The following is a 56,366-nucleotide window of genomic DNA, read 5'->3' on the forward strand; positions in this document are numbered from 1 at the left end:
CGCAAGATCTGGTCCACCAACCCCCTTGAGCGGCTGAACAAGGAGATCAAGCGACGCTCCCGCGTCGTAGGCATCTTCCCGAACGAAGCCGCCGTCATCCGCCTCATCGGAGCCGTCCTGGCCGACACCCACGACGAATGGCAGGTCGATGACCGCCGCTACCTCTGCGAAGGCTCCATGGCCAAGCTCTACCCAACCCGCGATACTGAGACCGTCGCCCTCGAAAAGAGCGACCGGTAGGCAACGAGCATCACCTCAAAGCCCACCACTCAACGGGGCTCTATCCGTATGTCGGCCGCGACCGCCGCCTCGTCCACCCCCGCGCCGATCGCGACGAGCTGCGTGCGCCGCTCCGCACCCGACGGCCACGGCCCCCGCTCGAAGGCCACCCAGCCACCGACGGCCTGCACGACCCACCGCTGGCGGTGCCCGGGTGCGTCCACCCACACCACCCCCTTGACCCGATAGAGCCCGGCCGGGCGGCTCTCGAGCAGGTCCAGCAGACGACGCGGGTCGACGGGCGACGGGGAGTCCACGCTCACGGACTGCCAGTGGTGGTGGGCATGCTCGTGCCCGTGTGCCTTCCCGTGGTCGTGCTCGTGCCCGTGGTGGAGGTGCCCGTGCTCCTGCTGCTCCTCGCGCAGCAGGTCCACGAGGCTGAGCTGTCCGGTGGGCTCGGGGCGTTCGATGGAGTCGTAGAGCAGGTCCGGGTCGACCTGGCCGAAGCGCGCAGGAACCATGGGCTTCTCACCAACGAGCTCACGGATCACGTTCTCCAGCAGCGAGACTCGATCGGGAGCCACCCGGTCCACCTTGTTGAGCACCAGGAGCGACGCCACCTTGAGGTGGTCGGTCGCGACGGGGGGCTCGTCATACGAGCCGATCTCGTCCCACGCCGCGGCGTCGACGATCTCGACGAGACCACCGAAGCGGACCCGTCTCACCTCGCTGCTGACGATCAGCCGCGCGAGCTCGCGCGGCTCGGCCAGCCCGCTCGCCTCCACCACGATGGCGTCGAGGTCAAGCTCGGGGCGCGCCAGCGACTCCAGCGCGCGGTCCAGCTCGGTTGGGTCGGACAGGCAGCACAGGCAGCCGCCGCTGATCGACATGGCCGCGTCGACGTGCCCCGACACGAGGAAGGCGTCGACGTTGATGTCACCGAAGTCGTTGATCACCACGCCGATCCGCCCCGTGCCCGTCCGCAGGAGGTGGTTGAGCAGGGTCGTCTTGCCGCTGCCCAGCGAGCCCGACAGCGCGATCACGGGGATGCGCGCCTGGCGGGCACTCACGAGCCGCTCCGTCGAAGCCGCCGCGGCGCAACGGGTCTCGGAACCGCATGGGTGAGCACGCCTGGCTCCTGGGGAAGCTCGTCGAAGGGTCGGCCCCAGGCGATCGCCGCCCACAGCGCCCGCAGCCGGCGCCCGGCGGCGTCGACGTCGCTCCAGCGGGCTCCGCGAAGGACGGCGGCGTGGCGCCATACGCGCTCGTCGCCGAAGAGCAGGGGGAGCTCGATGGCGTGACAGGCGCCATAGGCGTTGCCGGGGACCGACCACGAGAGCCGATAGCTGCGGCAGGTGCCGCCGGCCTGCACCCATCGGCGCGCGAGGGCGTCGATGCCGCGGCCGTAGACGACATGCGTCGCGACCTCGTCCAGCACCCGCCGAGCCCGCCCGCCGACCACCGGCAGGCTCGTCACCTTGGCGACGGGCTCGAGGCGCGGGAGGAACAGCAGTGCCTCCTCGGTCGTGCGCCCGATGAACAGGTCGATGTCCTGGGCGATGGCATCCCAGGCGGCCTCCATGTCCTCCTCGGCGGGCAGGGGCGGGTGGGAGTACTGCACCGAGAAGGGCATGGCCGAGGGCAACCGGAACGCCCGCGCCACGCGCTCGGCGTCCGCCTGGGCGGCGAGCACCTCCTCCAGCGAGCTGTCCCGGCTCACGTGGGCGGTCGCCTCGGCCATGGCCTGCGCCATGGCCGCTCGAGCGGTGCGTATGCCGAGCGGCGGGCTCTGCACGATCGCGCGACCGAACAACCCCTCCCCCGCACCCGCGACGGCCAGGTGCAGCACCGCGTCCGCGCCGGCCGACTGCCCCACGGCGGTGACGCGCTCGGGATCTCCGCCGAACGCCTCGATGTTGCGGCGAACCCACCGCAGCGCGAGCAGCTGGTCCATCAGCCCGAGGTTCGCGGCGCGTTCGCCACCGTCCCCGAGATAGCCGAGCAGCCCGAGGCGATAGGTGACGGACACGACCACGAGGTCGCCCTCGGTGACCAGGGACGTCGGCTCGTAGCCGGGCCCGTCACCGGTCCCGCTCGTGTAGGACCCACCGTGGATCCACACCAGGACCGGCAGCGGACCCTCGGTGCGCGGGACCGCCGGCGCCGTCACGGCGACGCGCAGGCAGTCCTCGTCCTGGCGCAGGCCGTGCGTCGCCGGACCGAAGGCTTCGTCGAGGAAGGGCACCGGCAGCTGCGGGGCGGACGGCCCGGGTTCGCGGCAGTCGACCGGCTCTGTCGCGTCGGGCTCGGCGACCGGCGACGCGAAGCGCTCGGCTCTGCCGTATCGAATCCCCCTGAACTGCACGGCTTCTCCGGCGCGGCGGCCGATGAGGGTCCCGCAGGGTGCGGTCACGACGACGTCCTGGGTGGCGTGCTCCAACAGGTGCTCCCGTTCCTGGGTGGATGACGGTCTCGCTCGGCCCGCCCCACGGGGCTCACCGACCGCACGACCGTATCCCGCCGAGCGTCACGCCGTGCCCGGCTCCCGGTCGGCCTCCTCGACCTGCATCGTGCGGGCCATCGTCAAGAGCAGCGCCAGGCCGCTCGTCGGCCTGGTGCGTCGTGTCGCCCTGCCGATCTCCGCCGGTCTGCTCGCGTCCGGACCGAGGTATGTCGAAGCCCTGACCGCCTATCGCGACGGCGACCCGGACCCGATCCTGCAGGTGTTCGCCGACTCCGCGGTCCGCTGCGCCGCCGAGGGGCGCAGGCTCGGTCACGAGGTGCACGGCATCCACGCGGGATAGTCCGAGATCCTCGCTGCCCTCGACGAGTTCGCGGCGCGCGCGGGCCGACGGGTGCCGCTGAGGTGATGGGTCAGGGCGATCCGAGTCGACCGATCACCGCGTCGCCGGCCGCCCGCCGGATGACCTCCGGGTCGCCGACGACCACCAGCTCGTCGGTCGCGCGGGACAACCCGACGTAGAGCTTCTCCTTGGCGCGGTCGCGCGGCTCGTGCTCGTTGACGCACAGCACCACGACGCGGCGCTCGAGGCCCTTGCACCCGAGGACGTGCCCGTAGAACACGTCGTCGTCGTCCCAGAACGATCGCCAGTAGGCCTGGGGGTCGTGCTCGTCGAAGCGCTCGACCTGCACCGGGTGCCGCGCGGCGGTGGTGATGAGGGCGACGTCCTGCTGGCGCCAACCCCGGTCGAGCAGCTCCTCCACCACGTCGTCGGCGCGTTCGACGGCCTCGTCGGCGGCGCAGGCCACGAGGCGGACGGCAGGCCCTTCGCCACCCATGGGCCGCATCCGCATCGGCGTCAGGGGGGCGAACACGTCGGCGATCTGTCGGGTGTTGCGTAGGTTGTGGTCGAGGACGAGAGGGACGAGCGGCACGGGTGGGCGGCCGAACCGGGCGAACACGCGCTGGTTCTCGTCGGTGTAGACGTACAGACCGCCCGTCTCCTCGTCGCGCAGCGCGTTCATCAACGGCCGCCACCACCCGTCCGCGAAGTCCTGCGCCTCGTCCACGATGACGGCGTCGAACCTCTCCCCGTCGGGCAGTGCGGCGGCCAGGTCCGCCATACGGTCGGGCAGGCGACGCTCCCAGAAGTCCCCGTCCTGCCGGGTGCCGCCCTCGGCACCCCAGGACCGCCCCAGCTCCTCGAAGGTGCCGACGAACGCCGGAGTCCGCTTGCGGCTCAAGCCTTTCAGCTCGCGACGGAAGTACTCCGCCAGGCCGATCGAGTAGCACAGCAGAGCCACCCGCTGAGGCGCCCGGTCGTCGCGGCCGCGCGTCAGGTCCTTGGCCTGGGCGAGCGCCAGCACGGTCTTGCCGCTGCCCGCTCCCCCGCGCACCTCGACGCGGTTGAGCAGCCGCGTCACCCCCAGCAGCGTCGCCTGCTCGACCGTGAGTCGGTCTGCGCGCGAGGCACGTTCGTCGGCCTCGGACGTCACGTCCTGCACGGGGAGCCTTCTGCCGCGCAGGATCTCGACGATCAGTCTCACGTCGTCGTCCGTGGGCGCTCGCTTGTCAGAGGCGCGAGCGGGTATGGCGCGCAACCGATCTGCCAGGTCGCCCTGGTCGCCCCGGCCCTGGATCATCCACCGCCTGCAGTCCGGGGTGTCGAAGTCGTCGTCGATCGCGGTGTAGGGCATGACCACGGCATGGCTCCACCGGATCCGGGTCCGCGACGAGTCGCGCCACCGTGGGTCGCGCTCGACGTAGTCCCTGATGGCATAACGGGTCTGGCGGGCCTGGCGGACGGGGTCGATGCGTCGCCGGCCGTGGCCCGAGGTCGTCCACCATCGCCCCTGCGTGTCACGCGAGCAGCCGCCTCCCTTGACCTCCACCACCACGATCCCCTCGCCCGGCAGCAGCAGGACGAGGTCGGCCTCGTGGTCCTTGGTCTCGTCGGTCAGTCGCAGCCCGGACAGCACCACGGCGTCGTCCGGCAGGGCAGCGACCAGCCGCTCCCACACCTCCCGCTCGCTGTTGGTGTCGTGCTGCGGATCCTGCGGTATCGCCCGAGCCGTCATCGCTGCCCCCTCGCAACCTCGTTGCCTGCAACGCTAGGCAGGAGCGCTGGGGTCCCGTGGGGAAACGGCAGGATCAGCCGACCTCGCCAGCCCGACGCAGGGCGATCGAGGCCCACAGGCCAAGGGCGTAGACACCCCGCGGGTTCCCCGTCCACCCCGCGCCGGTGCGGTCGACCAGCCCGAGGTACTCGGCCATCGCGACGGCTCGGTCGACAACCCGCGCCCGTCCTGCACTCCCTGGTTCTCCGGCCCGCCAGAGCCTTGACCAGCCCCCGAGGAAGTCGGTCAGCTCCTCACGGGTCACGGGCCGCTGCAGCGCCCAGGCCACCTGGCAGGCATAGATCCACACCGCCTCCTGAGCGCCGACCAGGTCCACGTCGCGGTGGGCGGCGATGGTCTCGACGGTCGCAATGAGAGCCGAGGCACCGGGGTTCGCGTCGCCCCTGGGACCAGCGCCTGGCAGGAGCCGGGGTTCTTGCAGCACCACGAGGTCCATCACGACCGCCGTCGCAAACAGGCGCTCCAGCGCGACACAGTCCGCAGCGCTGCGCCAGGCATAGGTGCCGTCGGCGCTCTCACCCCCAGGTCGCGCGTCCAGCCCCAGCGTCTCCCACAGATGGGCGGCGTCGGCACGTTTCAGATTTCCTGTCGCGGTGAGCTGCACCTCTCCCGCCTCCCGGACCCAGGCGACGAAGCGCGCGAGGTCCTGCAGGAAGGGGATCGTGTCCCAGGCGTCGTCGAACACGTCGGGGGTGACGTCGGGGGCGTCGGCGTCGAGCTGCGCGTGCCCCGCGACCATGCCCAGCAGGGCCAACGCGTCGCCGGCGGCGTGGTCCAGGTAGTCCGCCAGCGGTCGCGAGTCCGGGCCGACCACGGCCGGCACCTCCCCGGGGCGGACGATCTCGTGGGCGATGTCGGCGACCAGCCCCTCGAGGCCGTCGTCCTCCGGGCCGAGGCCGTCACCCCCACCGACGGTGCCGAGACCGGGGATCGTCGGGAGCGACATACCTCCCGCGGGCAGCGGCATCAGAGCCCGCCGCTCGTCGTCCGGGAGGGCGTTCCACTGCTCCATGATCTCGGACAGACGCGTCTGGACCTCGTCCAGGTCAGCCGCCCCCAGCAGCGAGATGCCCCGGCTCTCACCGAAGTCCATCAAGACCTTGTTCTGGCCCCAGGTGGTCCGGTCACCGCCGTGCTCCTGGACGTAGGACGCCCCCTGGCGCGCCTCCTTGGCCAGCAGCTTGGCCTCCCCCGAGCCGTGCGACAGCCGACCGGTGCTCCGCAAGAACCGCACGAAGGTCTCCACGGTCTGCGCGGCGGTCTCGACGTCCGGCGCGGCCACCGGCCCGTGCGACAACCATGCGTGCTCGAAGGTCTCTCTCACGGACCCGCCCGGCCACTGCGTCGCTGCCAGGTCCTGCCTCATCTGGCGCAGCCCGAGCAGGGTCTCGAGGTGATCCTCGTCGTAGGCACGCTTCTGCTTGCCGGCCCACGTCCGCAGGGCTGCCATCAGGTCGTCGAGATCGGTCGGCTCCATGGACAAGACCCTAGAACAGCCCACCTTGTCCACAGCCTGTCGCGTTCCCGAGGGCGGGCGTGCCCCACCTGTGGATGACGGGCCGGCCGGGGATGGACGGGCGGCAGGCTGGCCGTATGCCGACCTCAACTCACCCCTACGTGCGATGGCTCGCGGACAAGACGACCGACGAGCTCAAGGACCTCATGACCGTGCGCCTGACGTCGTTGCGCCGCAACGGCTACGGACCGATCAGCCCGCGTGACCTCACCCAGCTCGCGACCATGCTGGGCGACCCGGACAACGTGCTCCCGGACGTTCGGCGCATGGCCACGCCCTATCTCCACCTCATGCGGGTGATGGCCGACCGCGGGGGGTCGATCCCCGAGGCCGACGCGGTGGACGTCGTGCGGGGCGCCCCCGAGGACGTGGCGACGATGGTGGGCGCCGCAGTGGCGTGCGGCTACGTGGGCCGCGCCGACGGGTGGCTGCACCTGTGCCCGGGCCTGGACGAGAGCATCCGTCGGACCACGTCCGCGCCTCCGTCCGACGGCGTCGCGATCGACGGGCCGACGCCGCCGCTGTGGCCCGTCGATCAGGGAGCCATCGACGATGCGGCCGCCACGGCCTTGCGTCGGTTCGTCATACGACTGCTGGCTGTCTGGGAGCTCATCGCGCGCGAACCGGTGCCCACGACCACCTGGAGCGAGGTGGGCCGACGGCAGATCAGCCGCCTCGCCCGCGTCACGGGCTCCACCACCGACGAGGTCCGTATGGCGTTGCGCGCGGGCCTCACGCTGGGCGTGATCACGTCCGACCCCCAGGGCGTGGCCCCCGGGCCGCGGTGGGACGCCACGCTGCTGATCGACCCCTCCGAGATCGTGCTGGACGTCATCTGCACGTGGGGTCTGTCGGGTGCGCACTGGACCCAGGAGCGCAGTCGTCGCTGGGAGCTCCTGCCATCCCTGTCGAGCACCCTCCACGACTGCGGGCTCTGCTGCCATGGCCGCGCCGAGCTGCTGTCCCTCCTGGCGGACATGCCCGAGGGGTACGCCACCTCACCGGTCTTCGCCCAGGCGTGCGCGCACTGGCGGTCGCCGCTGGCGCATCACTGGCACGGGGACGACGAGGTCGTCTGCGATCTCGCGGTCACCGGCTCGGTGGACCCTGACGCACGGCCGGTGCCCGCCTGGCAGGAGTCGCAGCTGCTCGGGCTGCACGCCCTCGGCGGCACGTCGAGCCTCGGCCGCGCCTACCTCGGCGAGCAGGCCGGCGAGGAAGCCATGGTGGCGGTGCTGGAGGACTGGCTGCACGGCCTGAGCTGGGGCCATCGGTGGCACGCCGACCCGGTGATGGCGGACCCGGACCGGTGTCCCCCTGTGCTGGCGCGGATCTTCGGCACCGAGACGCTGGACACCCTGCAGGGGCCAGGACAGGACTCCGAGCTGGACACGGCGGACGACGCGGTCGAGGTCGGGTGGGGAGACTGGGAGCGCCGCGAGCACGAGGCCGCGCTCGAGATGGGCGAGTTCCACCTCCATGCCGCCGCCGAGGAGATCACTGGTCGCGTGGTCGCCGACGACCTGGGGGCGTGGGGCGACACCCCCGACGTCGTGCGACGGGTCAACACCCGTCTCAGCGGCGAGGAGGTGCAGCTGCTGTGCACGGCCCTGCGCGGTCCGGAGCGCCTCTACCACCTCGACATCCGCTACCGCACGGACCAGGACGGGATCACCGACCGTCGCGTCAGCTTCTGCATCGGCGGCTACTGCGACGGCCGGATGAAGGCCTACGACCACACCCGTGACATGGCCATGTACTACTTCTTCTCCCAGATCCACGCCGTCTCGCGGGTCCCGGCCGACGAGTACGCCGCGCTCGACGAGCGGTTCGACGTCGACCGGATGGACGTCATCGACGACGATCCCGCCGAGGAGATCCACCTCGCGAGCAGCTGACCGGGGCGCAGGGCACCCCGGCCAGCTGTGTCCGCTGGTGGACGCTCAGGACTCGAGGCGCTCCACCTTGCCGAGGAGCGGCAGGTAGGACAGGGCTCCGAGGGCCCGGCCGCCCCGCGACGTAGACCCGCGCGGACGTGACGTCGGTCTCGGTGACCAGATCCCCGATGATCAGCGGTGTCGCGGTCGACTGGGCATGCCGTCTCCCGCACGCTCGGCCAACCGGCGAACGGCTGAGGCGACTTCGGCGGAATCCCCCTCCGCCCGCCTGTCCACCGGGCAGAGTGATCCGTGACGGCCGAGGGGCCGTCCATCAGGGGGAAGCACATGCACCGCATCACCATCGTCGGGATCGCCGCGCTCGCGGTCGCCGGCTGCAGCTCGACGCCGACGCCCGCCGCGCAGGCACCAATGCCGGTCAAGACCGTGACGGTGACGGCCAGCCCCGTGGCCTCCACAAGCCCAGCCAGTGCGGTTGTGCCATCCCCCGCCGGCAACGCGGGATCCGCCACCCCAAAGGCCACGAAGACGCTGGACCCGAGAACCGTCGTCAAGACGAGGCGCCCGACGGTCCAGGTGGTCTGCGGCCCGGAGAACGACCAGATCAGGACGCCGGAGGTTCGCGGGATCACCTACGACCAGCAGATGGAGTGGTCCGGATCCGAGGCCATGGTCACCGCACGCGCGAAGTCCGGGTACCGCATCGCCGACGGCTACAAGACCCGGTGGACGTTCACCGACAAGGCCACCCCGTGCAGCGTGGCTACGCCCCAGGGGAGTCAATTGCCCGCAGTGGGCGAACCGATCTGCAGGCTCGGCGATAATGCGCGACGTAAGCAGGACTGCCTACGTCGATTCGGATATTTCGGAGAGGAGAGCTGGCAGCAAGCCACCAATGGTGGAGCCAGCGCGCCGAAGGACGACTGCGATCCGACCTGGTCGTCGGGTGAATGTCAGTCCTTCTTCGCCGGACTGATGACGAGGGATGAGATCAATCGACTTCGAGCCGCGCCGTAGACCGGAGTTCTTGAACTCGTGCTAAGTGGCGCGCGATGACAGACAGTGATCTAGAGTCGGCCCATGGTGGAGCAAACGTGGCACGAAGCACGACTCATCCCTGTCTCGGGGATCAATGGGGCCGAGGAGCAAGAAAGACGTGCTACCTCGGCCCTGCTCGCGGTCATGGGGGCGGTCCGAGAGTTCGGTCGTGCACTCACGCAGCCGCTGGGAGCGCCCGCCGGACATCTGGAGACCTACATAGAGGTTCCGTTCACACTGGACGATCGAAACTTGCGGCCCGATGGTCTGATTCGCGCGTCTCGTGGTTCGAAGTCGTGGGCTGCCCTCGTCGAAGTGAAGACGGGCAACAACCTCCTCACGAGGGAACAGATCGAGGCCTACCTGGATGTCGCCAAGGACCAGGGATTCGACGCTGTGCTGACTATCTCCAACGAGATCCCCGCCTTGGCTGGCCAGCATCCAACCCCTGTGGACAAGCGCAAACTACGCAAAGTCTCCCTATATCACTACTCCTGGTCACAGGTTCTGGCTGAGGCCGTGATGCAGAAGGAGCACCGCGGAGTTGCCGACCCAGACCAGGCATGGATCCTCGGCGAGCTCATCCGCTACCTCGAGTACCGCGGGTCTGGTGCGTTGCAGTTCAACGACATGGGCGCGGCCTGGGTAGAAACGCGGAATGCCGTCGTTGCAGGCACCCTTCGACAGACCGACCCTGGTCTGGCGGATGTTGCGGCCAAGTGGGATGCCTTGATTCGTTACATAAGCCTGCAGCTTGGGCGTCGGCTGGGCGCTGAGGTCATACCTGCCCTCTCCCGCAAGGAGCTGAGCGACCCCAGTATGCGATCCAGCCTTGTGTGCAAGGAGCTTTGTAACTCAGCGTCGATGTCGGCGGCGATTCGGGTGCCGAAAGCCATTGGCGACATCGTGGTCAGGGTGGATCTCCGATCCCGTCAGGTCACCTGCCACGTGGACGTTGACGCTCCTCAGAGCGGTCGTCCGGTCACTCGAGTCAACTGGCTGGCCCGTCAGCTCGCAGGAGCGAGCGACAACCTCCGCATAGAAGCCTTCGTCAAGAACGGGCGCGGCTCCTCCTCGGCCGAGTTGCTTGGCTCCCTGCGCACTGATCCCAGCCTCTTGGTCGTCGACCCAGCACGCGAGTTCAAGACATTTCGAGTTGCTGCAACGAGCGCGCTCGGCGACAAGCGCGGATCGGGTCGGGGCAGCTTTATCGACTCCGTCCACGACGCCGTGGACGCCTTCTACGTGGACGTCATGCAGGGATTGAAGGCCTGGAGAGCTGCACCCCCAGCCATGAGAGACACCCCCGCCGAAGAGGCCGCGGGCACGGCACTATCTTCCACCGCCCTTTCATCGCAGGACGAGCCCACCCCTGGTTTCGAGGCACGACCATCCGATTCCTCGTCGACAGACCCCAGCGAGGCTAACCCGGAGATGACATGGGTGTGAGTTGGGCGTGACATGAAGGGTCCTTGGCATAGTGGATGACAAATGTCGAGGCCGCCGTTGTCGAGGTGCACTTCCCGGTGTGACCATGCGTCGCGAGCTGCTCTCGTAGTCCGCGTCGACACCGCGCCCCGCCCGCTGTCGCGTAGGCGCAGGGGGTGCTGCCGAAGCGGGCTCGCTGGGCGAGCGGTGTCCGACGTGGGATCTATGGTGGAGTGACCAGCGACCAGGAAGGGTGTGGTCCCGATGACGCGCGAGTTCGACATCCGGCTTGTCGGTCATGACGCCGCCGACGGCACCCTGCTCGCAGGCGACGCCGTGGCGATCATCGACGCCTTCAAAGACGTCACGTACCGGCTGACCCGGGCCGTGGCTGAACGTCCGGGCCTGGGCAGGGCAGCGGCCGAGCTGGAGAGGCTGGCTTCGGTGCGGGTGGCCTTGCGCCCAGGGAGCACACGGGTCGTGTTCACCGTGGGCGACGACGCTGCGCTCGACATCGACCCCTTGGCCGCCAAGGTCGACGAGACCTTCTGGGACATCGTCGACGGCATGGCGCACGATCGTCGTCCGCCGGCGATCTCGGACTCGGTGGCGGCGGCGGTGGACGATCTGATCGTCGCGCTCGGCAAGGCTGCTCGCACGGTGGAGGTGTCCGTGCCCGGAGTCGGCTCCCAGACGCTCGAAGCGGGTGCTATCAGCCGGGTGCCCTGGCAGCGCCGGACGTCGTTGCCGGGTGAGGCCACCATGCACGGGGTGCTGGAGATGGTGGATGCTCGCACCGGTCACTTCCGGGTCCGCGATGACGCTCACAACGCCATCGAGCTCCTCGACGTGCCGGAGCCGGAGGCTGCCGCCACCCTGGTGACCCAGAGGGTCACCGTTGTGGGTCCATTCATCGGCGGCGAGGGGACTCGCCGACCCCGAATGGAAGGCCCCCGCGTCAGCAGGGCTCGCGACATCGGCGAGCTCCTGGGTATGACGGCTCCACCCGTCTCCCTGCGCGTCGCCATCGCCGCTAGCGAGGCGATGCCCGCCGCAGAACCCTTGGACCTGACCGACGACGAGCTGGATGACTTCTTGGCGGCGATACGTGCTTGAGGGAGTCGTGCTCCTTGACACCGATGCCTTCAGCAAGGTGGTGATGACGGCGCGCGACCGCGAACCGCAGGTCGCAGACTGGCGGCGTCGTCTCACCGGGCGCACGATCGTGATCGCAGCCCAGACCGAGGGTGAGCTGCGGTTCGGTGCGTTGTCCGCCAGGTGGGGACCGGCCCGCCTCGCCGGGCTGGAGGCTCAGCTCGCCCGTCATGCGACGGCACCGGTCACGACCGAGGTCGTCAAGGCGTTCGCCGAGGTTCGGGCCGCCTGCCGGGCTGCCGGTCACCCCCTCGCAGACAAGCTGCACATGGGCGATGCCTGGGTCGCGGCCACCGCCATCGCGCATGACCTCCCGCTGCTCGCGGGGGATCGCATCTATCGCGATGTGCCCGGTCTGAGCCTGCTTGAGGACACCAGTCACTGACTGAAGCTGGGCGGCACGCCATACATCGCCTTGAACGCCCGGCTGACGTGAGCCGCGTCGACCAGGCCCCACCGCGCCCCGATCGCGGACACCGAACGGTCGGCGAGCGCCGGGTCGAGCGTGTCTCACGCGGACCAGGGGCGCACCTCGCGATAGCGCGCGAGCACCTGCGGCCGCGGATCGGCCGGGACGTACTCGGTGCGCAGGGAGGAGGACCAGTCCGGCGGCTCCGGCGTGCCCGCCAGCACCCAGGCGGCCTGCCGTGCAGCGCCACGCGCGACGTACTCCCCCGAGTCGGGGATGGTCACGGAGACCCCGAGGACCTGCGGGGCGAGCACCTGCACCGCGCGGGAGCGGCTCCCACCCCCGACGAGGGTGACGTCGTCGACCACGACGCCCAGGGCGCGGATCGCCTCGAGCCCCTCGGCGAGCAGGCACAGCACGCCCTCGACGGCAGCGCGGGCCACGTGCCGGGGGGTCATCGTCGCGAGGGTCAGGCCGTGCATGCTCCCGGTTGCACCGGGGAGGTTGGGGGTCCGCTCGCCCTCGAGGTACGGCACGACCACCAGTCCGTCGGCGCCGCTGTCGCCCTCAAGCGCCAGCTCGCTGAGCTGGTCGTGCGTGACGCCGAGCAGCCGGGCCGTGGCGTCGAGGACCCGGCTCGCGTTGAGCGTGCAGGCCAGCGGCAGCCAGGCCCCTGCCGCGTCGGCGAAGCCCGCGACCAGACCCGTCGCGTCGTGGGTGGGGGTGGCCGACACCGCCGCGACCACCCCCGAGGTGCCGACGGAGACGCTGGTGTGGCCGGCCGACAGCCCCAGCCCGAGCGCGGCGGCGGCATTGTCGCCGCAGCCAGGACCCACGACCAGGTCTCGCGGCGAGCGCCCTCGCACGCGTCCCACCTGCTCGCTTGGCCCGGCCACCCGCGGCAGCTGGATGTCGGTCAGTCGGTCCCGGGTGGCGAGCGCCAGCAGCTCGCGCCGGTAGTCGCCGGTCCCCACGTCGAGGTAGCCCGTCCCGGACGCGTCGGACCGGTCTGTCACCAGGTCGTCGAGGGAGCCGGCGCCCCGAAGGCGCCACGTCAGCCAGTCGTGCGGCAGCGCGACGACCGCGACGCGTCTCGCGTGCTCGGGCTCGTGATCGACGAGCCAGCGCAGCTTGGCCACCGTGAACGACGCCAGCGGGACGCTGCCGGTCGCCTCCGCCCAGGCCCTCCTGCCGGCGCTCGGGTCACCGCCACCGAGGTCGGCGACGAGCTGGTCGGCGGCTTCGGCCGACCGGGTGTCGTGCCACAGCAGAGCAGGCCGTATGACGTCACCACCCTCGTCGAGCGCCACCATCCCGTGCTGCTGGCCCGCCACCGACACAGCCGCCACGTCGTCGAGCCCGCCCGCCCGGTCGACCGCAGCCTCGTAGGCCGTCCACCAGTGCCGCGGGTCCACCTCGGTCGCGTCCGGGTGCGGCGCCGAGCCACGACGCACCTCCTCACCGGTGTCAGCGTCGCAGACGACCACCTTGCAGGACTGGGTGGACGTGTCGACGCCGGCGACGAGAGGCATGCCGGACACTCTCCCATCCCGACGCCCGCCCTCGACCCCTCCGATCGCTTCGCCTCTCGCCAAGGACTGCGCGGATCAGCCTCGCCGTGCTGCCTCGCGCTCCTCCACCAGCTCCGCCCGCTCCTCGGCCACGAGCCACGACGGGTCGACGTTCTCCAAGGACCCATAGCTCCACTCGGATCGATAGATGCCCAGGACGCCCAGCAGGGTCGTCGCGCGCTGGCTGACGCTCCCGGACGCGATGCCGCACGCCGCCATCAGGTCGCCCATCGTGACGGGGCCGTACGGACTGGTCAGTTCGTTGACGTTCGCCACGATCCAGGCGATGGCGCCGGCGGCCGTGTCGACCCGGCCCCGCATCAGCACCCGGTGGTCGGTCCGCGCGATCGCCGCCAGGACACGACGGCAGGCCGTGCGCGCCTCCACCCCGTCGAAGAGGTCCTCCATGACGGTGTCCAGCACGGCGGCGATCGCGGTGACGCGGTCACGCGCGGCCTCCGGGACGCCGGTGAGGTCCAGGGGCTCGTCGGGCAGCGGCTCGGTGTCCAGGGCGTCGAGCACGTCGCGGCCCCCGACGACGGAGGCCAGCGAGTCGAGGAGGTAGCCCTCCATGCCGGACTCGGTGATCGCGGTGGCCTCGCGCATCTGACGGCGGCGCTCGCGAGCCTCGGGCGTCGTCATACGGCTGCCGTAGAAACGCTCCGCGGCGTCGATCGCCGCGATGACGCGCTCCTCCTGACCATCGGGCCACGAACGCACCCGCGCCGCATGCCTCGTCATGATCCTGAGGGCCTCCGGCACCAGCGGCCAGACCTCGTCGGTCAGCGGCAGGTATGGCGCGACCGACTCCAGGATCCCCACGACGGCCGCCTCGGACAGGTCGAGCGGGTCGCCTCCGTGCGCCAAGGGCCCCGTCACCATCACCCAGATCGCGTCGTACAGCTCCGGGTCGTCGGGCAGGTCCATCCCCCCGATGATCGCCAGGGCCATGGCCCGCTCGGGCAGGTCGACCTCGTAGAAGATCCCGTCGACGGGGTCGTCCGGACCGAGGTCGAGCGGGGCACCGTCCAGGGGCAGGGACTGACCGGCCCTGGGGTCGCCGCCCTCGGGACAGGTGGCCAGCGACACCTCGAGCAGCGGCTGGCACATGGGCCAGGTGTCGGACACCGGCCCCTCCAGCATCTCGTTGTGGCGCGCGATCGCCAGCTCGAGCCGGGCGCGGACATCGGCATGGCTCAGCTCCGTCCACACGGCATCCTCGGTGCCAGGAGATCGCTCCTGCATCCAGGCCCAGATCTGGTCGATGGTCTGGGGTGCGTAGAACGCGTCCTTGACGATCGTGCCGAGCGAGTAGTCGACGTAGACGAACCAGGTCACCACGCCGCCGTCGGGGAGCGACAGCTGCAGGTAGAGGTTCTCGCCACGATCACCCGGCGAGGTCATGTGCGCACCCCGGACGGGCACCTGCTGGGCGAGCGCCTGCAGAGCTGCGGGCAGGGGCTGGGTGCGGCGCATGAGCGCGCGACGGATCGTGACCGACAGCTCGTGGTCCACCATTGGCGCCAGCGCGGCCAGCAGCGCCGTGGTCTCGCGCACGTCGACACCGATGAAGCTGTCGACCAGGTCCCCGGCGGACCATCCCACGTCGGCCGGGTGGCGCATCGTCCAGGCGATGCCGGAGGCCATCATGGCCACGGCCCAGGGGTCGTCGGAGCGCAGGGCACGACGGACCTCCGGCAGGAGCGGGAGGTCGTCGACCGGCGGCTGCGCCTTGGCGCGGGGCTGGGGTCGCTGCTGCGGGGTCCTGGGAGGTCGACGTCGAGCCATGCCCCCTACCCTGCCGTATCCCACGCCGTGACGTGAGCGTCAGCCGTGGCCAGGCGACGCGGCGTCTGGGCTGCTGGCGCCTGGCGGCCCGTCCAGGGAGATGGCGGCGTCCCAGTCGGAGGGCACCGGGCCACCGTCGATGACGTCAGCCACCAGCGCGGCGAAGCGCTCGCACTGGGCGATGTCATGGGCCCGGCAGCGCAGGGAGTGCTCGGTCATGGCCCGCGACCGCTCGAGCTCGCGGCGCTGCTCGTCGAGGTGCTGCAGGTGCGCCTCCAGCACCTGGTGGCGACCCGGCGCACCCTCGTCGAGGAGCGCGCGGATCTGTGGGAGGGACATGCCGATCAGCTTGTTGCGGGCGATGACGGCGACGCGCACGAGATCGGCGCGTGCGTAGCGCCGGTAGCCGCTCGCATCGCGCGCAGGGCTGAGCAGCCCCACGTCCTCCCAGTGGCGCAGGACGTGGGTGGGCACGTCGAACCGCCGAGCCACCTCGCGGATCGGCAGTCCCGCATCGTCACTTGCCTTCATGTCAACCTGAAGGTACACGCTGGCGAGCATGACAATGACGACGGACATCGTGATCATCGGCGGCGGCCCAGCCGGGCTGCAGGCCGCCCTGTCGATCGGCCGGGTGCACCGCCAGGCGGTGCTGCTGGACGACGGCTCCTATCGCAACGCGCGAGTCACCCACATGCACAACGTGATCGGCCAGGACGGCACTCCCCCGCCCACCTTGCGCGCGGCTGCACGGGCGGAGCTCGCGGCCTATCCCACGGTGGAGGTGCGCGACGTCCGGGCCACCACCGTGACCCCGAGACCGGACGGCACGTATGCCGTGACCCTCGCCGCGGGTGAGGACCTCGTCGCCAGAGCCGTCATCCTGGCCACCGGGGTCCGGGACGAGCTGCCGCAGGTCGACGGCCTGCAGGACCTGTGGGGCGGACGCGCCGCGCAGTGCCCGTTCTGCCACGCGCACGAGTTCGCCGGGGGACGCTTCGGCATCCTCGGGACCGGCCCGGCGGCCCACCTGACCGCGCTGCTGGAACCCGTCGCCGGGTCGCTGGTGCTGCTCCCCCTCGAGGGCGACCCCGCAGGTGCGCCCGTCCGCGCGGTGCGGGACACGGGCGGCGGCGTCGACGTGACGCTCGCCGACGGCTCCACCGAGCACGTGGACGTCCTGTTCCTGCGACCGGAGCTGCACCAGGGCGCGCCCTTCGCCGCGCAGCTCGGCCTGGCTCGCAACGACTCCGGCGCGATCCGCGTCGACGAGCTCCAGCGCACGAGCCTGCCCGGCGTCATGGCGGCGGGCGACCTCGCGCACGTGCCCGCGCTGCCGATGCCGATGCAGTCGGTCGTCATGGCCATGGCGGCCGGTCAGGTCGCGGCATCCGCGGCCGTGATGTCGCTCATCGGCCCGCGCCCCTGAGGACTCCCCTCGCCGACTGGTCACCTCCCGACATCCTGGCCGCACCCTCCCCGTCCGCAGCTTGCCGGTCAGAGGTGGACCTGACCGGCCTTCCAGAAGCCGCTCGCCACGACGTGGCGCCGGGGCACGTCGCGCTCCTTGACGAGGTGGCGGCGACGGTGGCCACCTCGGCGCACGCCCAGGCATGGTCCACGCCGGCGGTCAGGGGCACCGTCTGCAGGTCGTCGGCGGTCAGGGGCACCGTCTCCGGGTCAGGGGGCCGGCGTTTCCCGCAGCTGAACTCGGCACGGGGACCGCCCGGCCACACGCCCCTTCCTGAGGTCACCCCGCGCCGAGGGCCTCCCGCTCCAGCCGGGAGAGGTCGAGGATGGCGGTCCAGCGGCGCCCGGAGTCGATGACTCCGTCACGTCGCCACTGGCTCATGACCCGCGACACCGACTCCGGGGTGGAGCGCGCCAGGCCCGCCAGGTCGCTGCGGGAGAGGGGGACCTCGAGCAGGATCCCGCGCCCGCCACGGTCGTTGCCGAGCTTGTCAGCCAGGCGGAGCAGCGCGGTTGCCACTCGCTGGGCGACCGTGTCCGTGACCTGACCGCCGACATCATCCTGCGCCCGCGCCAGCCGCTCGGCCACGTCATCCAGCACCCGTAGCGCAACGCCTGGATGCTCAGCCAGCAGCTCACGAAAGGTCGGTTGGTCGATCTGCAACGTACACGTGGGGACCAGCGCGCTGGCGGTATGCCGATGGGCTGACTGCCCCAGTGTGCCCATGCCCCCGAAGAGCTCACCGGCCACGAGGATGTCGGCCAGGGTCTCGGTGCCTGTTGCGCTGACCTGACTGAGCTTGACGCGACCCTCAGCGACGACATACAGGTGACCGGCGGCACTGCCAGCGTGGAAGATGTGCGTCCCCACGGGCCACGACGTGGTGGCCATCCGCCGATCGATGCGATCGAGCTCGGCCGGGGACAGCCCCTGGAAGTAGGGCACGCGGGCCAGGACTGCCATCCGGACGGCTCGCGGACAGCGGTGGGGCATGGTCACTTCGCGCAGCGGGATGTGCCGACGCCCACCGGGCGGTCCCTCACGGGGGCCGACAGAGGTCACGGGCCTCATTCTAGGCCCGTTTGAAGCATGAATCACCAGGTCACGGCAATGTGCTGCTCATTGATGTGCGTCATGGTCCCTCCCTCGCAGCGCTCCTAGCTTGGAATCACCGCGGCGTCCACAAACCGGTGGGTCCGCGAGACAGGGAATGAGGACCACCATCATGAACACCGCCACCAGCACCCACACCCATACCGTCCTTCGCGCCGAAGGCTTCTCCTGCCCCTCGTGCGTCGGCAAGATCGAGAAGCAGGTCGGACGCCTCCGGGGCGTCACCCGCGTCAGCGTCAAGTTCGCCTCGTCGCGCATCGAGGTCGATCACGACCCGGCCATCACCGGCGTCGCCGAGCTCGTGGCGGCAGTCTCCAAGGCCGGCTACCGGTCCGCTCCGTCCGCGTTCTGACTCGCGCTGACTACGAGACGGAGACATCGCCATGACACATCTCACCCATGTCCGGCACCCGATTCGGAACCTCTGGACGGTCCCGTTGGTCGCCGGCCTGTCGATCATCATCTCTTTCACGGCCTCCGGCCTGGCGGGCTCGCAGCTGTGGGGTGACGTGTTCATGGTCACCGCTGCGGTCGTCGCTGGCGCCCCCATCCTGCGCTCCGCGGTCCACGGTCTGGTTGCGCGGGTCATCGGCATCGACCTGCTCGTCTCGATCGCCGCAATCGGGGCGCTGTTCATCGGTGAGGTCTGGGAAGCGGCGGCTGTGACCTTTCTGTTCGCGATCGGTCACGCCCTGGAGAACGCCACGCTCAACAAGACCCGCTCCGCCCTGGCCGAGCTGATCGCGGTCGCGCCTGAGATCGCCATCGTGCTGCGGCATGGCGAGCAGGTCTCGGTCCCCCCGGCTGAGGTGGTCGTGGGCGAGACGGTGCTCGTGAAGAACGGCTCCAAGATCCCCGTCGACGGTGTCGTCATCGCAGGCTCCGGCGCCGTGGACGAGGCCTCCATCACGGGCGAGTCCATCCCGGCGGAGAAGGCCCTCGGTGACCCGGTCTACGCCGGCACCATCTCCCACGGTGGATTCCTGCAGGTCGAAGCGACCGGTGTGGGCGCCGACACCACGCTGGCCCGGATCATCCACCGCGTCGAGGAGGCGCAGGACGCCAAGGCCAAGACCCAGGCCGTCATGGATCGGTTCTCGACCTGGTACACACCCGCCATCATCGTGCTGGCGCTCGTCGCCTTCCTGGCCACCGGCAACGTCACGCTGGCACTCACCCTCCTGGTGATCGGCTGTCCCGGCGCCCTGGTCATCTCCGTTCCGGTGGCGATCGTGGCGGGCATCGGGCGCGGCGCCAGAGACGGGATCCTGATCAAGGGCGGCGAGTTCCTCGAGACCTCCGCCACGATCACGGCCGTTGCCCTGGACAAGACAGGCACACTCACGGAGGGACGTCCGTACCTCACGGATGTCGTCGTGATCGACCCCTCGCTCGACGAGAGCGAGGTGCTGCACTGGGCTGCGCAGGCAGAGACCGGCTCCGAGCATCCGCTCTCTCGCCCCATCGTGGAAGCGGCCTTGGGAGACGGCAGGGCTGCGCTCGGCCTGCCCGAGCACACGGAACCCGTGCCCGGCAAGGGCGTCGTGGCGCTGGTGCGAGGGCACCGAGTGGCGGTGGGAAACCTCTCGCTGCTGCGCGTCGAAGGCGTGACGAAGGGCACCGAGCTGGCTGCGGCCGCCGCAGACGACCTGGCAACACGTGGCCGCACGCCCATGATCGTGGCCCTGGACGGACAGGTGATCGGCATCGTCGCGGTCGCGGACAGGATCCGCCAGGACGCCCGCGAGATGGTGGGGCGGCTGCACAAGGCCGGCGTCAGCAAGGTCGTCATGCTCACCGGAGACACCCACCTGGTCGCGGAAGCAGTGGCCTCGGAGGTCGGGGTCGACGAGGTGCGTGCCGGGCTCCTGCCGGAGGACAAGCTCGAGGCAGTGCGTGAGCTGCAGTCACAGGGTCACGTGGTCGCCATGGTGGGAGACGGGGTCAACGACGCCCCGGCGCTGGCCGTCTCGGACATCGGGATCGCCATGGGTGCCGCCGGCACAGGTGTCGCCATCGAGACTGCTGACATCGCCCTCATGAAGGACGACCTGCTCAAGCTGCCGCAAGCGATCTCTCTGGCGCGGCGCACGGTGTCGGTGATGCGCATCAACATCGCCGTAGCCCTGATCACGGTCGCGTCCCTGCTGGCCGGTGTCATCCTGGGCGGGGTCACGATGACCCTGGGCATGCTCGTCCACGAGGCATCGGTGCTCATCGTGATCCTCAACGCCATGCGGTTGCTGCGCCCCTCCCGTCTGTCGCCGAGTACGCAACCCGTGGCTTCCCCCACCTCCCGCGCCCGCGAGCCCGAGGCGCGACCCGTCAACGTGGCGTGAAGCCCAGGGTGCGGGCTGAGCAAGCCAGGGTCGACCGATCCGCTGAGGAGGACGTCCCCGAGACGACCCTGCACGCCCTCATGGTCTGCCAGCCGGACGCGGCTGAGCCCCGCAGGGACGAATCCCTGCGGGGCTCAGCGCGGTTCGTCGCTCGAGCGACGGGGTGATCAGCTGCAGCCGGAGGTGCTGCCGCAGCCCTCGCACACGTAGCAGGAGCCGGCGGGACGCATCTTGGTGCCGCAGGTCATGCAGATCGGCGCGTCGGAGGCCATGCCCTGGAGCTTCTCCATCAGCTCGGCGGAGGAGTGGATCTCGCGGGACACCTCGCGGGCGTCGGCCGCACCGGCGCCGGACTTCACCTCGGCCGGGCGGGGCGACGAGGAGCCGAAGCGCTCGCCGGCCTCGCGGGCCTTCTCCTGCGGGGTCTTGGAGGTGGCGACGTCCTGCTGGATCTCCTCGTCGTACTCCTCCTCGTCCTCGTCGGTGACGGGCTCGTAGGACCCGGTCTCGAGCTGGCGAGCACGCTCCTCCGCGGAGTAGATGCCCATCATCGAGCGGGTGTCGAAGTCCAGGTAGTCCAGGGCCAGGCGACGGAAGACGTAGTCCATGATCGACTGCGACATCCGCACGTCCGGGTCGTCCGTGAGGCCGGCCGGCTCGAAGCGCTGGTTGGTGAACTTGTCGACATAGGTCTCGAGCGGGACGCCGTACTGCAGGCCCACCGAGATGGCGATGGAGAACGCGTCCATCACGCCGGCCAGGGTCGAGCCCTGCTTGCCGAACTTCAGGAAGAGCTCACCGAGACCACCGTCGGGGTAGGCGCCGGCCGTCAGGTAGCCCTCGGCGCCGCCGACCGTGAAGGACGTGGTCTGCGAGGCGCGACGCTTGGGCAGGCGACGGCGGGTGGGGCGGTAGATGACCTTCTCGACGACCTTGGCGTCGCCGGACTCGACCAGCTCGGCGACCTTCTCCTCGACGCGCTCCTCGACCTTCTTCTTGGTCTCCTGCACGGACAGCGGCTGGCCGACCTTGCAGTTGTCGCGGTAGACGGCGAGGGCCTTGAGGCCGAGCTTCCAGCCCTGGAGGTAGACGTCCTCGATCTCTTCGACCGTGGCCGACTCGGGGAGGTTGACCGTCTTGGAGATGGCGCCGGACAGGAACGGCTGGCAGGCCGCCATCATGCGCACGTGGCCCATCGGGGAGATGGCGCGGGCGCCCATGGCGCAGTCGAAGATCTCGTAGTGCTCGGTCTTGAGCCCGGGGGCGTCGACGACGTGGCCGTGCTCGGCGATGTACTCGACGATGGCCTCGATCGACTCGTCCTGGTAGCCGAGCTTCTTGAGGGCACGCGGGATCGTCAGGTTGACGATCTGCATGGAGCCGCCACCGACGAGCTTCTTGAACTTGACCAGCGAGAAGTCGGGCTCGATGCCGGTGGTGTCGCAGTCCATCATGAAGCCGATGGTGCCGGTGGGGGCGAGGACCGAGGCCTGCGCGTTGCGGAAGCCGTTCTTGTCACCGAGGTCCAGGACCTGGTCCCACGCCTGGGTGGCGAGGGCGTGGATGGAGGAGTCCATCTCGTCGAGGGTCTTGACCTGGGCGTTGGCGTCGCGGTGCTGGGCCATGACGCGCTTGTGCGCCTCGGCGTTGCGGGCGTAGCCGGCATACGGCCCCACGACCGCGGCGAGCTCGGCGGAGCGCTTGTAGGACGCACCGGTGAGCAGCGAGGTGATCGTGGCGGCGAGCGCGCGGCCACCGTCGGAGTCGTAGCCGTGACCGGTCGCCATCAGCAGGGCGCCGAGGTTGGCGTAGCCGATGCCGAGCTGGCGGTAGTCGCGGGTGGTCTCGCCGATGGACTCGGTCGGGAAGTCCGCGAAGCAGATGGAGATGTCCATCGCGGTGATGACGAGCTCGGCGACCTTCTGGAAGGTGGCGGCGTCGAAGGTGTCGTCGTCGCGCAGGAACTTCAGCAGGTTGAGCGAGGCCAGGTTGCAGGAGGAGTTGTCCAGCGACATGTACTCCGAGCAGGGGTTGGACGCAGTGATGCGACCGGTCTCGGGGTTGGTGTGCCAGGCGTTGATCGTGTCGTCGTACTGGATGCCCGGGTCGGCGCACTCCCAGGCCGCCTTGGCGACCTTCTTCATCAGGTTGCGGGCGTCGACGCGCTCGATGATCTCGCCGGTCATGCGGGCGCGCAGACCGAAGTCGGTGCCCTCCTCGACGGCCTTCATGAACTCGTCCGAGACGCGGACCGAGTTGTTGGCGTTCTGGTACTGCACGGAGACGATGTCGCGGCCGCCGAGGTCCATGTCGAAGCCGGCGTCGCGCAGGGCGCGGATCTTGTCCTCCTCGCGCGCCTTGGTCTCGACGAACTCCTCGATGTCGGGGTGGTCGATGTCGAGGACGACCATCTTGGCCGCGCGGCGGGTGGCGCCGCCGGACTTGATGGTGCCGGCGGACGCGTCGGCGCCGCGCATGAAGGAGACGGGGCCGGAGGCGGTGCCGCCGGAGGACAGCAGCTCCTTGGAGGAGCGGATGCGGGAGAGGTTGAGGCCGGCGCCGGAGCCGCCCTTGAAGATGAACCCCTCCTCCTTGTACCAGTTCAGGATGGAGTCCATCGAGTCGTCGACGGACAGGATGAAGCAGGCGCTGACCTGCTGCGGGCTGGCCGTGCCGACGTTGAACCACACCGGGGAGTTGAAGCTGAACACCTGGTGGACCAGGGCGTAGGTCAGCTCGTGCTCGAAGATCTCGGCGTCCTCGGGCGTGGCGAAGTAGCCGTTGTCCTTGCCGGCCTTGGCGTAGGTCAGGACGACGCGGTCGATGAGCTGCTTGAGGCCCTGCTCGCGCTTGTCCGTGCCCACGGCACCGCGGAAGTACTTGGTCGTGACGATGGTGGAGGCGTTGACCGACCAGAAGTCGGGGAACTCCACCCCACGCTGCTCGAAGATCGTCTCGCCGGTCTTCCAGTTCGTCTGGACGACGTCGCGCTTCTCCCAGTTCACATCGTCGTAGGGGTGCACGCCGGGCGTGGTGAAGATGCGCTCGATGGTGAGGCCCTTCTTGGCCGACTTGCGTGCTGCGGAGCGAGCGCCGACGGTCTCGGTCATGGTGCTGTGCCTTCCGTTCCCTTGGATTGCTGGCGGTATGTCGTGCCTGTGGGTCCCCGTCAGGTGGCGCGGCGGGGCGGTGGAGATGTCGTGGTGCGGGGTCCGGTCGTCATACGAGCAGTCTGTGGGCGACCACTGACAGACCCCCGGTGACCTGCTAGGTCGTGCGAGAGGGGCCCGGAGGACCCACCGCGGCGGGCTCCTCGCCCGTGGGCGGGTGCTCCGCCCGGAGCAGGGTGATGGCCGCCTCGAAGTCGTCGAGCGAGTCGAACGCCTGGTAGACGCTCGCGAACCGCAGGTAGGCGACCTCGTCGAGCTCGCGGAGCGGGCCGAGGATGGCGAGACCGACCTCGTGGGCGTCGATCTCGGCGTGGCCCTGCGAGCGGATCGTCTCCTCCACCCGCTGGGCCAGCCTGGCGAGGTCGTCCTCGCTGACCGGACGCCCCTGGCAGGCCTTGCTCACGCCGTCCTGGATCTTGGAGCGGCTGAACGGCTCGCTGGCGCCCGACCGCTTGATGACGGTCAGGCTCGCGGACTCCACCGTGGTGAAGCGGCGCTGACAGGCCGGGCACTGGCGGCGACGACGGATGGCGGAGCCGTCGTCGGTCGTGCGGCTGTCGATGACGCGGCTGTCGGTGTTGCGGCAGAACGGGCAGTGCACGGCTAGGCTCCTCCCCTGATCGGCGACCGCCTGTGGAGGCGGCTGTGGATGGCTTGTTGACAACCTGTGGGTAACCGGTCTCACCCTGGGGACTACATGTGGATGACTTACACCGATGTAACCACTAGATGTAGTGATCTTATGCCCGTGATGGCCCCGTGATCAAACAAGTCACCCACCTGACGTGTTGTCCCAGGTCACACGGCGTGTTGCACTCATCGTGTCGGGCTCAGCACTCTGCGTGATGGTGACGAAGGGCCAGACGATCGACGGCCCGACCCCAACATGTGGTGGTCGTCGCACGGTCTAGGCTCGACCCATGGATCGCCGCGCCCTCACCCCGCTCGTCGTCGGCCTGCTCTGCTTCGCGGTCGCCCTCATGATCCGCAGCGGAGGTCTGGTGCGCGGCCTGCTGATGTTCGTGGCGGCCGGGTTCATGGTCTACGCAGTGTCCGTGATGACCCGCGACCGCCGCTGATCCTGAGTTATCCACAGACCCCTGTATGACGGAAGCAGGAGGCGTGGCCGCACGTCTAGGCTCGACGCCATGCGTGGACACGGACGTCTCCTCACCGCCGCCGGGCTGATCGCCGCGGGCGCCCTGGCCGGCTGCTCGGGCGCCGCGGGCACGAGCCAGGGCTCAGCCACCGCCACCCACGAGCTGCCACCGGCCACGCCGGGCACCAGCGCCGCCGCCCCCACGTCGAGCTCCGCAGCGACGACGTCCACCACCTCCGCCACGGCGGCATCACCGGCGGTCACCAGCGCCGCGGCCCCTGCCATCCCCGCAGCCGCCCGCGCACACACTCCAGAGGGCGCGGAGGCGTTCACGCGCTACTTCATCGATCAGGTCAACGTCGCTTGGATGCAACCTCGTCCGGGCCTCATCCCGCAGCTCAGCTCACCGAATTGTCAGGCATGCAACGCTCTAGAGAAGGTCTCTCTGAACCTAGCCACCCAGAACCAACGGTTTAAGGGAGCTCCCGTGGTGGTGAGGTCCGCCCAATACGAAGGTGACACGGATCAGAATCTGGCGATCGTCAGGATCACGGGCGAGCAATCGGCCACGGCGATTTTGGGTGCTAACGGCCAGGTTGTCTCCCCTCAGCGGCAAGCACCTATGAGCCGCCAAGTGTTGCTTCGTGAGTCTCCTAACGGGTGGCGCGTGGACTCGATGTGGGGATGACACGTGATCGCTATGGCGCAATGGACGGACATGCCAGCCGCTGGCCCGAATGACGACAGCGTCTTCCTAGGAGCGTCCTCGCAAGGCGGTTTGACTATTCGCGGTACACGAAGCCGGAGAACTGTGCGACCGTCGAAACCGGGCACCTCATCGCCTCAACAGGCACCGGCCTCGCGCCCCCGGAATCAGCCCCAGGAGAGTCGGACCGTTGGAGCGGTCACGAATGGTGGTCGAACGTCGCCTACCGCCTCTGAAACGACGTTCCTCTACGTGACTCGGCGGCCGCTGGTGTCTCGGGACGGGCCGGGGGTGTGGGAGACCGCTGTACCGGGGTTCGTGCCGGACCCGGCGGCTCCAGCCGCGCCGGGGCAGGCCCCACCCGCGCCGGGGGCACCGGCGCAGGTCGCCCCACCGCAGCCGGTGCTGACGGAGGCCATGATCGTGCAGGCCTTCCACACCACACCGTTCGCAAAGCCCATGGCAGAGGTGCAACCCGTGGGTGGCCGGACCCTCGTGACGCTGCCCACCTATGTCCAGATCGCCTGGGATCCAGCCGGTTTCGAGCCCGGGGAGATCAGCACGGTCGACCTGCTCGGCCACGCCGTGCGCATCCGCCCCGTCGGCCAGAGCTACCTCTACGACTTCGGGGACGGCGGCGCGGTGGGGCCGACGTCCAGCACCGGTGGGCCCTACCCCAGCGGCGACGTGACCTACCCCTACCCCAAGGCCGGCAGGTTCGCGATCAACGTCACGGCGACCTACTCCGGGGAGTACAGCGTGGACGGCGGCGCGTGGATCCCCATCGCCGACACCGTGCAGATCCCCGGCCCGGAGGAGCCCATCGATGTCCGCACCAGCCGCAACGAGCTGATCGACCAGGGGTGACGGATCGATCTTCGGAGCCCGTGGGCGGCAGCACGCTCGTCGCACGGACGCAGCCGGACATCGCGGGGTCTGTGACCATGCCCAGACACGCGGGTAAGGTCGGCCTATGAGCACGGACACGGACCGGGTCCGCCGTGGCCCGGGACGCCCCCGAGGTGGTGACGGCGCCGCGACCCGCGCGCGCATCATCGCGGCAAGCCTCGAGCTCTTTGCCAACCACGGGTTCCGCGCCACAGCGCTGGCGCAGATCGCCAAGGACGCCGACCTCTCCCCCACCGCGCTGACGCACCACTTCCCCCACAAGGAAGCCCTGCTCGCCGAGGTGCTGGCACTGCGGGACCAGCGCGACCGCGAGGACCTCGATGCCCTCGAGCCGACAGCGCCCACCGGGTGGCAGGTGCTGGAGCGCCTGTGCAGGCTCACCCTGCTCAACAGCACCAGGCCACAGCTGGTCCGGCTCTTCGTCACCGTGACCAGCGAGGCGATGGACCCCGACCACCCGGCCCACGCCTGGACTCAGCGGCACTACGCCGAGGCCCGTCAAGCCATCGTGGACGACCTGGCCGAAGGCATCCGCACGGGCACCGTCGCACCCGAGACCCCCACCGAGCAGGTCGCAAGCTCCGCCCTGGCCATGATGGACGGGCTGCAGACGCAGTGGCTCCTGTTGGGCGGATCACTGGACATGGCCGGCGCCTTCGCCACCTACGTGGCCGCACTCCACCAGACGTACGGGTCCGCGCCGACCGCCTCGCCGGACGCCATCACCACCGACTGACCGAGGCGCGAGGCGCGAGGCACGAGGCAAAGAGGTGCGCCGTGGCGTCACCACCCCCTGATGGTGACCGCCACGACGCAGGTCATGGGCCCCGCCCGCCTGCTGCGACAGGCGACCGCGTCCGCCGGACGGCGATGGGCGCCGAGGGTCTTGCAGCGAGCACGTGCGACGTGCCCGGATGCCCTCTGGCGCAACATCGGTCGGGGCCGTTCGTGAGCGTCAACGTCCCAGCGGACGGATTTGCTCCCGGCGGAAAGGAAGGGAGATCGGCCCGATCAGGACGCCGGCACGACCAGGGTCTGGCCGGTCATGATCTGGTCGTTCTGCAGGTGGTTGGCCTTGACGAGGCGCAGGACGGCGTCGTCCGTGCGGACGCCGGGCATCTCACGGGCCGCGATCTCGGACAGGCTCTGGCCGCCCTCGACGGTCACGACGTGCGCGGCCGTGCCGGCGGGCGCCGCGGTGGCCAGCGACGACCAGGCGGAGAACGCCGCGACGGCGACGAGCACCGCCACGGTGAGGGTCATCGCGAGCCGCCCGCGCCGCGTGAAGCGCAGGCGACGGGGTGCACGGGCCGGGACGGCATCGCCGGTCGGCACCAGGTGCAGTCGGGGACGGCCGGGCACACGTGCCGGGGCGATGGTGTCGTCCCACGCAACAGCTGCACTCATTGGGTCCTCCTTCTCGACGAGCCGGGGTGGCTCGCTCATCCGTTCGATAGAACGCTTGTACGAAAGTACAGCATCCCCGGGGCTGATGTGAAGACTCGCGTCGAACGAGTGTTTGAAACACGCCTTCGACCCCGGTAGCCTTGGTGGCCACGGGAGATACTCAACCAGGCACCACTGACACACCCCCCGCCCCGAGTGTCTCCACCGCACATCACTGCAGGTCAGGGGCCCTGCCGGCATCGAGGGAGCGAGCACGATGGCCAAGGTCACCAACCTGCCGGAGCGCGACGGCGGGCAGCGCCTCACCGTCCGCCAGCGCAAGATCCTGGAGTTCATCCGCGACACGGTCGAGCGCCGGGGCTACCCGCCGAGCATCCGCGAGATCGGCGACGCCGTGGGTCTCGCCAGCGTCAGCAGCGTCTCGCACCAGCTGCAGACCCTCGAGCGCAAGGGCATGCTGCGCCGCGACCCCAACCGCCCCCGAGCCATCGAGGTCGTCTCCCCGGACTGGGCTCCCGAGGCGTTCCACACCGACGCCGACGACAGCACCGACGTGACGGGCACGCGCGACCAGCGGCCCCAGGCGTCATACGTGCCCGTCCTCGGTCGGATCGCCGCCGGTGTCCCGATCACGGCGGAGGAGGTCGTCGAGGACGTCTTCCCGCTCCCCCGCCAGGTCGTGGGCGAGGGCCAGCTGTTCCTGCTCAAGGTGGTCGGGGACTCCATGGTCGATGCCGCCATCTGCGACGGCGACTGGGTCGTCGTGCGCCAGCAGCCCGACGCCGACAACGGCGACATCGTCGCCGCGATGATCGACGGCGAGGCCACGGTCAAGACCTTCAAGCGCAAGCTCGGTCACCCGTGGCTGCTCCCGCACAACCCCGCCTTCGAGCCGATCGACGGCAAGCAGGCGACGATCCTCGGCAAGGTCACGGCGGTGCTGCGCTCCGTCTGAGCGCGCAACCGTCGGACCTCGCCGAGGGTGTCGAGGGTCAGACCACCGGCGTCAGCGACGCGGGCCGTAGGGGTCGCGGTCGGCCCGGTCGTTGACGAACGCGCCCGGTCGATAGCTCACGAAGGCTGCGCCGGCCAGGTTCGCCGCCTCGGCGACCCGCTGCAGCGACCGAGGCCTCACGGCGCCGGTCCATCGACCGGTGTCGAGGCGTTCCTGCATCGCCTGCACCGCGGCGACGTTCTCGGCAGGCGTGAACGTGCAGTGCCCCGTGCGCTGCACGTAGGCCTGGCGCAGCAGCGCGCCGGAGCCGGCTCGCTTCACCTTCGTCGCGTACTCGCTCGTGTACTCCACCGGCGCAGCGGGGTCCGCCACCGTGTGCATCGTCAGCACCGGCACGCGCAGCCGGCCGGTCGGGGCCGACGTGCGCTTCAGCCAGGTCACCGCCGCGGGATCGGCCGTCACGTCGGCGTCGCTGGTGATCTGCCGCAGGTCCTGCTTGAGGTCGAGGCCCGCCGAGCGATGGAGCCGGGCCACGTTGCCCGCCTGGTCGCTGCGGCGCAGGAGCCGGGCGTAGTCGACCCCCTTGTTCCACCCGCTGTCCCCGCCCGAGACCTCCTGGATGTCGACGCGCCGGGTCATCATCATCGTCAGCGACCCGATCAGGTAGGTGTACTGCGCCTGCTCGATCGCCACGGCGTCACGCGCCTTGGGCGGGGTCGCACCCGTCGCCCACGTCGGCATGTTCATCAGGGATGCGGCGAGCGCGATCCGGGCGCGTCCCTGCGGGGTGGCCTGAGCCGCCTTGACGGCGTCGACCAGCCGCTGGGCGCTGGCCGCCGCCTCCTCCACGGACGCGAACTTCGTGAGCCGCACGTCCTCGCCGGGCAGCAGCAGGGAGGCGACGGCCTGCTGCCCGTCGAGCTGGTAGTTGTTGAGGTTGAGCCCGCCACCGAGCAGTCCGCAGGTGCTGATCGCCGCGTCGATGTCAGCGTCGCGACGCTCCGCCAGCAGGCTGCTCACCAGCCCTCCCATGGACCGGCCGAAGGCCAGCGTGCGACGCGGCTCGCCGATGCGCGCCTTGAACTCGGCGAGCACGCCCAGCTGGTCGTCGACGGCGCTGCCGAGCGCCCATCCGGTCCGGGCGTATGACGACTACGCCACGGCATACCCGCGTGCCTGCAGGGCCGCCGAGGTGGGGGCGAACCCGGCGTCCACGGTGGGGTTGACCGCGCCGGTGCGGAACCCGTGGCTGAACAGGATGACGTCGCCGTTCCAGCCGGCCGGGACCGCGATGTCCCAGGTGGAACCGTCGGGCAGGGTGCCCTGCTCGTGACGCGGCTCGGTGACGCGCGGCTCGGTGGCGCGCGGCTCGGTGGCGCGCGGCTCGGCGCTGCGGGGCTCGGTGCTGCGGGGCGACCCGGCGGCGATCGCGGGTGCCACGGGGACGGCCAGGGCGCCGACGGCAGCCAGGGCAGCCGCGACGGTCGTGGCTCGGGAGGGGCGGAGGGTGCGCGAGGACATGTCGACTCCTGGGGGGTGGGTCCGCGACGTCGGCGTCGCATGACAGGAATCCTGTATACAGGCGTCAGCGCGCCGGCGAAACCCCACTTCCGCCCCGCGGGACGATGGGCGCCGCGGGACGATGAGCGCCGCGGGTCAGTCGCCGTCGAGGGGACGGTCGCTCATGGCGGCGCGGCACATCTGCAGCGCCTCGGTGAAGCTCTCGCGCTGGTCCGGGTCGAGGTCCTTGACCATGTGCGCCTCGAGCTCAGCCACGGGCTCGGCCTGGCGCCGTAGCAGGGCGCGGCCGTCCTCGGTGAGGCTGATCAGGCGGCGGCGCCGGTTGGTCGGGTCCGGGTCGCGCCTGATGAGACCACGACGCTCGAGCCCTCCCACCAGGTCGGCGGCCGACTGGGCCCGCACGAAGGAGTGGCGGGCGAGGTCGGCGGAGGTCATGCCCTCCCGCCGCTCGAGCACCGTCAGCGCGCTGTACTGCAGTGCCGTGACACCGGACTCGCGGACGATCGCGTCTAGGTGAGCGCGCGTGACGAGCTCGAGCTGCTTGACGACGTACAGCAGCGACGGGGCCGGCGAGCGATCACGGTGAGTCACCCCGCCATTCAACCTCATCACGGAGCGCAGAATTCACCGCGGCACCCTTGCGCGCCGCCTGGCCGTCATGTCAGTATCAGGAAACCTGCTATTCAGCGACGAACGGGGAGAGCCCATGAGTTCCGGTGTCGTGCACGACGGTTGCGAGGTCCCAGAGACCCTGTCGCTGCGTCGGGAGGGTGCCGTCGGCATCATCACCCTGAGCCGCCCCGCCAAGCGGAACGCCCTGTCCGACCGCACGATCCTCGGCCTGGAGCGCATCTTCACCAACCTGGCCCCCGAGGTCCGCGCGATCGTGCTGGACGCCGAGGGCGATCACTTCTGCGCGGGCCTGGACCTCGCCGAGATGGCCGAGCGTGACACGCTGGCGGGTGTCGCCCACTCGCGCATGTGGCACCGCGCCTTCGACACCATCGAGGGCTCCCTCGTCCCCGTCGTGTCCGTGCTCAAGGGCGCGGTCGTCGGCGGCGGACTCGAGCTCGCCTCGGCCACCCACGTACGCGTCGCAGAGCGCTCCACCTTCTACGCCCTCCCCGAGGGGCAGCGCGGGCTCTTCGTGGGCGGCGGCGGCTCCGTGCGGGTCCCCCGCCTGGTCGGCGCGCACCGCATGGTCGACATGATGCTGACCGGGCGCCGCTACGACGCGGTCGAGGGCCACGCGGTGGGCTTCGCGCAGTACCTCGTCGACGACGGCGTCGGGCTGGACCACGCGCTGGGTCTCGCCGCGCGCATCGCGGACAACGCGCCGCAGACGAACTTCGCCGTGGTGCAGGCACTTCCGCGGATCGCGGAGGCCAACCCGCGCGAGGGCTACCTGATGGAGTCGCTCATGGCCGCGATCGCGCAGGGCACCGACGACGCCAAGGGCCGCATGCGCGACTTCCTCGAGGGCCGCGCCGCCAAGGTCACCGAGGACGCGCGATGACCTGGCGCACCTGGGACCCCGGCACCCCCGTCCAGCAGGGCGACATCGTCTGGACGCCACCGGTCGACGTCCTCGAGACCAGCCAGGTCGGGCAGTACCTCACCTGGCTGGCCCGCGAGCGCGGCCACCGCTTCACCACGCACGACGAGCTGTGGCGCTGGTCGGTCACCGACCTCGACGGCTTCTGGGGATCGGTGTGGGACTACTTCGAGGTCCAGGGCCGTATGCCGCACCGCGCGGTCCTCGGACGACGCGAGATGCCCGGCGCCGAGTGGTTCCCCGGTGCGACGCTCAGCTATGTCGACCACGCGCTCGGCCGACCCGAGGACGCGAGCACGGTTGCGGTCATGGGGCGTTCGCAGACGCGCGAGGACGTCGACCTGACCTTCGGCGAGCTGCGGGAGCAGGTCGCAGCAGCGCGGGACGCCCTGCAGCGCCTGGGCGTCCGCCGCGGGGACCGGGTCGTCGGCTACGTGCCCAACGTCCCCGAGTCGCTCGTCGCCTTCCTCGCGACGGCGAGCCTCGGCGCCATCTGGGCGAGCTGCGCCACCGAGTTCGGGCCCCGGGCGGTCATCGACCGGTTCGCCCAGGTCGACCCCACCGTCCTGCTCGTCGTCGGCGGCTACCGCTACGGCAGCAAGGACGTCGACCGGTCCGCCGAGGCCGCCGAGATCCGCGCCGCCCTGCCGACGGTGCAGCACGTCGTCGACCTGGAGTACGGCCCGTGGCGCGTCGAGGGCGCCCTGTCCTGGCGCGAGCTGCTCCACGCCGCACCGGAGCCCGAGCGCGTCGACGGACTGGCGCAGGTGCCGACGGAGGCCGTCGCCTTCGACCACCCGCTCGTCGTGCTCTTCTCCTCGGGCACCACCGGGCAGCCCAAGGCCATCGTGCACGGGCACGGCGGCATCCTGCTGGAGCACCTCAAGAACCACGCGTTCTCCTGGGACATGCGCCCCGGCGACCGGATGCTGTGGTTCTCCACGACGGCCTGGATGATGTGGAACGCCCTCATCAGCTCGCTGCTCGTGCGCGCCGGGATCGTCATGATCGACGGCAACCCGCTGTGGCCCGACCTGGAGTGGCAGTGGCGGCTCGCGGAGGAGACCGGCGCCACGGTCATGGGCGCCAGCCCCGGCTACCTGATGGCCTGCCGCAAGGAGGGCGTCGACCTGCGTGACCGCCGAGACCGCCTGTCGCTGCGCGTGATCGGCTCCGCCGGCGCGCCGCTGCCGCCCGAGGGCTACGCCTGGGTCGCCGAGCAGCTCGGCCCCGACGTGCAGCTCAACGTGGGCTCCGGCGGCACCGACGTGTGCTCCGGCCTCGTGCAGAACTCCCCGCTCGTGCCCGTGTGGGCCGGCGAGATCTCCGCGCGCTGCCTCGGCGCCGACGTCCACGCCTGGTCCGAGACCGGCGAGGAGCTCGTCGGCGAGCTCGGCGAGCTGGTCGTCACCTCCCCCATGCCGTCCATGCCGGTCGGGTTCTGGGGCGACGACGACGGCGAGCGCCTGCGCTCGACCTACTTCGGCCACTACCCGGGCGTGTGGCGGCACGGCGACTGGATCGTGTTCGCCGACAACGGTTCCTGCCACGTGGCCGGCCGCTCGGACGCCACCCTCAACCGTGGCGGCGTGCGCCTCGGCACCGCCGAGTTCTATCGGGTCGTCGAGGCGCTCCCCGGCGTCGCCGACTCCCTGGTCGTGCACCTCGAGGACCCCGAGGGCGGCAACGGGCACCTGCTGCTGCTCGTGAGCCTCGAGGACGGGGTCGACCTCGACGACGCGCTGCGCAGCACCATCGCCCGGGTGTTGCGAACTGCCTTGTCCCCCAGGCATGTCCCCGACGAGGTCCTCCAGCTTCCCGTCATACCGCGCAATCTCACCGGCAAGAAGCTCGAGCTCCCCGTCAAGCGGATCCTGCAGGGGCAGCCCCTGGAGCAGGTCGCCAGCCGCGACGCCCTCGCGGTGCCGACCTCGCTGGATCCCGTCGTGGCGCTGGCCGGCTCGCGCCGCGCCACCGACCCGGAGGAGGACCGATGAGCCCGTATGTCGCTCCCGACGCCATCACGCGCGTCGCCGTCGTCGGCGCCGGCGCCATCGGCGCGGCCTGGGCCACCCTGGCCACCGCCCGCGGCCTGGATGTCGTCGTCGCCGACCCCGCGCCGGACGCCGAGGAGCGTCTGCGCAGCACCGTCGACCGCCAGCGCGAGCAGCTCCCGCCACGCGAGACCGCCGGCAGGACAGGCGATCTCACGCTCGTGCGGGACGTGGCCGAGGCCGTCCGCGACGCCGACCTGGTCATCGAGGCCGGGCCCGAGCGGCTCGACGTCAAACGCGAGATCTTCGCCGCGGCCGACGCCGCGGCCCGGCCCGACGTGCTCCTCACCAGCAGCTCGTCCGGGCTGACCCCCAGCTCCTTCCAGGACGCGTGCACGCACCACCCCGAGCGCTTGCTCGTGGCCCACCCGTTCAACCCGCCGCACCTGGTGCCGCTGATCGAGATCGTCGGTGGCTCAAGGACGGACGCGGCTGCGGTCGACGCGGCCATGGCGACCTTCGCCCACCTCGGCAAGCACCCGATCCGCATCAACGCCGAGCTGCCCGGCCACGTCACCAACCGACTCCAGGCGGCGCTGTGGCGCGAGGCCTACGACCTCGTCGCCCGAGGCGTCGTCACCGTCGCGGACGTGGACACGGCCATCGCCTCCGGGCCCGGGCTGCGGTGGGCGCTCTACGGCCCCTTCGCCACCCAGCACCTGTCGGGCGGGCCGGGCGGGATCGGCCACGTGCTCGAGCACCTCGGGCCACCGATGCTGGACTGGTGGGCCGACCTGGGGCAGCCCGAGCTCACCCCCGAGCTGTGCCGCACCATCGCCGCCCAGACCGACGACGCGATGGCCGGCCAGGACCTCGACGAGGTGACCCGCCGCCGCGACGAGGCGCTGCAGGCGCTGCTCGCCCTCAAGGCCGCGTCGGGCATCGACGCGCCCGCCGACACCCACCCGGCTGCCGGACCAGCTGCTGGATCAGCTGCCGGGCCAGGTCCCGGATCAGCTGCAGGACAAGGAGGTTCGCATGCGTGACGCCGGCATGGGCTCCTGGGCGCGTCGTCGTGCCCGGATGTCGCCCGACCAGGTCGCCTTCGTCCATCGGGGCGTGCGGACGACATACGGCCAGGTCCAGGACCGCTCCAACCGCCTCGCCCACGGGCTGCGCGCCCTGGGCGTCGAGCGCGGCGACCGGGTCGCCTATCTCGGGCTGAACTCCGTCGAGCTGGTCCTGACCATGCTGGCCACGGCCAAGCTCGGCGCGGTCACCGTGCCGCTCAACACGCGGCTGGCCCCACCCGAGACGGCCTTCGTCCTGCAGGACTCGGCCCCGCGAGTCCTGGTGTGGGACGAGGGTTTCGAGCAGGTCGTCGGCTCCGAGGACGTCGCCTCCCTGGGCGTCCTGACCGTGAGCGTGGCCGGCGCCGAGGGTCACCCGTCGTTCGCCGAGGTCCTCGAGAGCGGCTCGGACGAGGTGCTGGACGAGCCGGTGTCGCTGGACGACCTGTTCATGATCCAGTACACGTCGGGCACGAGCGGGCGCCCCAAGGGCGTGATGATGACGCACGCCAACATCTCCTGGAACGTCTACAACCTGATCGTCGACCTCGACCTCACCTCCCACGAGCGGTGCCTGCTCAGCGCGCCGCTGTTCCACACCGCGGCGCTCAACCAGCTGATGTTCCCCTGCTTCCTCAAGGGCGGCACGAGCTACATCGAGTCCTCGTGGGACGCCGACCGGGCGCTCGAGCTGATCGAGACCGAGGGCATCACCTGGATCTTCGGCGTCACGACCATGCTGCTGTCGCTCCTGCGCCACCCGCAGTGGGAGACCCGCGACCTGTCCAGCCTGCGCATCGTCCAGTCCGGCGGGGCGCCCCTGCCCGAGTCGCTGCTGCAGGCCTACCTCGACCGCGGGCTCATGATCATCCAGGGCTACGGGCTGACCGAGTCCTCCCCCGGCGCGACGATGCTGCGCGCCCACGAGGGCGTCACCCGCATCGGTTCCGCCGGCACGCCGTGCTTCTTCAGCGACGTGCGGGTCGTGACGCCGACCCTCGAGGACGCCGAGACCGGCACCCCCGGCGAGGTCCTCGTGCAGGGACCCAACGTCACCCCGGGCTACTGGCAGCGCGACGACGCCACCGCCGAGACCTTCGTCGACGAGGGCTGGCTGCGCACCGGCGACCTCGGGACGATGGACGACGACGGCTACCTGCGCATCGTCGACCGGCTCAAGGACATGATCATCTCGGGCGGGGAGAACATCTATCCCGCCGAGGTGGAACAGGCGATCTACACCCACCCCGCCGTCGCGGAGGTCGCCGTCATCGGGGTGCCCGACGCGCACTGGGGCGAGGTCGGTCGAGCGGTCGTCAGCCTCCGCGCCGGCCAGTCCGCCTCGGAGGCAGAGCTGCTCGCGCACCTGGACGGCCGGCTCGCGCGCTACAAGATCCCCAAGTCGGTCGTCATCATCGAGGAGCTGCCGCACAACGCCTCCGGCAAGCTCGTCAAGAACCGCGTGAAGGAGCAGTGGGGCCACCATGACTGAGCTCAGCATCGACCTCGACACGATCACCGCGATCGACGTGCACGTCCACGTCGAGTCCGACGGGCACGGTTGCCTGTCGCTCGACCAGGAGCTGATGGACGCCTCGGCGGCGTACTTCCGCTCGTCGGACAACCGCACCCCCACGGTCGAGTTCCTCGCCGACCGCTATCGCGAGCACGCCATGGCCGCCGTGGTGTTCACCGTCGACGCCACGACCAACCTCGGCCACCCGGGGATCTCGAGCGTGGAGCTCTGCGACCGCGCCGCGCATCACCCCGACGTGCTCATCCCCTTCGGCTCGGTCGACCCGCTCCAGGGCGCGGCCGCCGTGGACCTCGCGCGACGGCTGGTCCGCGAGCACGGGGCGCGGGGCTTCAAGTTCCACCCGTCGCTGCAGGGCTTCTCCCCCGACCACGAGGCGTTCTACCCCTTGTGGGAGGCCATCGAGGAGCTCGGCGTGCCCGCGCTGTTCCACACCGGGCAGAACGGCATCGGCGCCGGGCTGCCCGGCGGCCGCGGCATCAAGCTGCGCTACTCCAACCCGATCCTGCTCGACGACGTCGCCGCGGACTTCCCTGCGCTGCAGGTGATCCTGGCGCACCCGTCCGTGCCCTGGCAGGCCGAGGCGATCTCGATGGCCACCCACAAGGCCAACGTCCACATCGACCTGTCGGGCTGGTCGCCGCGCTACTTCCCGCCCGAGCTGGTCAAGGCGGCCGGCGGCATGCTGCGCCGCAAGGTGCTGTTCGGCAGCGACTACCCCCTGATCTCGCCCGAGCGGTGGATCGCCGACGCCGAGCAGCTCGGCCTCAAGCCGGAGGTCATGCCAGGGATCCTCAAGGACAACGCCGCCCGGCTGCTCGGTCTGCGCTGACCCGGCGACCCCGCTTCCGTCATACCGCCGATCCCCCTGGAGGACAACGATGTTCCGGTTGGACGAGGACCACGAGGAGCTGCGGGCCCTGGCCCGCGAGATCGCGACCGAGCAGGTCGCGCCGCACGCCGCAGCGGTGGACGCCGAGGGGCGCTTCCCCCGCGAGTCGGTCGAGGCGCTCACGCGAGCAGGGCTGCACGCCATCGGGATTCCCGAGCAGTATGGCGGTCAGGGTGCGAGCCTGCTCGGGTCCGCGGTCGTGGCCGAGGAGATCGCCCGGGCGTGCACCACGACCCAGCAGGTCATCGGGGGCAACGAGCTGTTCACCTGGCCGCTGCTGCTCGGCGGGTCCGAGGAGGTCAAGCAGCGCTACCTGACGCGGATCGCCGCGGGCGAGTGCCTCGGGGCGTTCGCGCTGTCCGAGCCCGAGGCCGGCAGCGACGTCGCCGCGATGACGACGCGGGCCCGGCGCGAGGGCGACCACTACGTCCTCAAGGGCACCAAGCGCTGGATCACCAACGCGGGCGAGGCGGGGCTCTACGTCGTCTTCGCGGTCACCGACCCGCAGGCGGGGGCGCGCGGCATCTCGGCCTTCGTCCTGGAGGCCACGGACGAGGGCATCGAGCTCGGTGGCCTGGAGCGCAAGATGGGGCTCAAGGGCTCCCCCACCCGCGAGGTCGTGATGCGCGACGTCCGCATCCCCGCCGACCGGATCGTCGGCGAGGAGGGGCAGGGGCTGCGGCTGGCCCTCGGGACGCTGGACCGCACCCGCGCGATCGTCGCCGCGCAGGCCGTCGGCGTGGCCCAGGGCGCGCTCGACGTGGCCGTCCGCTACGCCCGCGAGCGCCGCCAGTTCGGTCGACCGATCGGCGAGTTCCAAGGCGTGGCCTTCATGCTCGCCGACATGGAGATGCGGCTGCGCGCCGCGCGCCTGCTGACCTACGCCGCCGCGGAGGAGGCCGAGGCCGCCGGCCCCGACATGAGCGTCGCGGGCGCCACCGCCAAGTGCTTCGCCTCGGACGCGGCCATGGCCATCACCGTCGACGCGGTCCAGGTGCTGGGCGGGGCGGGCTACACCGCGGACTTCCCCGTCGAGCGGATGATGCGCGACGCCAAGATCACCCAGATCTACGAGGGGACCAACCAGATCCAGCGGATCGTCGTCTCGCGGGCGCTCCTCGGCGCCCGGTGACAGACTGCACCCACGACCAGCAAGGAGGCTCGTCATGACCGTCAGCACCACGCCCGTCGCGATCGTCGGGGCAGGACCCGCCGGGCTCATGCTCTCCCACCTGCTCGCCCAGCGCGGGATCGAGTCCGTGGCGATCGACACCCGCACCCGCCAGGACATCGAGACCACCCACCGTGCGGGGATCCTCGAGGCGGACAGCGCGCGGATGCTCCTCGACGGGGTCTCCGACCGGATCCTGCGCGACGGCTACGAGCACGAAGGGGTCGAGCTGCGGCTGCACGGCCAGGGGCACCGCATCGACTTCCAGGAGCTCGTGGGCGCCTCGGTCTGGCTCTATCCGCAGACGGACGTCTTCATCGACCTCGCGGACGCTCGGGAGCGCGACGGCGGGGACGTGCGCTTCGGGGTCACCGAGGTGGAGGTCGACGGCGTCGAGACGGACTGTCCCACGGTGCGCTTCACGGACGCAAGCGGTGAGCGTCACGAGCTGCGGGCGACCTATGTCGTCGGGGCAGACGGGTCGCGCAGCGAGTGCCGACGGCTGGTGCCCGAGACCCGCCGACGCGTCTACGGCAAGGAGTACCCCTTCGCGTGGTTCGGGATCCTGTGCGAGGCGCCGATGAGCGCCCCCGAGCTCATCTATGCCCAGTCCGGCCGCGGCTTCGCCCTGATCAGCCAGCGCACCGACAGCATCCAGCGCATGTACCTCCAGTGCGAGCCCGACGAGGACGTGCACGCCTGGAGCGAGGACCAGATCTGGTCGGAGCTGCAGGCGCGCGTCGCCGGGGACGGCTTCGAGCTCAGGACCGGCCCGATCTTCGAGCGGGCCCGCCTCAACTTCCGCTCCTTCGTGCAGGAGCCGATGAGCCACGGCCGGCTCGTGCTGGCCGGGGACGCCGCGCACACCGTGCCGCCCACCGGCGCCAAGGGCCTCAACCTCGCCCTGGCCGACGTCAAGGTGCTGGCGGAGGTGCTCGAGCAGGCCCTCCACACCCAGGACGTCGGGGTGCTCGAGACCTACGGCCCGCGGGCCCTCGCGCGCGTATGGCGCTCGCAGAACTTCTCCTACTGGATGACCCAGATGCTGCACACGCCGCCCGGTGCGGACGCCTTCGACGTGCGCCGCCAGATGGGCGAGCTCGAGACCGTGACCTCGACCAAGCAGGGCCGCGCCTACGTCGCCGAGTGCTACACCGGCTGGCCCAACCACCCCATCGGAGGATGAAAGGACGATGACGAGCGCGACGACGCCCTGGGAGGGCAAGGTCTGGTCCGGCGGCTGGGTCGACGGCTCCGGCCGACCCGCCGACGTGACCGACAAGGCGACCGGCGAGACCCTCGGGCAGGTCGGGACCGCCACCACCGAGGACCTCGACCGTGCCGTCGAGCAGGCCCGGGACGCCCAGCGCGAGTGGGCGGCGCAGCCCTATCCCGCGCGAGCCGCCGTGATGCACAAGGCCGCTCAGCTCCTCGAGGCGGCGCCGGACCGGCTCGCGCCGTGGCTGGTGCGCGAGGCGGGGTCGGGTCAGGGCAAGGCGGCCTTCGAGGTCGGGCTCGTCGTCGCCGAGCTCCAGGAGGCCGCCGCGACGGCCGCGGCGCCCTACGGCGAGGTGCTGCGCTCGGCCAAGCCCCGCCTGTCGATCGCGCGCTACGTCCCCTACGGCGTCGTCGGGGTCGTGTCACCGTTCAACTTCCCGGCGATCCTGTCGATGCGCTCGGTCGCGCCCGCCCTGGCCCTCGGCAACGCCGTGGTCCTCAAGCCCGACCCGCGCACCACGGTCGCGGGCGGTATGGCGCTCGCCCAGCTCTTCGCCGACGCCGGTCTCCCGGCGGGCGTGCTGCACGTGCTGCCCGGCGGTGGCGACCTCGGGGAGGCCCTCGTGGCGCACCCGGACGTGCCGTGCCTGTCGTTCACCGGCTCCACGGCCGTGGGCCGCCGGATCGGCGCGACCGCGGGCGGCCTGCTCAAGCAGGTGCACCTCGAGCTGGGCGGCAACAACGCCCTGCTGGTGCTGCCCGACGCCGACGTCGAGGCCGCCGCCTCGGCCGGCGCGTGGGGGTCCTTCCTGCACCAGGGCCAGATCTGCATGACGACCGGGCGGCACCTCGTGCCCGCGTCCCTGGCCGAGGACTACGCCCGGGCCCTCGCCACCCGCGCCGAGCGGCTGACCGTCGGCGACCCGACCGACCCGGCCAACGCGCTGGGGCCGATCATCGACGAGCGCCAGCGCGACCGCGTGCACGACGTGGTCACGCGCGCCGTCGACGCCGGCGCGCGGCTGGACGCCGGCGGCACCTACGACGGGCTCTTCTACCGCCCCACCGTCCTGTCGGGGGTGGCGGCGCAGAGCCCGGCTTTCACCGACGAGATCTTCGGCCCGGTCGCCCCGATCACGACCTACGAGTCCGTGCACGAGGCGATCGACCTGATCAACGCCAGCGAGTACGGCCTGTCGGTGGGCGTCCTCACGGGTGACGCGCTGGCGGCATACGAGCTCTCCGACCGCATCGAGACCGGCATGCTGCACATCAACGACCAGACCGTCGACGACGAGGCGGTGATCCCCTTCGGCGGGGTCAAGGCCTCCGGCAGCGGCGGCCACTTCGGCGGCGCCCGGGCCAACCTCGAGACCTTCTGCCACCTGCAGTGGGTGACCCTGCAGAGCCGGATCGCGACCTACCCCTTCTGACCGCGCTGGACGTGGTGGATCCGGCTGCGGCGCGCGCCACCCCCGCGCTCCCAGCGCGCACCCTGCACACCGGGTCGCCGCGCGGGCCCTGCTCGGCAGCAGCGAGCCCCGGCCTGCCGCTCAGCCCGCCGCTCAGCCGCTGCGCCATCGGCCGAGCACCGTGCGGCGGTCGGAGTCGCGCAGCAGTCGGCGAGCCACCTCGGGGTCGGCCACCTCGGGGTGGGGCGGGTCCAGCGCTGCGTCCACGGCGATCAGCTCGGGCGAGTGCTCGCGCACCAGAGCGTCGGTCACGAGGTAGCCATGCCGCTCGAGCACCATCTGCTCCCCCGGCGTGAACGCGTCGAGGTCGGTGCGGATCGCGTTGACGAGCTCGACCACGTCGGGTGGATAGCCCACGACCTCGTCCAGCGCCCAGGTGGCGCCGGCGAGCTCGCCCGCGCTCATCGAGGAGTGCAGCCACCGCAGCCGCACCGAGGTGCCCCCGTCCGACGCGATGGACATGGTGCGCAGCATCTGGCCGAGCGGGGTGCGGGTCGTGCGGGCGCGGAAGACGCCGCCGCCGTCCGAGACGAGGACGGCGGCGTGGTCCTTCCACACCGGCTCGAGCCCGAGGTTGTCGTAGACGCCGCCGTCGGACAGCGGGATGCTGCGGCGGATCGCGTCGCGGGTCTCGGCCGCCTCGCGCCCCGCCACCCCGCCGCGCAGGTCGAGCCCGCGACCGTCGAGGCGCCACGGCCCGAAGACGGGCGGGAACGCGCAGGACGTCGCCACCACGTCCGCCACCCGCAGCCAGGGCGGAGGCGGGCCGAAGCCGAGGCGGTAGTCGCCCATCCAGCCCGCCGGGCGCACCGCGGTGGGGTCGTAGAACCGCCAGTCCACGCCGTAGGCCACGTCGGTCGCCCCCGTCACCGTCGAGGCGCCGACGACCCCCAGGTCACGCAGCGGCGTTGCCCACCAGTCGATCTCGCGCGCGAACCCGTCGGCCATGGCGCGCACGGCCCCGTCCTGGACCAGCCACCGGTCGGGCCGCAGCCGACTCAGCAGCGCGGGCGTGCGCACGTTGGTCGAGGCCAGCCGGCGCGCCGGTCCGGCCACCAGCTCCTCGAAGCCCTCGATGCGCGTGGCCCCGCCATCCCCGCCGGCCCCGCTCGGCCACCCGAGCCGCGGGTCGCACAGCAGGTTGGCGATGATCGAGCCCCCGGACACCCCGGACACGGTGCGAAGGCGCCCGAGGATGCCCAGCTCGTCCAGCCGCCGCGTCGACCCGAGGTGGAACATCGCAGCCCGGAAGCCGCCGCCCGACAGGCACAGGCCCGTGCCGTGACGGTCGGCCCAGGGCACCTCGACGGGCTTGCCGAGGTCGATGCCCGGCCGCTGGTGCTTGCCCGCGTCGAGCTGGTCGGAGGCGGCGCGACCGGCCTGCGGTGGCGGGTCGAGGGGCGTGCGCCACGAGGAGGATTCGTTCACGGGCCCACCCCATCACAGACCACCGACAGACCGTGCCAGGCGCCGCCCTCGCGGCCACGGTCGAGCGGACGCTACCGCTCCCCTCACCGCCGGCGGGCGGTCACCAGGACGTATGGCGTGCTCCACCGCACGGCGCCGTCACCGTCGAGGTGCTCGGTGAAGGCGTCGACGAAGCGACCCCGCAGGGCGGCCCGCTCGGCGGGCGTCAGCCCCTCCACGACGGCCACGTGCAGCGGCGACACGTGCAGGACCCAGTCCGCCGCACCCCGCGCTGACGCGAACTCCCAGTCGTGGCGCCGGTGCTCGACCCGGACGTCGTCGAAGAAGGGGGCCAGCCGAGACTCGGCGACCTGCTCGTCCGCCCAGGCGAACGGCATACGGTCCGGGGAGCACACCGACACGTAGGGGGCCAGGGGGCGGCCGAAGGGGTCGTCCGGCCACCGCTCCCAGGCGGTGTAGGCGAACAGCCCGCCGGAGCGGAGCATCTGCGCGATGGCGGCCGTGCAGGCCGCGGTGTCGGGCACGAAGGCGTGGCCGGCGCACGACGCGACCACGTCGGCGGGCCCCCGTGACGTGGCGCGGTCGGCCGTCTCCGGGTCCGCGAGATCCCCTGCCACCCAGTCGATCTGGTGGCCGGCGCGATCCGCGCGATCCGCGGCGAGCGCCAGCAGCTCGGGCGTCAGGTCGACGCCGGTGACGGTGGCACCGCGGGCCGCCGCCTGCAGGGCGACGTTGCCCACCCCGCAGGCGGCGTCCACGAGACGCGTGGCGGTCAGCCCACCGACCGCACGTTCGCACGCATCCAGCAGCGCCGCCCCCATCGGCAGCAGCCGCTCCCCCACCTGCGTGTAGTCGCCTCGTGCCCACATGCGGACGACCCTAGGCCATATTGATAATAATTCTCAAACGAGCCCGAGCGGCAGGCCCGTCGCATACTCCCCGTCGACCACCGGACCGAGGTCGTCCTCGATCCCCAGACGGCGGGCGAGCCCGGTGAGCGAGGGCCCCAGCGGCGCGTCCAGCTGCCAGGTCGCCTGGTCGTCGCCACGGGTGCGACCCCGGGTGATGATGCCGACGGGCAGCCCGAGCGCGTCCGCCCGCCGCACGAACCGGTAGCCGCTCATCACCTGCAGGCTCGACCCGAGCACGAGCAGCGCCGAGGCGGCCTCGACCCGGCGATAGGCCTCCTCGACCCGCTCCCGCGGCACGGACTCGCCGAAGAAGACGACGTCGGGCTTGAGCGCGTCCGACCCGCACACGACGCAGTGGGCCAGGTGGAACCGCTGGACGACGTCGTCGGGCAGGGCGATGTCCCCGTCCGGACGCACCTCGTCGCTGTGGACCTGGAAGTCGGGGTTGGCCTCGGCGAGGCGGCGCTGCACCTCCCCGCGGGAGGTGCGGTCCTCGCAGGTCAGGCAGCGCACGACCGTGAGGGTGCCGTGCAGCTCGATCACGTCCCGGGTGCCCGCCTGCTGGTGCAGCCCGTCGACGTTCTGGGTGATCACGCCGTCCACCAGACCGGCCCGCTGCAGCGCGGCCAGCGCCCGGTGGCCGGCATTGGGGCTGGCGGCGGTGAACCGCTCCCAGCCGACATAGGCCCGCGCCCAGTAGCGGCGCCGCGCCTCGGGACCGCTCAGCAGCTCGGAGTACTGCATCGGCTGGACCCGCCGACGACCGTCGGGCCCGCGATAGTCCGGGATCCCCGACTCGGTGCTCATCCCGGCACCCGTGAGCGCGACGACCCCGCCGTCGTGGACGAGCCGGGCGAGCTGGTCGAGGATCATGGACTGCACCCACCAAGTATGACGTCCGGCCCCGCCGCACGAGCCATAGGCGAAGCCGCACCAACCTCGACATTCAATAACATCAGGTTATAGGATGAGCCCATGATCGACGCCGCTGGACTCCGTGTCATGAAGGCCATCGCCGACGAGGGCAGCTTCACCGGGGCCGCTGCCGCGCTCGGCTACACCCAGCCCGCCATCTCGCAGATGGTGCGGCGCCTCGAGCAGCGCACCGGCACCGTCCTGATCGACCGTGTGGGCCGACAGGTGCGCCTGACCGAGGCCGGGCAGGTGCTCGCGCGCCACGCCGGAGGCGTCCTGGCCGCGCTCGACGCCGCCGAGGAGGAGGTCGCCGCCATCGCCGGGCTGCGCGCCGGCCGGGTGCGGATCATGTCCTTCCCGTCCGCGACCGCGACGATCGTGCCGCCCGCCCTCGCGGCCCTGCACCGCCAGCACCCCGACCTGACGGTGACCTTCAGCGAGAACGAGCCCCCCGAGGCCATCGCCGCCCTGCGCGAGGGCGAGTGCGACCTGGTCGTCGGCTTCTCCTACGAGAGCGGCTCGACGCCGACCGACGAGACCGACCTCGACCTGCTCGTCACCACTCCCCTGCTCGTCGACGAGGTGCGCCTGGCCCTGCCGGTCGACCACCCGCTGGCCGCGCACGAGACCGTGAGCATGGCCGACCTCGCCACCGAGGCCTGGGTCGCGGGCTGCCCCCGGTGCCGCGTCCACATGGTCGGGCTGGCAGCGGACTCGGGCTTCGTGCCCAACCTGGCCTTCGAGACCGAGGACTATGTCGCCCAGCTCGGCCTGGTGGGTGCCGGCCTCGGCGTCGCCCTCATCCCCGACCTGATGCTGCGCCGAGCGGTCAACCCGCACACCGCGATCCGCGACATCACGCCGTGGTCGCGACGCCACATCGTGGCCGTCACCACCCCCGACCTGCAGAAGGTCCCCGCCGTGCAGGCCACCATCGACGCCCTCAAGACCAGCGCGTGCGAGTTCAAGCAGTCCTGACCCAGGTCACCGGCCCCGACGGGCGACCCGCAGCTCGGCGCCGTGGCCGAGCACGGCGAGATCACCGGACTCGTCCGTGCGCTCGATGTGAAACCCGTTGCGCTGCAGCGTGGTCAGCGCGGATGCCGCCGGCTGGCCGTAGTCGTTGTCGAGCCCCACGCTGATCAGCGCCAACGGGGCGTCGAGGTCGGCGAGCAGGTGGGGGTCCTGCTTGGCCGACCCGTGGTGGGCGACCTTGAGGACGTCGACCTGCGGGTGGACGGCCAAGCGGGACAGCGTCGTTCGCGCGTCGGCCGCGAGCTCGGGCTCGGCGTCGCCGGTCAGCAGCGCGGTGGTGCCGCCCACGTCGGCGAGCAGCACCAGGCTCGCGTTGTTGGGCACCGACCCGTCGCGGATCTCCCGCGTCGGGGCGACGACCTCGGCGCTCACGTCGCCGTAGGCCAGCCGGTCCCCCGCCACCAAGGTCTGCGGTCGCAGGTGATGGTCGGACGAGAGCCGGTCGACCCTGGTGGCCTGCGCGGCGGGGTCGCGCGTGGCGGTGACCAGCACGGCGCCCACCGGCCAGCCGTCCAGCACCTCCTCGAGCCCACCGACGTGGTCGTCGTGGAAGTGGGACAGGACGACGGCGTCGATCCGGTCGATCCCCAGGCGGGACAGACAGGGTCGTATGCCGGGGTCGGCCGGCCCGACGTCGACGACGACCGCTCGCCCGGGTCCGGACGACAGGGCGATCCCGTCGCCCTGACCGACGTCGCAGACCACGATCCGCCACCCGGCCACCGGCCACGCGGCCGAGCCGACGGGCACGACGAGGGAGAGGGCGAGGACCACGACCGCGAGCGCCGCCAGGGGGCGGGCCCGGGTCCACCACGCCAGGCGCGGGCCGCTGACCACGAGGACCAGGGTGAGCAGGGCGAGCAGCAGGGCACCGCGTCCTCCGTCGGGCCAGGGCATCGCGCCGTAGGGCACGTCAGCCGCCACACGCGCCACGCGGGCGATGAGCCAGGCCGGCACGGCGGCCGCCCACGCGACCAGGTGAGCCACCGGCACGCTCACGACGGCGACCGCCGCCGTGACGATCCCGAGCACGGTGGTCGGTCCCACGAAGGGAGCCGCCGCGAGGTTGGCGGGGACCCCGACCAGGCTCACCGACGGTTGGAGCATGATCGTCACGGGTCCGCAGGCCACCTGCGCGGCGACCGGGATCGCGAGCGCCGGCCCCCACGAACGGATCCGGTGCGGCAGCACCCTGCCGATGCGCTCGCCCCACGGCGTCGCGAACAGCAGCAGCCCGAGCGTCGCGAGCGAGGACAGCGCAAAGCCGTAGGACCGCGCGAGCCACGGGTCGTAGCAGAGCAGCACGACGATCGCGGCGCCGAGCGCGGGCAGGGCCGACCGGCGCCGCGAGGTGGAGACGCCGAGCAGGCCCACGGCCCCCATCACGGCGGCCCGGATGACGCTGGGCTCGGGGCGGGCCAGCACGACGAAGCCGGCCAGGCCGATCAGCGCCACCACGGGGCGCAGGCGGCGCGACAGACCGAGCAGGGAGCACAGGCCGATCAGCGCAGCCAGGACGATGCTGACGTTGGACCCGGACACCGCGCTGAGGTGACTCATCTGCACCTCGTTCATGTCGGCCGTGAGGTCCGTCGGCGTCAGGCTCGTGTCCCCGATGACGAGTCCCGGCACCAGCCCTGCTGCGTCCTCCGGCACCCCGTCGACCGCAGCACGGAGGGCGGCGCGCACGTGCTCGGCGCCGGCGAGCACCGGGTCCGGCTGACCGACCACGCGTGGCGGGCCCCGGACGGTGACGGAGGCGACGACATCACCGCCCGGCTCGCCGGGCTTGAGCCTGCCGGCCAGCTCGAGCCGCTGGCCCCACCGCACCTGGGTCCAGCGTTCGTCTCCGAAGACGAGGATCGGCGCGGAGACCCGACTGACCGAGCCGCGGCCCTGCACGGTGAGCACCCGCAGCCGCACCATCGTCGCGGGCGCTCGCTCGGCCCCACCGCCCACCACCCGCGGGTCGGACACCACCTCGGCGGTGAGGCGGACGCTCGCGCGCTGCGCCGCCAGCTCGTCCATCGTGCCCGCACCGCGCAGCTCCCGGTGCCCCACGAACGCCGTCAGCGTCAGGGCGATCACCACCCCGGTGATCCCGACGACGGGCACCCACGACCGACCGGACCGACGTCCAGGACGTGCCCGACGCACCGACCACCGCGCCGACGCCACGGTCAGCACGACGCCAGCGGAGGCGACCAGCCCCAGGACCCAGGACGGGCGGTCCAGCAGGGCCGCGGTCAGGGCCCACGCGACGCAGGCCGGCAGGAGGAGGCGAACGTCCGAGGGCGTCTGCGGTCGGATGTCGTCGAGCCACCGCGACGGTCGTCTCGCGCTCCCCGACGACTGCCCGAGCCCGAGCAGTCGTCGGGCCTGGTCCTGGCGCTCGCGGCGGCGGGCGGCCTGAAGCTCCCGTGTCCCGGACACCTCCTCCGCGCCGGAGCCGCGAGCGCCACGTCGATCGTGCGCCCCCGCTCCGCCGGGGCCGGACGCCTCGGGGCGATCGGGAGAGCCGGGGGTCGTCATACGCGCACCTGGGCCCGGAGTCGCTCGAGCAGCTTGGGCCCGATCCCCTGGACCTCTCCGAGCTCGTCGATGCTGCTGAACCGCCCGTGCTGCGTGCGCCACTCCATGATGCGACCCGCGATCGCCGGACCGACGCCGGGCAGGGTGTCCAGCTGCTCCACGGTCGCCGTGTTGAGGTCGACCGGGGCACCCGGGGCCGCGGTCCCCGCCGCACCGCCACCGCTGGGCGACGTGCCTCCCGGGGGCGACACCCCGCCTGGCGATCCGGACTGGACCGGCGCCTTCTCGCCGGGGCGCGGCACATAGACCTGCTCGCCGTCGACGAGGACCCGAGCCTGGTTGAGGCCCCCGAGGTCGGCCCCGGGCAAGGCCCCACCCGCGGCCGCGAGCGCGTCCACCACCCGGGCCCCAGGAGCGAGACGGACCACGCCGTGGCGCCGCACCTGACCGCCGACGTCCACGATCACCCCGGTCGACGCCGGGGAGGGCGTCGCGGCTGCGGGGCCGGTCCCACCGCCCCGACCCGGAGACGTGGCCGCCACGCTCGATCCGCCACGCTGCACCCCGTCGCCCGCCTCGCGGTCGGCAGCCGCCGAGGGGACCGGCTCAGGCTCCCCCTGGCTGCGCGCCATGGCCACGCGGACGCCGAAGGCGACGCCCGCGAGCACCAGCACCAGGAGCAGGGCGAGCACCGCGGTCCAGCGGGGCTGCCAGGTGGCGCCGACCAACCGGCTCGGCAGCGACACGACCGCTGGCGCCGGTGGACGATGCCGCCCGGAGCCCTCGGGCGGGGACGGCGACAGCCGCCCACGACGCTCCAGCGCGTCCGGGCCATAGACGCGCTCCACGACGTTGTCGGGCAGGTCGTCCAGCGACTCGACCGCTCCCGATCGGGGCAGCTCCATCCGCCACGAGGGGTCGCCCTCGCGCGTCTCGGTCGCGGTGATCCGCGCGAGCCGCTCCAGGTCCGGTGGTGGTGGTCGACGTGCCATGAGCGCGACGCTAGGTCCGCGCGCCCGGGCCTGGCAGGGCACGCGCCGCGCCTGTGGACAGTCGTCCCCGCGTCGCGTCAGGGTGTGGACAAGTCGGTGAACAGACGGGTTCCGCCACGTCGTCGATGAGCATCTCGAGCGAGAGCTCGGCTGACCAACCGATCCCGACGATCGGGCAGGGATGCTCACCGAGCGGGGCGGGCCGCTGCGAGCTCGGCGACCAGGTCATCGACGACCACGCCGCCGTCGCTCAGCACCACCTCGAGCGCCGATGCGGCAGACCGGAGGGAGGCCACCTGGACGTCACGGTCCATGGGGGTCGGGATGAACCACCCCACCGTGACCCCGTGCCGCGTCGCCATGCCCACCTCCCGATGTGTATCCGTGTGCACACCCTAGGGGCGCGGGGAGACGACGACCGCGGTCGTCCCGGGTCCGACGTGGCAGGCGGCCACGGGACCCAGGGGATACACCTCGATGGGGGTGCCGTCGGGACAGCGGACGCGCAGCGCCTCGACCACCTCGTCGGCGCGCAGCTCGGCGTCGAGCTGGTGGACGGCGATGTCGCAGCCGGCCTCGCCGCACGCCTCGGCCGCGGCGACGGACCGGTCGACCATCTCCTTGACCGCGCGCGTGGACGTGCGGACCTTGGCCACCGGCTCGATGTGGCCGTCGTCGATGCCGAGCAGCGGCTTGATCGCCAGGGCGGTGCCGAAGAACGCGGCGGCTCCCCCGATGCGGCCGCCCTTGCGGAGGTAGTCCAACGACTCGACGCAGAAGGTCAGGGTCGCGTCCTCGGCCCGGCGCCGTGCGGCGGCCCCGGCCTCGGCGGCGGTCGCCCCGTCCTCGACCATCGCGGCGGCGGTGAGCACGCCGAAGCCCATCGCCATACCGATGGAGCGGGAGTCCACGACCTCGACCGGGATCGGCGAGCGGGTCGCGGCGAGGACCGCGGCCTCGACCGTGCCGGACAGCTCCGAGGACAGGTGGACCGACAGGACCTCCTCGCAGCCTCGCTCGGCGGCCCGGCGATAGGCCAGCAGGAAGTCGGCGGGCGAGGGGCGCGAGGTGCCGAGCTTCTTGGCGCGGCGCAGGATGCCGGGGACCTGGTCCTGCGGCAGCTCGCCCTCGATGTGCTGCTCCCCGTCGGCGACGAGCACGAGCGGCACGACGTCGATGCCGTGGCGGGTCACCGACTCGGCGGGCAGGTAGCCCGTCGAGTCGGTGACCAGCCCGACGGAGGGGAACAGGGTCGTCATCGATCAGCCGGCGACGATGTTGACCAGCTTGGGCGCCCGCACGATGACCTTGCGGATCGTCTTGCCCTCGAGCAGCCCCTGGATGCGCTCGCTGGCGAGGGCCGCGGCCTCCAGGTCGGCCTCGCTGATGTCGGCGGCCACCTCGAGGCGGTCGCGCACCTTGCCGAGGACCTGCACGACGCACGTGACGGTGTCGTCGACCAGGAGCGCGGGGTCGGCGGCGGGGAACGGCTCGTGGACCACCGAGGCCTCGTGCCCCAGGCGGGACCACAGCTCCTCGGCGATGTGCGGCGCGACCGGCGCCACCATGAGCACGAGCGCCTCGGCGGCTGCGCGCGGCACGACCGGCAGCTTGGTCAGCGCGTTGTTGAGCTCGATGAGCCGGGCGATGGCGGTGTTGAACCGCAGCCCGTCGTAGTCGCGGGCGACCTGGTCGATCGTCTTGTGCAGCAGGCGGCTGGTGGCGTCCTCCATCGCGTCGTCGCCGACCCGCATCTCGCCCGTCTGCTCGTCGACCACGTTGCGCCACAGCCGCTGCAGGAAGCGCTGAGACCCGACGACGGCGCGCGTCTCCCACGGCTTACTCAGCTCGAGCGGGCCCATGGCCATCTCGTAGACGCGGAAGGTGTCGGCGCCGTACTCGTCGTACATCTCGTCCGGGGACACGACGTTCTTGAGCGACTTGCCGATCTTGCCGAACTCGCGGTGCACGACGCTGCCCTGCCAGGTGAAGACGCCGTCGGCGCTCTCCTCGACCTCGGCGGCGGGGACCGGCTGACCCCGGTCGTCGCGGTAGGCGGCGGCCTGGATGTAGCCCTGGGAGAAGTACGTGCGGAAGGGCTCCTCGGAGCTCAGGTGCCCGAGGTCGTGCAGCACCTTGACCCAGAACCGGGCGTAGAGCAGGTGCAGCACGGCGTGCTCGACGCCGCCGACGTAGAGGTCCACGCCACCGGGGTCGGTCGCCCCGGCCGGAGCCCCGGCGACCGTCGTGGTCTGCGGGCCCATCCAGTAGCGCTCGACCTCCGGGTCCACCAGCGCGGTGGCGTTGGCGGGGTCGAGGTAGCGCAGGAAGTACCAGCACGACCCCGCCCAGTTGGGCATGGTGTTGGTCTCGCGGCGGTAGCGCTGAACGCCGCGCCCGTCACCGAGGTCCAGCTCGACCTCGACCCAGTCGCCGGCGCGGGACAGCGGCGGCTCCGGCTCGGACGAGTCGTCGTCGGGGTCGAAGGTCTTGGGCGCGTAGTCCGGGATCTCGGGCAGCTCCAGCGGCAGCATCGACTCGGGCAGCGCGTGCGCGACCCCGTCCTCGTCGAAGACGATCGGGAACGGCTCGCCCCAGTAGCGCTGCCGGCTGAACAGCCAGTCGCGCAGGCGGTAGGTCACGGTGCCCTGACCCCGGCCGGTGCGCTCCAGCCACTCGATCATCGTGGCCCTGGCCTCGTCGAGCGCCATGCCGTCCAGCGACACCTCGTCGTTGCGGGAGTTGACGGCGACCCCGGGTGCGACATACGCCTCGCCGCTGTTGACCGACCCGGGCCACGACGAGTCTCCCTGCGGCGCAACGACGTCCAGGATCGGGATCATGAACTCCGTGGCGAACTCGAAGTCGCGGGCGTCGTGCGCCGGGACGGCCATGATCGCCCCCGTGCCGTAGCCCATGAGGACGTAGTCGGCGATGAACACCGGGACCTCGCGGCCGTCGACCGGGTTGGTCGCGTAGGCGCCGGTGAACACGCCCGTCTTGGTCTTGTCCTCTATCTGGCGCTCGACGTCGCTCTTGCGGGAGGCCGCGAGCTGGTATGCCGCGACCGCCTCGCTGGGGGTGTCGGCGCCACCGGTCCAGTGCATCGGGATGTCGCTCGGCCAGGCGTCGGTGACCAGCTCGTCGACGAGCGGGTGCTCCGGCGCGAGCACCATGAAGGTCGCCCCGAAGAGCGTGTCGGGACGCGTGGTGAACACGTCGATCGGCTCCCCGGCCGGCCCGGTGAAGGTCACGCGGGCGCCGTGCGAGCGGCCGATCCAGTTGCGCTGCATGGTCTTGACCTTGTCCGGCCAGTCCACGCGGTCGAGGTCGTCGGCGAGGCGGTCGGCGTAGGCCGTGATCCGCATCTTCCACTGGCGCAGGGCCTTGCGGAAGACGGGGAAGTTGCCGCGCTCGGAGCGGCCGTCGTTGGTGACCTCCTCGTTGGAGAGGACCGTGCCGAGGCCGGGCGCCCAGTTGACCGGAGCCTCGTCGGCGTAGGCCAGGCGGTGGCCGTCGATGACGGTGGCCTGCTCGGTGGCGCTGAGGTCGCTCCAGCTGCGACCGGCCCACTCCCCCGTGAGCGCGCGAGAGCCGTCGGCCAGCTGCGTGACCAGCTCGGCGATCGGCCGCGCGCGACCGAGTCCCCCGTCGGGGCGGGGGGCGCTCTCGTCATACCAGCTGTTGAAGATCTGCAGGAAGATCCACTGGGTCCAGCGGTAGTAGTCCGGGTCGATGGTGCGGATCGCACGCCGGTCGTCGTGGCCGAGGCCGAGGCGGCGCAGCTGGCGCGCCATGATCACGATGTTGTCCTCGGTCGTCTTGCGCGGGTGCTGACCGGTCTGGACCGCGTACTGCTCCGCCGGCAGGCCGAACGCGTCGTAGCCGAGACAGTGCAGGACGTTCTTGCCGGTCATGCGGTGGTAGCGCGCGTAGACGTCGGTCGCGATGTAGCCCAGCGGGTGCCCGACGTGCAGGCCGGCGCCGCTCGGGTAGGGGAACATGTCGAGGACCAGGAGCTTCTGCGCCTGGGTCAGCGGGTTGTCCGGCTCGGCCCACGGGCCGGCGGGGTTGGGCGCGTGGTAGGTGCCCTGCTGCTCCCAGCGGTCCTGCCAGCTGGTCTCGATCTGCCCGGCCAGCGCGGCGGTGTAGCGGTAGGGGTGCTCGTCGCGCGTCTCGGCGGCCGTGTCCGTCATCGTCTGTCTCCCTGGGTCCTCGGTGTGGCTCGCGTCTGCTCCCGGGCTCGCATGCCTCCAGACACACGAACGCCCCTCACGCAGAGGGGCAGCCGCGCTGATGTCCGGCGTGCTCAGCGCGGCCCGACAAGGAGCTGCTGGTGGGCCACCTCACCAGGCTACCGCAGGGTTATCCCGGGCTCGACGACCAGGCCGTATGCCGAACCGCCCGCGACCGATGGCCGCCCCGTGACCGGGCGGCGCGTGACGGCGGCGCGGCGCCATACGATCGAGTCCTCCCCGCCGTCGCCCACGAGAGGTGCCCCATGCCTGCCCGCCCCTGGACCACGATCGCCCCCGGCCCGCACGACGTGCGACTCGTGGTCGCCGACATGGACGGGACGCTGCTGGACGAGTCCGGCGCCGTGCCCGCGGGCTTCTGGGGGCTGCTGTCACTGATGGGTGAGCGCGGGATCACGTTCGTGCCCGCCAGCGGGCGCCAGCTGGCGACCCTGCAGCGGGTGTTCGAGCGCGCACCGCAGGGGCTGTCCTACATCGCCGAGAACGGCACGCTCGTGGTCCACGACGACGAGGTCGTCTCGACGACCACCGTCTCGGCGGACATCACGCGCGAGGTGGTCGACACGGTGCGCGTCGCCGCCCGCGAGCACGACCTGGGGCTCGTGGTGTGCGGCGTGCGCAGCGCCTACGTCGAGCGCAACGACCCGGCCTTCCTGGCCGAGTGCGAGAAGTACTACGCCAGGCTGGAGGTCGTCGGGGACCTGCACGCCGTCGAGGACGACGTGCTCAAGCTCGCTGTCTACGACTTCGAGGACGCGGAGCGTCACGTGGACGCGATCTTCGGCGAGGTCGCGCGCACCCACCAGGTCGTCCTGTCCGGCCAGCACTGGATCGACATCATGGCCCCGGGGGTCCACAAGGGCCACGGGGTGCGGGCGCTGCAGTCGCGGCTGGGCGTGACGTCCGCGCAGACGGTCGTGCTCGGCGACTACCTCAACGACCTGCAGATGCTGGACACCGCCACCTGGTCGTTCGCGATGGCCAACGCCCACCCCGACCTGATCGAGAGCGCCGCCTATCTCGCGCCCCGCAACACCGAGGACGGCGTCGTCCGGGTCCTGACCCACCTGCTCGGGGCCTGACGGACGTCGTCCAGACCGTCCTCAGCGGGTCGTGCACGTCCCGACGATGCACCGGCGTCACGACGACGACGAGCAGTCGGTCATCCTCGACGGTGTAGAGGAGGCGATGGCTCCCGACACGGATGCGTCGTCCCGCCCGACCGCGAAGCGCTCAGACATACAAAGGGACGGCGTCCCTGGCCGTCACGGTCGAGCATCCCTCTCGCCCATCGATCGGCTTCCGCCTACCGGGGGCTGGGCGCATCTCTGCTGACCTCGTCAAGCCCACCTCGGACACGCCCGCGCTGAAGCCGCTGGACTGCTCTTCATCCCACCGCGACCAGACCGGTCTCGAAGGCCGTGACGACGAGCTGCGCGCGATCTCGGGCGCCCAGCTTGAGGAAGAGCCGGGAGACGTGGGTCTTGGCGGTCAGGGGCGACAGGACCAGGTGCGTGGCGATCTCGGTGTTGGACATCCCCCGCCCCACCAGCGCCAGGATCTCGCGCTCGCGCGGGGTCAGCGAATCCAGCCGACCGTCGGGTTCGGCCGTCGCCGCGGGGGTGGCGGGCCGGTCTGCCGCGCGGGTCTCTCCCTCCACGAACGCGGCGATCAGTCGCTTGGTCACCTGAGGGGCGAGCAGCGCCTGACCGTCGTGCACCAGATGGACCGCCTCGATCAGCGAGGTCGGCTCGATGTCCTTGAGCAGGAAGCCGGAGGCGCCCGCCCGCAGCGTGCCGAAGACGTACTCGTCCAGCTCGAAGGTCGTCAGGACCACGACCTTGGTGGCCGCCAGACGCTGGTCGCCGGTGATCCTGCGGGTGGCCCCCAGGCCGTCCAGGATCGGCATACGCACGTCCATCAGCACCACGTCGGGCCTGGTCAGCAGCGCCGTCCGCACCGCCTCGGCGCCGTCCGCGGCCTCGCCGACGACCTGCACGTCCGCCTCGGACTCCAGCAACGCCCGGAACCCGGCCCGCACGAGCGCCTGGTCGTCGGCGATCAGGACCCGGATCATGGCGCCCACCGCCCGCCGGCACCGGTGACCGCGCGCGGGGACAGGTCGCGGTCCCCGCTGCCGTCCGTGGGCAGACGAGCCAGCACCCGCCACCCTCCACCGGGCCGGGGACCCGCCTCGAGCGAACCGCCGACGGCGGCGGCCCGCTCGCGCATCCCCCGCACCCCGAGGCCCGCGCCCTGCACGGAGGCGTGGTCCCCCGGCCTGCGCCCGTCGTCCTCGACGAGGATCAGCACGCCGTCCTCGACCCGGGTGATGCGCACCCGCGCGGTGGTAGGACCGGCGTGGCGCATCACGTTCGTGATGGCCTCCTGGACGATGCGGTAGCCGGTGGCGCGGACCGGGACCGGCAGCCAGCCGACCTCAGGATCGATCTGGGCGTCCAGCTCGACCCCCGCCGACGTGACGCTGCCATAGAGGTCGTCGAGGTCCGGCAGTCCCAGGACGGGGGCCAGCGGGGCGCCGGCGGACCCGTCGTCGTCCCGCAGGGTGCCCAGCATGGAACGCAGGTCGGCCAGGGCGTCCCCGCTGACCTTCTTGATGTCGCGCAACGTGGCGCGCGCCCGACCCGGGTCACGCTCCAGCAGGTGGGCACCCACCCCCGCCTGCACGTTGATGGCCACCATGGCGTGGGCGACGACGTCATGGACGTCGCGGGCGATCCGGAGCCGCTCCTCCCCCACGCGGCGCCGGGCCTCCTCCTCCCGCGACCGCTCGGCGATCGCGACCCGGTCCAGCAGGACCGCCGTGTAACGACGGCGGTCGTGGGCGGCGACACCGAGAGCCAGCGGCAGGGCCACCAGGCCCAGGTTCTTGGCCGTGTCCCATTCGAGCACCGAGTGCGGGCTGAAGGTCTGCAGGATCAGCAGCACCGCGGGCAGGGCGACGGCCCCGGCCAGCACCGCCGTGCGCCGGCCACGACGGGACGCGACCTCGTAGGTGCAGATGACCGCGGGGATGACCACCGAGTTGTAGGTCTTGGTGGTCGACAGCACCCCGACGA

At 71.5% G+C, this 56,366-nt stretch carries 50 protein-coding genes (1 of these 50 running past the window's edge); 25 read left to right on the forward strand and 25 right to left on the reverse strand.

The features are described from left to right. Positions 1-240: IS256 family transposase (locus K313_RS20875; RefSeq protein WP_034252908.1), on the forward strand; the 240-nt coding region annotated here is incomplete at its 5' end. A gap of 29 nt (positions 241-269) precedes the next feature. Here K313_RS20875 and K313_RS0111015 read toward each other — a convergent pair. Both K313_RS0111015 and K313_RS0111020 read right to left on the reverse strand, forming a co-directional pair. Beyond that, entirely contained in the window at positions 270-1,289 is a 1,020-nt protein-coding gene (locus K313_RS0111015) for a CobW family GTP-binding protein (RefSeq protein WP_029211662.1), read from the reverse strand. Continuing rightward, positions 1,286-2,632 carry a carboxylesterase family protein gene (locus tag K313_RS0111020; RefSeq protein ID WP_051274113.1) on the reverse strand — a complete coding sequence of 449 codons (1,347 nt, stop codon included), beginning with the start codon at positions 2,630-2,632 and terminating at the stop codon, positions 1,286-1,288. The genes K313_RS0111015 and K313_RS0111020 overlap by 4 nt, the downstream gene beginning before the upstream one ends. A 121-nt stretch (positions 2,633-2,753) precedes the next feature. Between K313_RS0111020 and K313_RS0111025 the strand changes: the two genes are divergently transcribed. Beyond that, positions 2,754-3,023 carry a hypothetical protein gene (locus tag K313_RS0111025; protein ID WP_029211664.1) on the forward strand — a complete coding sequence of 90 codons (270 nt, stop codon included), beginning with the start codon at positions 2,754-2,756 and terminating at the stop codon, positions 3,021-3,023. A 70-nt stretch (positions 3,024-3,093) separates the two neighbouring features. On the opposite strand, the gene K313_RS0111030 is transcribed toward K313_RS0111025, so the two are convergent. Continuing rightward, positions 3,094-4,758 (reverse strand): nuclease-related domain-containing DEAD/DEAH box helicase, encoded by a 1,665-nt coding sequence (locus tag K313_RS0111030; protein WP_029211665.1) that lies wholly within the window; start codon positions 4,756-4,758, stop codon positions 3,094-3,096. A 73-nt stretch (positions 4,759-4,831) separates the two neighbouring features. Continuing rightward, positions 4,832-6,295: a hypothetical protein gene (locus tag K313_RS0111035; protein ID WP_029211666.1), complete on the reverse strand. Its 1,464-nt coding sequence runs from the start codon at positions 6,293-6,295 to the stop codon at positions 4,832-4,834. Positions 6,296-6,411: 116 nt separating this feature from the next. Here K313_RS0111035 and K313_RS0111040 point away from each other — a divergent pair, with 116 nt between their 5' ends. The 5 genes from K313_RS0111040 to K313_RS0111060 all read left to right on the forward strand — a co-directional run bounded on the left by K313_RS0111040 (position 6,412) and on the right by K313_RS0111060 (position 12,238). Next, positions 6,412-8,232: a hypothetical protein gene (locus K313_RS0111040; protein WP_029211667.1), complete on the forward strand. Its 1,821-nt coding sequence runs from the start codon at positions 6,412-6,414 to the stop codon at positions 8,230-8,232. 327 nt (positions 8,233-8,559) lie between these two features. After that, positions 8,560-9,249 carry a hypothetical protein gene (locus tag K313_RS0111045; RefSeq protein WP_156911333.1) on the forward strand — a complete coding sequence of 230 codons (690 nt, stop codon included), beginning with the start codon at positions 8,560-8,562 and terminating at the stop codon, positions 9,247-9,249. A gap of 63 nt (positions 9,250-9,312) precedes the next feature. Continuing rightward, complete coding sequence (locus K313_RS0111050; protein WP_029211669.1) at positions 9,313-10,719, forward strand: hypothetical protein; 1,407 nt, start codon at positions 9,313-9,315, stop codon at positions 10,717-10,719. A 243-nt stretch (positions 10,720-10,962) separates the two neighbouring features. Beyond that, entirely contained in the window at positions 10,963-11,814 is an 852-nt protein-coding gene (locus K313_RS0111055) for a hypothetical protein (protein WP_029211670.1), read from the forward strand. Between the two features lie 7 nt (positions 11,815-11,821). Then, positions 11,822-12,238, forward strand: a complete 417-nt coding sequence (locus K313_RS0111060; RefSeq protein WP_029211671.1) for a PIN domain-containing protein — start codon at positions 11,822-11,824, stop codon at positions 12,236-12,238. Between the two features lie 125 nt (positions 12,239-12,363). On the opposite strand, the gene xylB is transcribed toward K313_RS0111060, so the two are convergent. The 3 genes from xylB to K313_RS20885 form a co-directional block, all read right to left on the reverse strand. Then, positions 12,364-13,794, reverse strand: coding sequence for a xylulokinase (xylB, locus tag K313_RS20880; RefSeq protein WP_034252913.1), 1,431 nt, complete (start codon positions 13,792-13,794; stop codon positions 12,364-12,366). A gap of 75 nt (positions 13,795-13,869) precedes the next feature. Beyond that, positions 13,870-15,621, reverse strand: a complete 1,752-nt coding sequence (locus K313_RS0111070; RefSeq protein WP_029211672.1) for a DUF6398 domain-containing protein — start codon at positions 15,619-15,621, stop codon at positions 13,870-13,872. 39 nt (positions 15,622-15,660) lie between these two features. Beyond that, positions 15,661-16,152: a helix-turn-helix domain-containing protein gene (locus K313_RS20885; protein ID WP_029211673.1), complete on the reverse strand. Its 492-nt coding sequence runs from the start codon at positions 16,150-16,152 to the stop codon at positions 15,661-15,663. A 28-nt stretch (positions 16,153-16,180) separates the two neighbouring features. On the opposite strand from K313_RS20885, the gene K313_RS0111080 reads away from it, so the two are divergent. Continuing rightward, positions 16,181-17,050: an NAD(P)/FAD-dependent oxidoreductase gene (locus K313_RS0111080; RefSeq protein WP_034252915.1), complete on the forward strand. Its 870-nt coding sequence runs from the start codon at positions 16,181-16,183 to the stop codon at positions 17,048-17,050. Between the two features lie 68 nt (positions 17,051-17,118). Here K313_RS0111080 and K313_RS24485 read toward each other — a convergent pair whose 3' ends face one another. Together K313_RS24485 and K313_RS0111090 are read right to left on the reverse strand one after the other, a co-directional pair. Continuing rightward, positions 17,119-17,226: a siderophore-interacting protein gene (locus K313_RS24485; RefSeq protein ID WP_239262560.1), complete on the reverse strand. Its 108-nt coding sequence runs from the start codon at positions 17,224-17,226 to the stop codon at positions 17,119-17,121. Positions 17,227-17,371: 145 nt separating this feature from the next. Next, positions 17,372-18,055: a Crp/Fnr family transcriptional regulator gene (locus tag K313_RS0111090; RefSeq protein ID WP_240483974.1), complete on the reverse strand. Its 684-nt coding sequence runs from the start codon at positions 18,053-18,055 to the stop codon at positions 17,372-17,374. Positions 18,056-18,317: 262 nt separating this feature from the next. Between K313_RS0111090 and K313_RS0111095 the strand changes: the two genes are divergently transcribed. Both K313_RS0111095 and K313_RS0111100 read left to right on the forward strand, forming a co-directional pair. Next, the gene (locus K313_RS0111095; protein WP_029211676.1) at positions 18,318-18,557 is read left to right on the forward strand and encodes a heavy-metal-associated domain-containing protein; all 240 of its coding nucleotides are present in this window, start codon (positions 18,318-18,320) and stop codon (positions 18,555-18,557) included. 31 nt (positions 18,558-18,588) lie between these two features. Then, positions 18,589-20,544, forward strand: a complete 1,956-nt coding sequence (locus tag K313_RS0111100; RefSeq protein WP_051274107.1) for a heavy metal translocating P-type ATPase — start codon at positions 18,589-18,591, stop codon at positions 20,542-20,544. Positions 20,545-20,711: 167 nt separating this feature from the next. On the opposite strand, the gene K313_RS0111110 is transcribed toward K313_RS0111100, so the two are convergent. Both K313_RS0111110 and nrdR read right to left on the reverse strand, forming a co-directional pair. Continuing rightward, positions 20,712-23,654, reverse strand: coding sequence for a vitamin B12-dependent ribonucleotide reductase (locus tag K313_RS0111110; RefSeq protein WP_029211678.1), 2,943 nt, complete (start codon positions 23,652-23,654; stop codon positions 20,712-20,714). A gap of 157 nt (positions 23,655-23,811) precedes the next feature. After that, complete coding sequence (gene nrdR, locus K313_RS0111115) at positions 23,812-24,315, reverse strand: transcriptional regulator NrdR (protein ID WP_019287094.1); 504 nt, start codon at positions 24,313-24,315, stop codon at positions 23,812-23,814. A 319-nt stretch (positions 24,316-24,634) separates the two neighbouring features. Between nrdR and K313_RS23520 the strand changes: the two genes are divergently transcribed. The 4 genes from K313_RS23520 to K313_RS0111130 all read left to right on the forward strand — a co-directional run bounded on the left by K313_RS23520 (position 24,635) and on the right by K313_RS0111130 (position 27,164). Beyond that, positions 24,635-24,793, forward strand: coding sequence for a hypothetical protein (locus tag K313_RS23520; protein ID WP_156911335.1), 159 nt, complete (start codon positions 24,635-24,637; stop codon positions 24,791-24,793). A 69-nt stretch (positions 24,794-24,862) separates the two neighbouring features. Then, complete coding sequence (locus K313_RS24875; protein ID WP_420804908.1) at positions 24,863-25,501, forward strand: DUF6318 family protein; 639 nt, start codon at positions 24,863-24,865, stop codon at positions 25,499-25,501. A 495-nt stretch (positions 25,502-25,996) separates the two neighbouring features. After that, positions 25,997-26,386 (forward strand): PKD domain-containing protein, encoded by a 390-nt coding sequence (locus K313_RS0111125; RefSeq protein ID WP_156911337.1) that lies wholly within the window; start codon positions 25,997-25,999, stop codon positions 26,384-26,386. A 106-nt stretch (positions 26,387-26,492) separates the two neighbouring features. Continuing rightward, positions 26,493-27,164, forward strand: a complete 672-nt coding sequence (locus tag K313_RS0111130; protein ID WP_029211680.1) for a TetR/AcrR family transcriptional regulator — start codon at positions 26,493-26,495, stop codon at positions 27,162-27,164. Between the two features lie 275 nt (positions 27,165-27,439). On the opposite strand, the gene K313_RS0111135 is transcribed toward K313_RS0111130, so the two are convergent. Beyond that, positions 27,440-27,835, reverse strand: coding sequence for a LysM peptidoglycan-binding domain-containing protein (locus K313_RS0111135; protein ID WP_029211681.1), 396 nt, complete (start codon positions 27,833-27,835; stop codon positions 27,440-27,442). 256 nt (positions 27,836-28,091) lie between these two features. On the opposite strand from K313_RS0111135, the gene lexA reads away from it, so the two are divergent. After that, positions 28,092-28,790 (forward strand): transcriptional repressor LexA, encoded by a 699-nt coding sequence (gene lexA / locus K313_RS0111140; protein ID WP_029211682.1) that lies wholly within the window; start codon positions 28,092-28,094, stop codon positions 28,788-28,790. Positions 28,791-28,841: 51 nt separating this feature from the next. Here the strand turns inward: lexA and K313_RS20890 are convergent, their stop codons facing one another. The 3 genes from K313_RS20890 to K313_RS0111150 form a co-directional block, all read right to left on the reverse strand. Continuing rightward, positions 28,842-29,885 (reverse strand): alpha/beta hydrolase, encoded by a 1,044-nt coding sequence (locus K313_RS20890; RefSeq protein WP_205621853.1) that lies wholly within the window; start codon positions 29,883-29,885, stop codon positions 28,842-28,844. 57 nt (positions 29,886-29,942) lie between these two features. Then, the gene (locus tag K313_RS24245) at positions 29,943-30,311 is read right to left on the reverse strand and encodes a hypothetical protein (protein WP_051274110.1); all 369 of its coding nucleotides are present in this window, start codon (positions 30,309-30,311) and stop codon (positions 29,943-29,945) included. Positions 30,312-30,446: 135 nt separating this feature from the next. After that, complete coding sequence (locus K313_RS0111150; RefSeq protein ID WP_205621854.1) at positions 30,447-30,902, reverse strand: MarR family winged helix-turn-helix transcriptional regulator; 456 nt, start codon at positions 30,900-30,902, stop codon at positions 30,447-30,449. Positions 30,903-31,017: 115 nt separating this feature from the next. Between K313_RS0111150 and K313_RS0111155 the strand changes: the two genes are divergently transcribed. Genes K313_RS0111155 through K313_RS0111190 form a run of 8 tightly spaced genes read left to right on the forward strand, consistent with a single transcriptional unit; the run spans position 31,018 to position 41,178 of the window. After that, positions 31,018-31,827, forward strand: coding sequence for a crotonase/enoyl-CoA hydratase family protein (locus K313_RS0111155; protein ID WP_029211684.1), 810 nt, complete (start codon positions 31,018-31,020; stop codon positions 31,825-31,827). Continuing rightward, entirely contained in the window at positions 31,824-33,863 is a 2,040-nt protein-coding gene (locus K313_RS0111160; protein WP_029211685.1) for an acetoacetate--CoA ligase, read from the forward strand. Before K313_RS0111155 ends, K313_RS0111160 begins: the two co-directional genes overlap by 4 nt. Further along, positions 33,860-34,906, forward strand: a complete 1,047-nt coding sequence (locus K313_RS0111165) for a 3-hydroxyacyl-CoA dehydrogenase NAD-binding domain-containing protein (protein ID WP_029211686.1) — start codon at positions 33,860-33,862, stop codon at positions 34,904-34,906. The genes K313_RS0111160 and K313_RS0111165 overlap by 4 nt, the downstream gene beginning before the upstream one ends. Continuing rightward, positions 34,899-36,422 (forward strand): acyl-CoA synthetase, encoded by a 1,524-nt coding sequence (locus K313_RS0111170; RefSeq protein WP_029211687.1) that lies wholly within the window; start codon positions 34,899-34,901, stop codon positions 36,420-36,422. The genes K313_RS0111165 and K313_RS0111170 overlap by 8 nt, the downstream gene beginning before the upstream one ends. Continuing rightward, positions 36,415-37,296 (forward strand): amidohydrolase family protein, encoded by an 882-nt coding sequence (locus tag K313_RS0111175; RefSeq protein WP_019287082.1) that lies wholly within the window; start codon positions 36,415-36,417, stop codon positions 37,294-37,296. Before K313_RS0111170 ends, K313_RS0111175 begins: the two co-directional genes overlap by 8 nt. Before the next feature lie 49 nt (positions 37,297-37,345). After that, positions 37,346-38,488: an acyl-CoA dehydrogenase family protein gene (locus K313_RS0111180; RefSeq protein ID WP_029211689.1), complete on the forward strand. Its 1,143-nt coding sequence runs from the start codon at positions 37,346-37,348 to the stop codon at positions 38,486-38,488. A 34-nt stretch (positions 38,489-38,522) separates the two neighbouring features. Further along, positions 38,523-39,713, forward strand: a complete 1,191-nt coding sequence (locus K313_RS0111185; RefSeq protein WP_029211690.1) for a 4-hydroxybenzoate 3-monooxygenase — start codon at positions 38,523-38,525, stop codon at positions 39,711-39,713. Positions 39,714-39,720: 7 nt separating this feature from the next. Then, the gene (locus tag K313_RS0111190) at positions 39,721-41,178 is read left to right on the forward strand and encodes an aldehyde dehydrogenase family protein (protein ID WP_029211691.1); all 1,458 of its coding nucleotides are present in this window, start codon (positions 39,721-39,723) and stop codon (positions 41,176-41,178) included. 132 nt (positions 41,179-41,310) lie between these two features. On the opposite strand, the gene K313_RS0111195 is transcribed toward K313_RS0111190, so the two are convergent. The 3 genes from K313_RS0111195 to K313_RS0111205 all read right to left on the reverse strand — a co-directional run bounded on the left by K313_RS0111195 (position 41,311) and on the right by K313_RS0111205 (position 44,429). Next, complete coding sequence (locus K313_RS0111195) at positions 41,311-42,645, reverse strand: patatin-like phospholipase family protein (RefSeq protein ID WP_029211692.1); 1,335 nt, start codon at positions 42,643-42,645, stop codon at positions 41,311-41,313. Between the two features lie 83 nt (positions 42,646-42,728). Beyond that, complete coding sequence (locus tag K313_RS20895; protein WP_029211693.1) at positions 42,729-43,514, reverse strand: class I SAM-dependent methyltransferase; 786 nt, start codon at positions 43,512-43,514, stop codon at positions 42,729-42,731. Between the two features lie 33 nt (positions 43,515-43,547). Next, positions 43,548-44,429, reverse strand: a complete 882-nt coding sequence (locus K313_RS0111205; protein ID WP_084412750.1) for an NAD-dependent protein deacetylase — start codon at positions 44,427-44,429, stop codon at positions 43,548-43,550. Positions 44,430-44,531: 102 nt separating this feature from the next. On the opposite strand from K313_RS0111205, the gene K313_RS0111210 reads away from it, so the two are divergent. Further along, complete coding sequence (locus K313_RS0111210) at positions 44,532-45,449, forward strand: LysR family transcriptional regulator (RefSeq protein WP_029211695.1); 918 nt, start codon at positions 44,532-44,534, stop codon at positions 45,447-45,449. A gap of 6 nt (positions 45,450-45,455) precedes the next feature. Here K313_RS0111210 and K313_RS0111215 read toward each other — a convergent pair whose 3' ends face one another. The 5 genes from K313_RS0111215 to leuS all read right to left on the reverse strand — a co-directional run bounded on the left by K313_RS0111215 (position 45,456) and on the right by leuS (position 53,226). Continuing rightward, positions 45,456-48,038, reverse strand: a complete 2,583-nt coding sequence (locus K313_RS0111215; protein ID WP_029211696.1) for a ComEC/Rec2 family competence protein — start codon at positions 48,036-48,038, stop codon at positions 45,456-45,458. Beyond that, a complete protein-coding gene (locus K313_RS24490) occupies positions 48,035-49,030 on the reverse strand; it encodes a ComEA family DNA-binding protein (protein ID WP_029211697.1) in 996 nt (331 codons plus the stop codon). The genes K313_RS0111215 and K313_RS24490 overlap by 4 nt, the downstream gene beginning before the upstream one ends. 185 nt (positions 49,031-49,215) lie before the next feature. Further along, the gene (locus tag K313_RS23525; RefSeq protein WP_156911339.1) at positions 49,216-49,392 is read right to left on the reverse strand and encodes a hypothetical protein; all 177 of its coding nucleotides are present in this window, start codon (positions 49,390-49,392) and stop codon (positions 49,216-49,218) included. A gap of 33 nt (positions 49,393-49,425) precedes the next feature. Beyond that, entirely contained in the window at positions 49,426-50,289 is an 864-nt protein-coding gene (locus K313_RS0111230) for a DegV family protein (protein ID WP_029211698.1), read from the reverse strand. A gap of 3 nt (positions 50,290-50,292) precedes the next feature. Then, positions 50,293-53,226, reverse strand: a complete 2,934-nt coding sequence (gene leuS / locus K313_RS0111235) for a leucine--tRNA ligase (protein ID WP_029211699.1) — start codon at positions 53,224-53,226, stop codon at positions 50,293-50,295. A 305-nt stretch (positions 53,227-53,531) separates the two neighbouring features. Between leuS and K313_RS0111240 the strand changes: the two genes are divergently transcribed. Beyond that, a complete protein-coding gene (locus K313_RS0111240) occupies positions 53,532-54,368 on the forward strand; it encodes a Cof-type HAD-IIB family hydrolase (RefSeq protein WP_029211700.1) in 837 nt (278 codons plus the stop codon). Positions 54,369-54,673: 305 nt separating this feature from the next. Here K313_RS0111240 and K313_RS0111245 read toward each other — a convergent pair whose 3' ends face one another. Next, complete coding sequence (locus K313_RS0111245) at positions 54,674-55,363, reverse strand: response regulator transcription factor (RefSeq protein ID WP_029211701.1); 690 nt, start codon at positions 55,361-55,363, stop codon at positions 54,674-54,676. Next, positions 55,360-56,366 carry the 3' portion of a sensor histidine kinase gene (locus tag K313_RS0111250; protein WP_029211702.1) on the reverse strand. The gene runs 202 nt beyond the window's last position, so 1,007 of the gene's 1,209 nt are visible here — the last part of the coding sequence; its start codon lies off the right edge, out of view; the stop codon is at positions 55,360-55,362. The genes K313_RS0111245 and K313_RS0111250 overlap by 4 nt, the downstream gene beginning before the upstream one ends.

The sequence above is a fragment of the Arsenicicoccus bolidensis DSM 15745 genome (genome assembly GCF_000426385.1).
Lineage (GTDB): Bacteria > Actinomycetota > Actinomycetes > Actinomycetales > Dermatophilaceae > Arsenicicoccus > Arsenicicoccus bolidensis.

What these genes read in the sequence shown, in the direction of transcription:
- K313_RS0111030 (WP_029211665.1), bottom strand. Translation starts at nt 4,758, where the DNA reads ATGACGGCTCGGGCGATACCGCAGGATCCGCAGCACGACACCAACAGC.
- K313_RS0111035 (WP_029211666.1), bottom strand. Translation starts at nt 6,295, where the DNA reads ATGGAGCCGACCGATCTCGACGACCTGATGGCAGCCCTGCGGACGTGG.
- K313_RS0111040 (WP_029211667.1), top strand. Translation starts at nt 6,412, where the DNA reads ATGCCGACCTCAACTCACCCCTACGTGCGATGGCTCGCGGACAAGACG.
- K313_RS0111045 (WP_156911333.1), top strand. Translation starts at nt 8,560, where the DNA reads ATGCACCGCATCACCATCGTCGGGATCGCCGCGCTCGCGGTCGCCGGC.
- K313_RS0111050 (WP_029211669.1), top strand. Translation starts at nt 9,313, where the DNA reads ATGGTGGAGCAAACGTGGCACGAAGCACGACTCATCCCTGTCTCGGGG.
- K313_RS0111055 (WP_029211670.1), top strand. Translation starts at nt 10,963, where the DNA reads ATGACGCGCGAGTTCGACATCCGGCTTGTCGGTCATGACGCCGCCGAC.
- xylB (WP_034252913.1), bottom strand. Translation starts at nt 13,794, where the DNA reads ATGCCTCTCGTCGCCGGCGTCGACACGTCCACCCAGTCCTGCAAGGTG.
- K313_RS0111070 (WP_029211672.1), bottom strand. Translation starts at nt 15,621, where the DNA reads ATGGCTCGACGTCGACCTCCCAGGACCCCGCAGCAGCGACCCCAGCCC.
- K313_RS20885 (WP_029211673.1), bottom strand. Translation starts at nt 16,152, where the DNA reads ATGAAGGCAAGTGACGATGCGGGACTGCCGATCCGCGAGGTGGCTCGG.
- K313_RS0111080 (WP_034252915.1), top strand. Translation starts at nt 16,181, where the DNA reads ATGACAATGACGACGGACATCGTGATCATCGGCGGCGGCCCAGCCGGG.
- K313_RS0111090 (WP_240483974.1), bottom strand. Translation starts at nt 18,055, where the DNA reads ATGGCAGTCCTGGCCCGCGTGCCCTACTTCCAGGGGCTGTCCCCGGCC.
- K313_RS0111095 (WP_029211676.1), top strand. Translation starts at nt 18,318, where the DNA reads ATGAACACCGCCACCAGCACCCACACCCATACCGTCCTTCGCGCCGAA.
- K313_RS0111100 (WP_051274107.1), top strand. Translation starts at nt 18,589, where the DNA reads ATGACACATCTCACCCATGTCCGGCACCCGATTCGGAACCTCTGGACG.
- K313_RS0111110 (WP_029211678.1), bottom strand. Translation starts at nt 23,654, where the DNA reads ATGACCGAGACCGTCGGCGCTCGCTCCGCAGCACGCAAGTCGGCCAAG.
- K313_RS23520 (WP_156911335.1), top strand. Translation starts at nt 24,635, where the DNA reads ATGGATCGCCGCGCCCTCACCCCGCTCGTCGTCGGCCTGCTCTGCTTC.
- K313_RS24875 (WP_420804908.1), top strand. Translation starts at nt 24,863, where the DNA reads ATGCGTGGACACGGACGTCTCCTCACCGCCGCCGGGCTGATCGCCGCG.
- K313_RS0111130 (WP_029211680.1), top strand. Translation starts at nt 26,493, where the DNA reads ATGAGCACGGACACGGACCGGGTCCGCCGTGGCCCGGGACGCCCCCGA.
- K313_RS0111135 (WP_029211681.1), bottom strand. Translation starts at nt 27,835, where the DNA reads ATGAGTGCAGCTGTTGCGTGGGACGACACCATCGCCCCGGCACGTGTG.
- lexA (WP_029211682.1), top strand. Translation starts at nt 28,092, where the DNA reads ATGGCCAAGGTCACCAACCTGCCGGAGCGCGACGGCGGGCAGCGCCTC.
- K313_RS24245 (WP_051274110.1), bottom strand. Translation starts at nt 30,311, where the DNA reads ATGTCCTCGCGCACCCTCCGCCCCTCCCGAGCCACGACCGTCGCGGCT.
- K313_RS0111155 (WP_029211684.1), top strand. Translation starts at nt 31,018, where the DNA reads ATGAGTTCCGGTGTCGTGCACGACGGTTGCGAGGTCCCAGAGACCCTG.
- K313_RS0111160 (WP_029211685.1), top strand. Translation starts at nt 31,824, where the DNA reads ATGACCTGGCGCACCTGGGACCCCGGCACCCCCGTCCAGCAGGGCGAC.
- K313_RS0111165 (WP_029211686.1), top strand. Translation starts at nt 33,860, where the DNA reads ATGAGCCCGTATGTCGCTCCCGACGCCATCACGCGCGTCGCCGTCGTC.
- K313_RS0111170 (WP_029211687.1), top strand. Translation starts at nt 34,899, where the DNA reads ATGCGTGACGCCGGCATGGGCTCCTGGGCGCGTCGTCGTGCCCGGATG.
- K313_RS0111175 (WP_019287082.1), top strand. Translation starts at nt 36,415, where the DNA reads ATGACTGAGCTCAGCATCGACCTCGACACGATCACCGCGATCGACGTG.
- K313_RS0111180 (WP_029211689.1), top strand. Translation starts at nt 37,346, where the DNA reads ATGTTCCGGTTGGACGAGGACCACGAGGAGCTGCGGGCCCTGGCCCGC.
- K313_RS0111185 (WP_029211690.1), top strand. Translation starts at nt 38,523, where the DNA reads ATGACCGTCAGCACCACGCCCGTCGCGATCGTCGGGGCAGGACCCGCC.
- K313_RS0111190 (WP_029211691.1), top strand. Translation starts at nt 39,721, where the DNA reads ATGACGAGCGCGACGACGCCCTGGGAGGGCAAGGTCTGGTCCGGCGGC.
- K313_RS20895 (WP_029211693.1), bottom strand. Translation starts at nt 43,514, where the DNA reads ATGTGGGCACGAGGCGACTACACGCAGGTGGGGGAGCGGCTGCTGCCG.
- K313_RS0111205 (WP_084412750.1), bottom strand. Translation starts at nt 44,429, where the DNA reads ATGATCCTCGACCAGCTCGCCCGGCTCGTCCACGACGGCGGGGTCGTC.
- K313_RS0111210 (WP_029211695.1), top strand. Translation starts at nt 44,532, where the DNA reads ATGATCGACGCCGCTGGACTCCGTGTCATGAAGGCCATCGCCGACGAG.
- K313_RS0111215 (WP_029211696.1), bottom strand. Translation starts at nt 48,038, where the DNA reads ATGACGACCCCCGGCTCTCCCGATCGCCCCGAGGCGTCCGGCCCCGGC.
- K313_RS24490 (WP_029211697.1), bottom strand. Translation starts at nt 49,030, where the DNA reads ATGGCACGTCGACCACCACCACCGGACCTGGAGCGGCTCGCGCGGATC.
- K313_RS23525 (WP_156911339.1), bottom strand. Translation starts at nt 49,392, where the DNA reads ATGGCGACGCGGCACGGGGTCACGGTGGGGTGGTTCATCCCGACCCCC.
- K313_RS0111230 (WP_029211698.1), bottom strand. Translation starts at nt 50,289, where the DNA reads ATGACGACCCTGTTCCCCTCCGTCGGGCTGGTCACCGACTCGACGGGC.
- leuS (WP_029211699.1), bottom strand. Translation starts at nt 53,226, where the DNA reads ATGACGGACACGGCCGCCGAGACGCGCGACGAGCACCCCTACCGCTAC.
- K313_RS0111240 (WP_029211700.1), top strand. Translation starts at nt 53,532, where the DNA reads ATGCCTGCCCGCCCCTGGACCACGATCGCCCCCGGCCCGCACGACGTG.
- K313_RS0111245 (WP_029211701.1), bottom strand. Translation starts at nt 55,363, where the DNA reads ATGATCCGGGTCCTGATCGCCGACGACCAGGCGCTCGTGCGGGCCGGG.